The sequence below is a fragment of the Coleofasciculus sp. genome, assembly GCF_046565525.1.
Lineage (GTDB): Bacteria > Cyanobacteriota > Cyanobacteriia > Cyanobacteriales > Coleofasciculaceae > Coleofasciculus.
Window position 1 is genome coordinate 1 of the sequence record NZ_JBKHUP010000022.1, and the last position, 57,671, is coordinate 57,671.

General features: G+C 43.8%; 45 protein-coding genes and 2 pseudogenes (1 of these 47 running past the window's edge). 36 read left to right on the top strand and 11 right to left on the bottom strand.

The genetic code is table 11. The features are described from left to right. Positions 1 to 320 precede the first annotated feature (320 nt). From ACLGGO_RS10135 to ACLGGO_RS10185, 11 genes and pseudogenes are all read left to right on the top strand, one after another. Positions 321 to 1,454 carry a glycosyltransferase gene (locus ACLGGO_RS10135; RefSeq protein ID WP_446419218.1) on the top strand — a complete coding sequence of 378 codons (1,134 nt, stop codon included), beginning with the start codon at positions 321 to 323 and terminating at the stop codon, positions 1,452 to 1,454. A 95-nt stretch (positions 1,455 to 1,549) separates the two neighbouring features. Beyond that, on the top strand, positions 1,550 to 2,281 hold the full coding sequence (locus tag ACLGGO_RS10140; protein WP_446338426.1) for a sugar transferase: 732 nt from the start codon (positions 1,550 to 1,552) through the stop codon (positions 2,279 to 2,281). A gap of 308 nt (positions 2,282 to 2,589) precedes the next feature. Continuing rightward, positions 2,590 to 3,678 (top strand): GDP-mannose 4,6-dehydratase, encoded by a 1,089-nt coding sequence (gmd, locus tag ACLGGO_RS10145; RefSeq protein WP_446338425.1) that lies wholly within the window; start codon positions 2,590 to 2,592, stop codon positions 3,676 to 3,678. 132 nt (positions 3,679 to 3,810) lie between these two features. Continuing rightward, positions 3,811 to 4,755 (top strand): GDP-L-fucose synthase, encoded by a 945-nt coding sequence (gene fcl, locus ACLGGO_RS10150; protein WP_446419219.1) that lies wholly within the window; start codon positions 3,811 to 3,813, stop codon positions 4,753 to 4,755. Positions 4,756 to 4,850: 95 nt separating this feature from the next. After that, on the top strand, positions 4,851 to 5,555 hold the full coding sequence (locus ACLGGO_RS10155) for a hypothetical protein (RefSeq protein ID WP_446419220.1): 705 nt from the start codon (positions 4,851 to 4,853) through the stop codon (positions 5,553 to 5,555). Then, positions 5,552 to 6,112 (top strand): 5-formyltetrahydrofolate cyclo-ligase, encoded by a 561-nt coding sequence (locus tag ACLGGO_RS10160; protein WP_446419221.1) that lies wholly within the window; start codon positions 5,552 to 5,554, stop codon positions 6,110 to 6,112. Before ACLGGO_RS10155 ends, ACLGGO_RS10160 begins: the two co-directional genes overlap by 4 nt. A 105-nt stretch (positions 6,113 to 6,217) precedes the next feature. Continuing rightward, complete coding sequence (locus tag ACLGGO_RS10165; protein WP_446419222.1) at positions 6,218 to 7,057, top strand: carbohydrate ABC transporter permease; 840 nt, start codon at positions 6,218 to 6,220, stop codon at positions 7,055 to 7,057. Positions 7,058 to 7,421: 364 nt separating this feature from the next. Beyond that, positions 7,422 to 8,993: an NAD(P)H-quinone oxidoreductase subunit N gene (locus tag ACLGGO_RS10170; protein ID WP_446419223.1), complete on the top strand. Its 1,572-nt coding sequence runs from the start codon at positions 7,422 to 7,424 to the stop codon at positions 8,991 to 8,993. A 154-nt stretch (positions 8,994 to 9,147) separates the two neighbouring features. Beyond that, positions 9,148 to 9,597, top strand: a complete 450-nt coding sequence (locus tag ACLGGO_RS10175) for a DUF29 domain-containing protein (RefSeq protein ID WP_446419224.1) — start codon at positions 9,148 to 9,150, stop codon at positions 9,595 to 9,597. Positions 9,598 to 9,860: 263 nt separating this feature from the next. Then, a pseudogene (locus ACLGGO_RS10180) lies at positions 9,861 to 10,196 on the top strand (Uma2 family endonuclease); the annotation flags it as partial. Beyond that, a complete protein-coding gene (locus ACLGGO_RS10185) occupies positions 10,177 to 12,606 on the top strand; it encodes a TOMM precursor leader peptide-binding protein (RefSeq protein WP_446419225.1) in 2,430 nt (809 codons plus the stop codon). The pseudogene ACLGGO_RS10180 and the gene ACLGGO_RS10185, both read left to right, overlap by 20 nt. Here ACLGGO_RS10185 and ACLGGO_RS10190 read toward each other — a convergent pair. Then, positions 12,595 to 13,221 (bottom strand): hypothetical protein, encoded by a 627-nt coding sequence (locus tag ACLGGO_RS10190; RefSeq protein ID WP_446419226.1) that lies wholly within the window; start codon positions 13,219 to 13,221, stop codon positions 12,595 to 12,597. The genes ACLGGO_RS10185 and ACLGGO_RS10190 overlap by 12 nt on opposite strands. 97 nt (positions 13,222 to 13,318) lie before the next feature. Here ACLGGO_RS10190 and ACLGGO_RS10195 point away from each other — a divergent pair, with 97 nt between their 5' ends. The 4 genes from ACLGGO_RS10195 (at position 13,319) to ACLGGO_RS10210 (ending at position 22,405) form a co-directional block, all read left to right on the top strand. Further along, the gene (locus ACLGGO_RS10195; RefSeq protein WP_446419227.1) at positions 13,319 to 14,401 is read left to right on the top strand and encodes an amidohydrolase family protein; all 1,083 of its coding nucleotides are present in this window, start codon (positions 13,319 to 13,321) and stop codon (positions 14,399 to 14,401) included. A gap of 188 nt (positions 14,402 to 14,589) precedes the next feature. After that, a complete protein-coding gene (locus ACLGGO_RS10200; protein WP_446419228.1) occupies positions 14,590 to 16,077 on the top strand; it encodes a hypothetical protein in 1,488 nt (495 codons plus the stop codon). Positions 16,078 to 16,204: 127 nt separating this feature from the next. Next, positions 16,205 to 16,870: a hypothetical protein gene (locus tag ACLGGO_RS10205; protein WP_446419229.1), complete on the top strand. Its 666-nt coding sequence runs from the start codon at positions 16,205 to 16,207 to the stop codon at positions 16,868 to 16,870. 207 nt (positions 16,871 to 17,077) lie between these two features. Continuing rightward, the gene (locus tag ACLGGO_RS10210; protein ID WP_446419230.1) at positions 17,078 to 22,405 is read left to right on the top strand and encodes a protein kinase domain-containing protein; all 5,328 of its coding nucleotides are present in this window, start codon (positions 17,078 to 17,080) and stop codon (positions 22,403 to 22,405) included. 55 nt (positions 22,406 to 22,460) lie between these two features. Here ACLGGO_RS10210 and ACLGGO_RS10215 read toward each other — a convergent pair whose 3' ends face one another. The 7 genes and pseudogenes from ACLGGO_RS10215 to ACLGGO_RS10245 form a co-directional block, all read right to left on the bottom strand. Next, positions 22,461 to 23,081, bottom strand: coding sequence for a hypothetical protein (locus tag ACLGGO_RS10215; RefSeq protein ID WP_446419231.1), 621 nt, complete (start codon positions 23,079 to 23,081; stop codon positions 22,461 to 22,463). Positions 23,082 to 23,093: 12 nt separating this feature from the next. Further along, complete coding sequence (locus ACLGGO_RS10220; protein WP_446419232.1) at positions 23,094 to 25,646, bottom strand: ShlB/FhaC/HecB family hemolysin secretion/activation protein; 2,553 nt, start codon at positions 25,644 to 25,646, stop codon at positions 23,094 to 23,096. A 439-nt stretch (positions 25,647 to 26,085) separates the two neighbouring features. Further along, on the bottom strand, positions 26,086 to 28,758 hold the full coding sequence (locus ACLGGO_RS10225) for a glycoside hydrolase family 10 protein (protein ID WP_446419233.1): 2,673 nt from the start codon (positions 28,756 to 28,758) through the stop codon (positions 26,086 to 26,088). Positions 28,759 to 28,780: 22 nt separating this feature from the next. Beyond that, a pseudogene (locus tag ACLGGO_RS10230) lies at positions 28,781 to 28,924 on the bottom strand (RRXRR domain-containing protein); the annotation flags it as partial. 6 nt (positions 28,925 to 28,930) lie between these two features. Continuing rightward, positions 28,931 to 29,107 (bottom strand): hypothetical protein, encoded by a 177-nt coding sequence (locus ACLGGO_RS10235; protein WP_446419234.1) that lies wholly within the window; start codon positions 29,105 to 29,107, stop codon positions 28,931 to 28,933. Further along, a complete protein-coding gene (locus tag ACLGGO_RS10240; RefSeq protein ID WP_446419235.1) occupies positions 29,094 to 31,748 on the bottom strand; it encodes a DEAD/DEAH box helicase in 2,655 nt (884 codons plus the stop codon). The genes ACLGGO_RS10235 and ACLGGO_RS10240 overlap by 14 nt, the downstream gene beginning before the upstream one ends. 1,247 nt (positions 31,749 to 32,995) lie before the next feature. Then, positions 32,996 to 33,439: an ATP-binding protein gene (locus ACLGGO_RS10245; RefSeq protein ID WP_446338415.1), complete on the bottom strand. Its 444-nt coding sequence runs from the start codon at positions 33,437 to 33,439 to the stop codon at positions 32,996 to 32,998. A gap of 214 nt (positions 33,440 to 33,653) precedes the next feature. Here ACLGGO_RS10245 and ACLGGO_RS10250 point away from each other — a divergent pair, with 214 nt between their 5' ends. Continuing rightward, entirely contained in the window at positions 33,654 to 34,793 is a 1,140-nt protein-coding gene (locus ACLGGO_RS10250; RefSeq protein WP_446338414.1) for a PP2C family protein-serine/threonine phosphatase, read from the top strand. Between the two features lie 130 nt (positions 34,794 to 34,923). Here the strand turns inward: ACLGGO_RS10250 and ACLGGO_RS10255 are convergent, their stop codons facing one another. Further along, positions 34,924 to 35,250 (bottom strand): STAS domain-containing protein, encoded by a 327-nt coding sequence (locus ACLGGO_RS10255; RefSeq protein WP_446338413.1) that lies wholly within the window; start codon positions 35,248 to 35,250, stop codon positions 34,924 to 34,926. A 668-nt stretch (positions 35,251 to 35,918) separates the two neighbouring features. Between ACLGGO_RS10255 and ACLGGO_RS10260 the strand changes: the two genes are divergently transcribed. Together ACLGGO_RS10260 and ACLGGO_RS10265 are read left to right on the top strand one after the other, a co-directional pair. Further along, a complete protein-coding gene (locus ACLGGO_RS10260; RefSeq protein WP_446419236.1) occupies positions 35,919 to 37,019 on the top strand; it encodes a saccharopine dehydrogenase family protein in 1,101 nt (366 codons plus the stop codon). Positions 37,020 to 37,360: 341 nt separating this feature from the next. Then, positions 37,361 to 37,831 carry a hydrocarbon-binding protein gene (locus ACLGGO_RS10265; RefSeq protein WP_446338411.1) on the top strand — a complete coding sequence of 157 codons (471 nt, stop codon included), beginning with the start codon at positions 37,361 to 37,363 and terminating at the stop codon, positions 37,829 to 37,831. A 208-nt stretch (positions 37,832 to 38,039) separates the two neighbouring features. Here the strand turns inward: ACLGGO_RS10265 and ACLGGO_RS10270 are convergent, their stop codons facing one another. Beyond that, the gene (locus ACLGGO_RS10270; protein WP_446338410.1) at positions 38,040 to 38,318 is read right to left on the bottom strand and encodes a GNAT family N-acetyltransferase; all 279 of its coding nucleotides are present in this window, start codon (positions 38,316 to 38,318) and stop codon (positions 38,040 to 38,042) included. A 1,119-nt stretch (positions 38,319 to 39,437) separates the two neighbouring features. Between ACLGGO_RS10270 and ACLGGO_RS10275 the strand changes: the two genes are divergently transcribed. The 18 genes from ACLGGO_RS10275 (at position 39,438) to ACLGGO_RS10360 (ending at position 57,183) form a co-directional block, all read left to right on the top strand. Next, positions 39,438 to 39,908: a hydrocarbon-binding protein gene (locus tag ACLGGO_RS10275; protein ID WP_446338409.1), complete on the top strand. Its 471-nt coding sequence runs from the start codon at positions 39,438 to 39,440 to the stop codon at positions 39,906 to 39,908. 217 nt (positions 39,909 to 40,125) lie between these two features. Then, positions 40,126 to 40,497 (top strand): roadblock/LC7 domain-containing protein, encoded by a 372-nt coding sequence (locus ACLGGO_RS10280; RefSeq protein WP_446338408.1) that lies wholly within the window; start codon positions 40,126 to 40,128, stop codon positions 40,495 to 40,497. 789 nt (positions 40,498 to 41,286) lie between these two features. Then, on the top strand, positions 41,287 to 41,841 hold the full coding sequence (locus ACLGGO_RS10285) for a protoglobin domain-containing protein (RefSeq protein ID WP_446338441.1): 555 nt from the start codon (positions 41,287 to 41,289) through the stop codon (positions 41,839 to 41,841). Between the two features lie 61 nt (positions 41,842 to 41,902). Continuing rightward, positions 41,903 to 42,274: a roadblock/LC7 domain-containing protein gene (locus ACLGGO_RS10290; protein WP_446338407.1), complete on the top strand. Its 372-nt coding sequence runs from the start codon at positions 41,903 to 41,905 to the stop codon at positions 42,272 to 42,274. Between the two features lie 186 nt (positions 42,275 to 42,460). Continuing rightward, the gene (locus ACLGGO_RS10295) at positions 42,461 to 42,991 is read left to right on the top strand and encodes a GTP-binding protein (RefSeq protein ID WP_446419237.1); all 531 of its coding nucleotides are present in this window, start codon (positions 42,461 to 42,463) and stop codon (positions 42,989 to 42,991) included. Positions 42,992 to 43,183: 192 nt separating this feature from the next. Then, positions 43,184 to 43,681, top strand: a complete 498-nt coding sequence (locus tag ACLGGO_RS10300; RefSeq protein ID WP_446419238.1) for a hypothetical protein — start codon at positions 43,184 to 43,186, stop codon at positions 43,679 to 43,681. Positions 43,682 to 43,839: 158 nt separating this feature from the next. Then, on the top strand, positions 43,840 to 44,262 hold the full coding sequence (locus ACLGGO_RS10305; protein WP_446419239.1) for a roadblock/LC7 domain-containing protein: 423 nt from the start codon (positions 43,840 to 43,842) through the stop codon (positions 44,260 to 44,262). Between the two features lie 223 nt (positions 44,263 to 44,485). Next, positions 44,486 to 44,986 carry a hypothetical protein gene (locus tag ACLGGO_RS10310; RefSeq protein ID WP_446419240.1) on the top strand — a complete coding sequence of 167 codons (501 nt, stop codon included), beginning with the start codon at positions 44,486 to 44,488 and terminating at the stop codon, positions 44,984 to 44,986. A gap of 84 nt (positions 44,987 to 45,070) precedes the next feature. Then, entirely contained in the window at positions 45,071 to 45,442 is a 372-nt protein-coding gene (locus tag ACLGGO_RS10315) for a roadblock/LC7 domain-containing protein (RefSeq protein ID WP_446419241.1), read from the top strand. 451 nt (positions 45,443 to 45,893) lie between these two features. After that, positions 45,894 to 46,409 (top strand): hypothetical protein, encoded by a 516-nt coding sequence (locus ACLGGO_RS10320; RefSeq protein WP_446419242.1) that lies wholly within the window; start codon positions 45,894 to 45,896, stop codon positions 46,407 to 46,409. A gap of 89 nt (positions 46,410 to 46,498) precedes the next feature. Then, positions 46,499 to 46,870: a roadblock/LC7 domain-containing protein gene (locus ACLGGO_RS10325; RefSeq protein WP_446338400.1), complete on the top strand. Its 372-nt coding sequence runs from the start codon at positions 46,499 to 46,501 to the stop codon at positions 46,868 to 46,870. A gap of 607 nt (positions 46,871 to 47,477) precedes the next feature. Further along, complete coding sequence (locus ACLGGO_RS10330; protein WP_446419243.1) at positions 47,478 to 47,855, top strand: hypothetical protein; 378 nt, start codon at positions 47,478 to 47,480, stop codon at positions 47,853 to 47,855. A 1,056-nt stretch (positions 47,856 to 48,911) separates the two neighbouring features. Continuing rightward, a complete protein-coding gene (locus ACLGGO_RS10335) occupies positions 48,912 to 49,283 on the top strand; it encodes a roadblock/LC7 domain-containing protein (protein WP_446419244.1) in 372 nt (123 codons plus the stop codon). A gap of 484 nt (positions 49,284 to 49,767) precedes the next feature. Continuing rightward, a complete protein-coding gene (locus ACLGGO_RS10340; RefSeq protein WP_446419245.1) occupies positions 49,768 to 50,433 on the top strand; it encodes an MIP family channel protein in 666 nt (221 codons plus the stop codon). Positions 50,434 to 50,572: 139 nt separating this feature from the next. Then, the gene (locus tag ACLGGO_RS10345) at positions 50,573 to 51,115 is read left to right on the top strand and encodes a GTP-binding protein (protein ID WP_446419246.1); all 543 of its coding nucleotides are present in this window, start codon (positions 50,573 to 50,575) and stop codon (positions 51,113 to 51,115) included. A gap of 258 nt (positions 51,116 to 51,373) precedes the next feature. Further along, complete coding sequence (locus ACLGGO_RS10350) at positions 51,374 to 53,368, top strand: tetratricopeptide repeat protein (RefSeq protein ID WP_446419247.1); 1,995 nt, start codon at positions 51,374 to 51,376, stop codon at positions 53,366 to 53,368. Between the two features lie 659 nt (positions 53,369 to 54,027). Next, positions 54,028 to 54,675, top strand: coding sequence for a GTP-binding protein (locus tag ACLGGO_RS10355; RefSeq protein WP_446338397.1), 648 nt, complete (start codon positions 54,028 to 54,030; stop codon positions 54,673 to 54,675). Between the two features lie 381 nt (positions 54,676 to 55,056). After that, on the top strand, positions 55,057 to 57,183 hold the full coding sequence (locus ACLGGO_RS10360) for a pentapeptide repeat-containing protein (protein WP_446419248.1): 2,127 nt from the start codon (positions 55,057 to 55,059) through the stop codon (positions 57,181 to 57,183). A 91-nt stretch (positions 57,184 to 57,274) separates the two neighbouring features. Here the strand turns inward: ACLGGO_RS10360 and ACLGGO_RS10365 are convergent, their stop codons facing one another. Further along, on the bottom strand, positions 57,275 to 57,671 hold the 3' portion of the coding sequence (locus ACLGGO_RS10365; protein ID WP_446338440.1) for a hypothetical protein. 209 nt of this gene lie beyond the right edge of the window; 397 of the gene's 606 nt are visible here — the last part of the coding sequence; its start codon lies off the right edge, out of view — the gene reads right to left on this strand; it ends in the stop codon at positions 57,275 to 57,277.

Genomic DNA, 57,671 nt, shown 5'->3' on the forward strand with positions numbered 1-57,671 from the left:
GCCATTCCTTAAAAATGGCTATTTGGGCGCTAGTTGGTTTTAGTTTAAACTCGTAAATTAAAGTAAACATTTGCAAGAGCCCCTGCCATGTATCTAACACTCATTATACTACAGTATTGTTTGAGTGTTGTCAGGATAGATTAGACTCGCAACTAAAGTAGAGACGCGCCATGGCGCGTCTCTACGCTGAACGCAACGCTTAAGTTTCATCCCGTGGTTAAAACGCCGTCGTTTTCACCATCGCTATCTTGTAAATAGTTCTCAAACCTTTACATAAGACGAATGACGATAAGCAATGACGGATTGGGGGGTAACAATTCTTGAAGTACGCCTTAGTGCATGAGTGGCTGACTCCCAAAGCAACGGGTGGTTCTGAACTGGTGGTTCAAGAAATCCTCAAGTCCGTTGAGGCTGATTTGTATGCTTTGATTGATTTTGAATCAACCAATCCCCAAAGTTATTTGTTTGGACGCCGGATTGGCACGACCTTTCTACAGCATTTTCCAATGGCTAGCAAGGGAGTGCAGAAATATTTACCCCTGCTACCCTTAGCCATTGAACAGCTAGACTTGCGGGATTACGATGTGATCCTCTCCTCCTCCCATGCTGTTGCCAAAGGTGTTCTCACCCGTCCGCAACAGCTACACATCTGCTACTGCCATACACCCATGCGCTACGCTTGGGATTTGACCTTTGACTACCTCAACAGCAGTGCTATGGGACGAGGATTACCTGGGTCAATTACCCGGTATCTGCTGCATCGGTTGCGTCAATGGGATGTCATCTCAGCGAACCGGGTGGATTATTTTATTGCCAACTCCCGCCATACAGCACGACGGATCTGGCGCTGCTACAGGCGAGAGGCACAGGTGATTTATCCTCCAGTTCATATTGAACGGTTTCCTTTTTTGGCTCAAAAGTCGGATTTTTACTTGACAGTTTCTCGATTGGTTAGTTACAAGCAAGTGACGTTAATCGTGGAGGCGTTCAATCAACTGGGATATCCTTTGGTTGTTATTGGCTGTGGACCTCAATTGCAGGCGCTGCGCCATCTGGCTAAACCCAACGTACAAGTGCTTGGCTTTTGTCCCGATGGCGTGGTTGAGGAGTATATGGCACAGGCGAAAGCATTTGTTTATGCTGCCTGTGAAGATTTTGGCATTGCCCTAGTGGAAGCTCAAGCTTGTGGTACACCAATCATTGCCTATGGTGCTGGTGGCGCCTTGGAAACCGTTCGGGATATCCGGAAACATCCGGATAAGGGTACGGGTCTGTTTTTTCTAGACCAAAGTCCTAGGGCTTTGATGGAGGCGGTGGAAGCCTTTGAAGCACAAGCTACTGCTTTTAGTCCCGAACAGATACAATTAAACGCAGCTAAATTTGCGCCAACTGTTTTTAGCGATCGCTACTTGACGTTTCTGGATGGCTGCTATCGAGACCACCTGTCACGATGAAAGAGTCATAAATTCCAGTTTCCTGGTCGCTATTGCCTTAGCTAACCGCTTCTGGCTTTATGATCGTGACGTGTGGTGTGAAGTGAAGGAGTAAGATGACTGCCCAAAGCCAACTTATCTCCGTCAAGACGTTGCGAGCGTTCGTGAAGCGTGGTGTCCAGCCCCGCGCTCCACGCAGTAGACCCAAAGGTCTGTCTCGATATCGCTTAGACGGAATTTTTGCCAAGCGGCTGTTCGATGTCGTATTTTCCCTATCGGTTCTTACGTTGTTTTTTCCGATTTACCTGCTCTTAGCCATCCTAATCGCTATCAGTTCACCAGGACCTATTTTTTATGTTCAGGAGCGAATCGGTAAAGATTATAAACCGTTTAGCTGCATTAAATTCAGGACAATGGTGGAAAATGCGGATGAAATGTTGCTAGAAATGTTGACAGAATCAACTTCTATTCGTTGTGAGTTTGAAGCGAATTTCAAGCTAAAGCAAGACCCCAGAATAACCTTAATTGGCAAAGTCTTGCGATATACGAGCTTGGATGAGTTTCCGCAATTTTGGAACGTTTTGAAAGGAGATATGAGTGTAGTCGGACCTCGACCCTTAGTCCCGGAGGAACTGCATAAGTACGGGCGTCACATCGATAAAATTTTGACAATTAGACCAGGAATTACCGGACTATGGCAAGTTTCAGGGCGGAATGATATTCCCTATAAACGTCGAGTCCAAATCGATGTTTATTACGTCAATTACTGCAATTTTTGGCTGGACTTATGGTTGATTGTGAAAACAATTGGCGTAATAATTTCTCCAAAGAATAATGGAGCTTACTGACAAGTTAAGCTTAGGGGAGCATGGGAGGATTAATCTCAAATTAAACCTCTCGGCTCAAACTCGACAATGACCATTGCCCGAAGTACGCGGAATGAACCAACCGCCGGACGCAACGACGGCGGCAAAGTCAGACTCCCATGCTAGGCTAGACAGATAATACATTAAAGAGAAAGTCGATCAATGCCAGAAATTTTAAGGTAATGTAAGGAATAATTTCCTATATCCCAAAACCGGGTCGGGATATTAACACGTTTCTGGCAAGCACCTACTGCCACTGTTGCCCATACGCATCACAGGACGATTTAAGGATGACGCAACCCAAACAAGCGCTGATTACAGGTATAACCGGTCAAGACGGTTCTTACTTGAGTGAGTTATTACTGGAGAAAGGCTACGAAGTTCATGGAATTGTCCGGCGAACTTCCACATTTAACACCGATCGCATTGACCATATCTACGTTGATCCGCACAATCAGAATGCCCGATTATTTCTACACTACGGGGACTTGACTGATGGCGTCACCTTGCGCCGCATTCTAGAGGAAGTCAAGCCGACAGAAATTTATAATTTGGGCGCTCAATCCCATGTTCGTGTTAGTTTTGACTGTCCGGAATATACAGTTGATGCCGTGGGAATGGGAACGCTGCGCCTGTTGGAAGCCATTCGGGATTATCGCAATCGCACGGCTATTGATGTGCGCTTCTATCAGGCGGGTTCGTCGGAAATGTTTGGCAAAGTCCAGGAAGTTCCCCAAAAGGAAACTACCCCATTTTATCCCCGCAGTCCTTATGCTTGTGCCAAAGTGTATTCCCATTGGCAAACAGTGAATTATCGCGAATCCTATGGGATGTTTGCCTGCAATGGTATCTTGTTTAATCACGAATCGCCGCGTCGGGGAGAAACATTTGTCACCCGTAAGATTACTCGTGCGATCTCGCGAATTGTGACTGGACAGCAGAAAAAAATCTATCTAGGAAATCTAGATGCGAAGCGAGATTGGGGCTATGCAAAAGATTATGTTAAAGCCATGTGGCTGATGCTGCAACAAAAGGAACCCGACGATTACGTCGTCGCTACAGGTGAAACTCACTCGATTCGCGAATTTCTGGATATTGCCTTTAACTGTGTAAATTTAGATTGGCAAGACTATGTGGAGTTTGACCCCCGCTATCTGCGCCCAGCGGAAGTGGAGTTACTGATTGGTGATCCCGCAAAAGCAAAGCAAAAGCTGGGTTGGCAACCGTCTTTATCCTTTGAAGATTTAGTCGCATTAATGGTAGAAGCCGATTTGCGAACTTTCGGACAGTCATCGTCTAATGGTGAAGGGGCAAAACTGTTTGAAAAACATAAGGAAAATACTTACGAACATTCCCAAGCTCACGCACCTATTGATTGAGTAAAATTCAAAAGGTACGCATTCGTAAGGGCGGGCGCGAGTGATTTGCAGGAGACTGTAAACAATAACGTAACCCTAATATCCGCCCTTAAATTACCGTTTATTCAGTGTTTTCATGTATCCAATATTATCATGAACAACGACTCAAAAATTTACGTAGCAGGTCATCGCGGCTTGGTGGGTAGTGCCATTGTCAAATCCTTACGCGACAAGGGTTATACCAATCTTATCCTGAAAACGAGTCAAGAGTTGGACTTAAGACGACAGCAAGCCGTAGAGGATTTTTTTGCCGCTGAACGCCCAGATTACGTTTTTATCGCGGCGGCAAAAGTGGGAGGGATTAATGCCAACAACACCTACCGCGCTGAGTTTCTCTATGAGAACTTAATGATTGAATCTAATGTTATTCATAGCGCTTATTTGTGCGGTGTAAAAAAATTGCTGTTTCTCGGCTCATCTTGTATCTATCCCAAATTATGTCCCCAGCCGATGAAGGAAGAACACCTACTTACGGGGTACCTTGAACCGACGAATGAACCCTACGCGATCGCGAAAATTGCCGGACTGAAACTTTGCGAGAATTATTGTCGGCAGTATGGCGTGAATTTCATCTCCGCTATGCCCACAAATCTCTATGGTCCAAATGATAATTTCAATTTAGCCAATTCCCACGTTCTCCCCGCCCTGTTGCGAAAAACCCATGAAGCTAAAATTAACAAGGCTGAGGCTGTGGAAATTTGGGGAACGGGTTCGCCTCTGCGGGAGTTTTTATATGTCGATGATTTAGCTGATGCTTTAGTTTTTCTGATGGATCACTATAACGAAATCCAATTCGTGAATGTCGGTACAGGGGAAGAGGTTTCTATCAAAGAATTGGCGCTGTTAATTAAAGCAGTGATTGGTTACGAGGGTGAGTTAAAATTCGATTCCTCTAAACCCGATGGTACACCTCGTAAACTTTTGGATACCTCGAAAATTAATGCCGCTGGTTGGCAGCCTAAAATCTCCTTAAAGCAAGGTATAGAATTAACCTATCAATGGTTCAGGGAAAACTATGATAGAATTAAAGGAAAATAGTGGAGAAAGTTTCTATTACGGATAGCTTTTTGAAACCCCTGCTCCTTTAAAATTCAAATATAGAGATTATTTAGGATTAGGGTTATTGGTATCTTATGAAACTGGCGATTCGTGTGGTACTATTACTATTGCCCCTACTGGCTCTTGGCACAAGCGGCGATCGCGCTGACGCCACGCCTACTCAATGCAGCCAAATTCGTCAGGTACGCCGTCTCGCCATTCAGCAAGGCTTAGACGACGCAAACCTGGCGACTCTAGAAGCGCAATACTGTAATACCGCTCAACCTTCGGCGGTGGAAGTTATCCCACCCCCAACCGCTACCCAGGAATGTCTCGATCTGACGATTATGACGCGACTGGCGCGAATGTCTCAAGGAAATAGCAATCTGGTGCGATTAGTAGAGACTCAGCAACAATTCGCCTGTGGATTAGCGAATACCTGGGGAAGGGCAATTATTGAATATCCGAATGGACAACGGGCGAAAATCGGTGACAATTGGAATTATCCCAACGGACAAACGGCGAAATTCGGCGCGATTTGGAAGTATCCCAATGGACAAACGGCAAAAGTAGCCTCTCGCTGGTACTATCCCAACGGGGAAATAGCTAAATTTGGAAGACGTTGGAGTTACCCCACAGGACAATCGGCAAACTTTGAAAATCTGGTAACCTGGGCGTGCAGTGTCATCAGCCGGGATGAATGCGCCTCACGATTATTAGCATTGCGAAATACCAATGATTTTTGGAGTGAAATGGCAACCCTAGAGTTAGCTTGGCAGGCGATGATAAATGACAAATGACGAATGACAAAAAACAATTACGTCAGCGACTGCTGAAACAGCGACAAGCCATGACAAAGGATGACGGGCGAGAAAAGAGCGATCGCGTCTGTACTCAGCTTCAGTCTTCACCCCTATTGACTCAGGCAAAAACGATCCTGGCTTATTTTAGTTTTCGCCAAGAACCGGATCTGAATCCTCTGTTTACCGATACCCAATACTGTTGGGGATTGCCTCGATGTGTCGGTAAATCTCTCCTCTGGCATAGCTGGAAAAGCGGAGAAGCCCTAAAAGCGGGTGCTTATGGCATTTTTGAACCCGATGCAAATTCCCCCACCTTAGAGCCTAATGACGTGGATTTAATCTTAGTTCCTGCGGTAGCGTGCGATCGCCGAGGTTATCGTTTGGGATATGGTGGTGGATTCTATGATCGCTTGCTGAGTGCGGCGGAATGGACATCTAAGCCTACCATCGGAATTGTCTTTGATTTTGCTTTCTTGCCCCAACTCCCTATCGATGGGTGGGATCAACCTTTAAATGGGGTTTGTACGGAAACCGAGTTGATTATGATGGTTTAGAGGGCTAAAGCCCTGACGACAGAACGGGTTTGTACGGAAACAGGATTGATTATGATGGGAAGGGTTTAGAGGGCTAACGCCCTGACTACAGAAGCAGAAAATGCGATGAGTAAAAAGTCGGGAAAGCAGATTTGGCAAAGGTTTTGGACGTATATCCTCTTAAGTGCGATCGCGTTGGTGATGCTGTTTCCTCTCTTCTGGTTGATTAGCACATCTTTGAAGTCTTCCACAGAGAATATTTTTGGCTTTCCGCCTCAACTGTTCCCTACTCAGCCAACGATTGAGAATTATATTAAAATCTGGCAAGCCAATCCCTTTGCTCAATATCTCTGGAATAGTCTCATTGTTGCCATTCTCACCGTTAGTTTCAATCTCCTCTTTTGTTCCCTCGCCGCTTATCCCTTAGCCCGTCTTAATTTTCGGGGACGAGATATCATTTTCGCGATTATCGTTTCCACCATCATGATTCCCTTTCAAATCGTGATGATTCCCCTCTACATCTTGATGGTGCAGTTTGGCTTACGCAATAGTTATTTAGGCCTCATTTTCCCCAGTTTAGCCTCAGCCTTTGGCATTTTCTTATTACGCCAAGCTTTTCAAGGGGTTCCTAAAGAACTTGAAGAAGCGGCTAGGATGGATGGCTGTTCGGAGTTAGGATTGTGGTGGCATGTGATGATTCCAGCCGTTCGTCCGGCGTTAGTTACTTTGGCTATCTTTGTCTTTATTGGCTCATGGAGTGACTTTCTCTGGCCCCTAATCGTTCTTGACAGACCAGAATATTATACCTTACCTTTAGGTGTTGCTAAGTTAGCCGGAACCTTTTCTCTCGATTGGCGTTTAATTGCCGCAGGTTCAGTTATTTCTATTGCCCCAGTTTTGCTATTTTTTATCCTGATGCAGCGGTATATTGTACCTAATGATAGTGGGAGTGGTGTTAAAGGGTAGATTCCAATACTGTTCGATTAAGGGAAGCTGAAAAAGCTGGAAAAAACATTCAATGATCAGGAAAAACTGACTCCGGAAATTTGTGACCAACTCATAGAGTTAATTCATGCATGAACTTGGGCTAGTAGACCAGAAATAACCCGCTTAACGTCTGAAGAAGACAATATATTGCCTAGAGCCTTTTCATATTCTGCTTCGCCCGCATTTCTCACAAAGAGCGATCCCTAACCCCATACCCCTTCTGCCTTGGAGCCTTTTGCTATTGCATATAGAGGGGTTTTGGTGGAATGTCTCTACAAGCTGTACCAATCACCGATATGATAAGAACGTTAGTCTCTGGATACGACCCTAAGCATAGACCATAATGGATTTTGCCACTATTGCTGCCCAGCTTAATGCTGGGATCATTTTGCCAGAGGGAATCGTCGTGATTACCCTGTTACTGGTTTTAGGAATTGATCTGATTGCAGGTAAACGTTCTGCTAACATCCTGCCTTACGTCGCCATCGGCGGACTGCTAGTTTCCTTAGTTGCCCTATACTATCGATGGGATGTTGCCCAACCCCTGGCTTTTTTTGGCGGGTTTAATGGGGATGCCATGAGTATAGCCTTTCGCGGCATCATCGCTTTATCGACGACGGTAACCATTTTGTTATCGATTCGCTATGTTCAGCAGTCTGGCACCTCGTTAGCGGAGTTTATCGGTATTTTACTTACCGCTACCTTGGGGGCGATGTGCCTCAGTGGTGCGAATGAACTGGTTACGATCTTTATTTCCCTAGAAACGCTGAGTATCTCGTCGTACCTGTTGACGGGATACATGAAGCGTGATCCCCGCTCCAATGAAGCGGCGCTGAAATACCTACTGATTGGCGCGTCGAGTTCTGGGGTGTTTCTGTATGGCGTGTCCTTACTATACGGCTTATCTGGCGGCGAAACCACCTTAGATGCGATCGCGACAGGTATTGCTCGTTTAGAATCTACCCCATCCTTGGGTATTTTAATCGCCTTAGTCTTTGCGATCGCAGGAATTGCCTTTAAAATTTCTGCGGTTCCGTTTCACCAATGGACACCTGACGTATACGAGGGTTCCCCGACTCCGGTTGTCGCCTTCTTGTCTGTCGGTTCTAAAGCCGCAGGCTTCGCCCTCGCCATTCGTTTAATGGTAACTGCGTTTCCCCTGGTTAGCGAACAGTGGCACTTTGTCTTTACTGCCCTCGCTATTTTAAGTCTGGTGTTGGGAAATGTGGTAGCACTTACCCAAACCAGCATGAAACGCCTACTTGCCTATTCATCCATTGCCCAAGCCGGCTTTGTCATGATTGGTTTAATTGCGGGAACAGATGCAGGCTACGCCAGTATGATTTTCTATCTGCTGGTTTATTTGTTCATGAACCTAGGTGGTTTTGCTTGCGTGATTCTGTTTACCCTGCGAACCGGTACGGATCAAATCAGCGAATATGCGGGACTGTATCAGAAAGATCCCCTGCTGACATTAGGATTAAGTATTTGTTTACTGTCCTTAGGCGGAATTCCACCTTTAGCGGGATTCTTCGGTAAAATTTACCTGTTTTGGGCAGGTTGGCAAGCCGGATTGTATGGCTTAGTTTTGCTAGGTCTAATTACCACTGTAGTTTCCATTTACTACTACATCCGCGTCCTCAAAATGATGGTGGTTAAAGAACCCCAAGAAATGTCCGACGCCGTGAAAAATTATCCGGAAATCCGCTGGAATTTACCCGGAATGCGTCCATTACAAGTGGGTTTAGTTCTTTCTGTTGTTGTCACCTCTCTGGCGGGAATTTTGTCTAACCCCCTATTTACCCTCGCCAATAATTCAGTGACCAATACGTCCATGCTGCACTCTTCGGTGATCCAAGCTCAATCTCACACCCAACCGATTGCATCTTTGGATGTCAATTTACTGCGAGATTAATTAGATCCCCGACGTCTTCAAGGAGTCGGGGAACTCGTACAAGGCGGAAAAATAACTCATATAAACCCCTGCCAAACCCTCCTCTTGTTAAGGGGAGGGAGTAGATCAAAACTTAAATTAAAATGCCACATTAAAGTTATAGGAAAAGAATACCATGTCCAAAACGCAATATAAAACAGACTATTATCAATGGATTCAAGAAACGATCAACCAATTACGAGAACGTAATTTTAATCAGGTTGATTGGAATAATTTGATAGAAGAATTAGAAAGTATGGGTAAAAGTGAGAGACGAGCTGTATTAAGTCTTTTAACCCGTTTATTAGAACATCTGCTTAAATTATCGTATTGGGAAGCCGAGAAAGAGTATTCGGCAAATCATTGGGCTGCTGAAATTGTCAATTTTCGCGCTCAAATTCAACAGCGTTTAGAAGACAGTCCCAGCTTGAAACCTGAACTAGAAGCGATGTATGCCAAAGCATATCCTGTGGCGATTAAGTCGGTTTCTAAGCTGTTTTCACTGCCAAAGGATGCTCATATTTCCTTAGAACAAGCCCTGGATGAAGATTGGTTTGTTGTCGATGAAGCTGGCGATGTTGATTAATATCGTGTCCTGATGTATTCTCAATCAACGACTCTGCCGCGTTGACGCGATCGCCATGGAAATGGGGCATGAGCAGTTGGCGTTGATGGCGTGAACCGTTGACTGTGACTAAGGATTGGGAACCCAGTACGGGTTCTGTAAACTCGTTGGCGTCACCGGGAGTAGAAAGTTCTTGGCGATCACGACTCAGAATTACTTCCAGGTACTTATGATAAAATCACAACAGTATTCTTGGTACTGTCATGACGTTTACCAAAATCTCCTATGAAGTCCAACGAGAGCGGGTAGAGGTGTATCGTTTGCTGGAAAACCGTTACCAACTCATGTCGGCGAATGAGCGGGAACACTTTGCGATTGAAGAGTTGGGAGTAGAATTGGGAATTTGGCAAGGACGATATCAGAATATGGAGTTACCTTGGTTGCGCTGGTGGGATAGTCAGGGTAATTTATTGCTAACTGGGGAAGAACGAGCTGAACAGGAACGACAAGAGAAAGAACGAGAGCAACAGAGAGCTGATCGCGCCGAGTCAGAGTTACAGGCGTTGCGCGATCGCCTGAGAGCGATGAATATTGATCCCAATGTCAATAATGATGATTAAAAAGCCAAAATTAAAAAACAGCTTCCGTTGGGAAAAACTTGACCCAGACGGTATCTTTTTATTGTCGGAAGTCGGGACAGTATTCCTAAACGATTCTTTATATCAACGGTTAATCCCTGTGCTGGATGGTAAGAGAACTCAGGAGGAAATTGTTCGCCAACTCAGCAACGAATTCCCAGAGGCTTATCTCTTTTATGCGCTGATGGAGTTGGAGCAGCAGGGATTAATTATTGAAAATGAACCCCTGTTAGATCCGAATTTCACTTTATTGTGCGAGTCTTTGCTTGTCGATACCAAAGAAGCAGACAAGCGATTGCAATCAACTAAGGTTACCGTTAGAGCACCCTCTTCCAAATCCGGCAAAGATTTAATTGAAACCTTAGCGCGATCGCACATACAAGTTGGCGATGAGGGAGATATTGAAATTATCATAACCGACGACTATTTACGAGAGGAATTAGCCGCGATTAACCGAGCCAATCTGGAAAAATCTCGTCCTTGGATGTTAATTAAACCCGTCGGGACTCTGCTTTGGATCGGACCCATTTTTCAGCCAGGAAAAACCGGATGTTGGCACTGTTTGGCACAGCGATTAGGAAATAATCGACCCTCAGAAGGATTTATTCAGCGACGCAGAGATAACCTTTCACCTTTAACCCCTCCCCTTGTGGATTTGCCAATCACTCAACAAACGGCTCTGGCAATGGCAAGAAATGAGATTCTCAAATGGATTCTTCAAGGCGAAAATAAACGACTGGAAGGGGTGATTGTCACCTATAATACCCTATCTCTAGCCATACAAAATCACGTTATTGTCAAACGCCCCCAATGTCCCGATTGTGGCTACCTTAAACCCCCTGACTGTTCACGCCATCTGGATCTGGAAAAATCAACGTCAGACCTAACCCCCCAGCCCCCTTCCCAACCCCCCTCATTCCCTGCTTTCAAAGGGGGGCTAGGGGGGATGGAGAGAGGTTTGGAGAGAGGTTTTCCAGATCCCATGAAAAGTAAGCTTAAACCCCAACGCGATCGCCCGTTACCTGTAATTCTGGGTAGCCGCCAGAAACGGTTTACCCAGGATGGCGGACATCGTTACATTACCCCCGAAGAAACCTTAGAACGCTACCAACATCATATTAGTCCCCTATCGGGAGTCGTGCGTTCTTTAGAAAAGCTGCCTTATGATTTTAATGGTTTTGCTCATATCTATACCGCTAAGCATCACTGTGCCTCCATATTTGACGATTTAGAGAATTTGCAAAAAAATATTGGCGGGAGAAGTTCTGGCAAAGGAAGAACCGATACTCAAGCCAAAGCCAGCGGTTTGGGTGAAGCCATCGAGCGATATTCGAGTATTTTTCAAGGCGATGAAATCCGGATTAAGAGCAGTTACCAAAACCTCGGCGATGGAGCCATTCATCCGAATGCTTGTATGAACTTCAGTCAGGCTCAATATGACAATCGAAAGCGATGGAATGCTCAATGTACGGATCAGTTTCAGAAGGTTCCAGAACCCTTTGATGAAATTCGGGACATTGAGTGGACTCCAATTTGGTCCTTAACTCAGCAAGCATTTAAATATTTACCCACAGCTTATTGTTATTTTGGCTATCCCCAGCCAGCCAATCCCGACTGTTGGGCAACGACTAATGGCTGTGCGGCTGGGAATACGTTAGAAGAGGCAATTTTACATGGATTTTTGGAATTGGTGGAGCGAGATAGTGTGGCGTTGTGGTGGTACAATCGCCTGCAAAAACCAAGCGTAGATTTAGAGAGTTTTGACGATGCTTATTTTACCGCTATCACCAATTATTACCAATCCATCGGGCGGGAACTTTGGGTTATTGATATCACTAGCGATATAACTATTCCCACATTTGCCGCTATTTCTCGACGACGCGATCGCGAGGTTGAAGATATTATTTTGGGATTTGGTACTCATTTTGACCCCAAGCTAGCCATACAACGAGCGTTAACAGAAGTTTGTCAAATGCTTCCGGCGGTTTTGAATGCGAATCCCGATGGTACGACGCGCTATGCTATATCGGCGGAACCTCATGTATTGTACTGGTGGAAAACGGCAACATTAGCAAATCAACCTTATTTAATCCCCGATCGCGGCGTTGCTCCTAAGTGTAACGCTGATTATGCGATAATTTGGCATGAGGATTTTTTAGACGATATTAAATACTGTCAGAATCTGGTTCAGGAAAAGGGGATGGAAATGCTAGTTCTCGATCAAACCCGCCCCGATATCGGCTTAAATGTGGTTAAAGTAATCGTTCCCGGTTTGCGGCATTTCTGGAAGCGATTAGGTTCAGGACGATTGTATGATGTTCCCGTACAAATGGATTGGCTGGAACAACCGTTGACGGAGGCAGAATTAAACCCAATTCCTTTATGGATGTAACCCTATTGAGTCAGCGCCAGTCCTAATAAAATGACTCAATATGCCAATAATTTTGCTGATGGGGTTGAGAAAATATTCCTGGGAATCAACTTCAATTATTTTTTCGGTTAATCTCATAAATTTCCAGTTGGTGCCAGTGGTTACACCACCGTAAATGGTTGGGATTGAATTACTATGGTTTTGATTAAATAATTGGGCGGCAATCATTTCTGCCATACATTGGGCTAAACCGGATTGAATATTGTCATTTTTGGCTTCGACTAGGGTGATAACTGGGGATTTAATCAGGAGTTGGGATGGTGAATAACTGATGAGATAATCGCAATATCCCGTTAATCCTTTTTCCAGATCGACATTAAATTCCTTGCCAGAAAATAAGCTGATTTGAGAGTTGAATTGTTTTTTCAGTTCGATTAGAATAGGGGTGATGATCATCTCTGATCTAGCTTTTTCGGTAGCGATATCTAGGGCTAAGGGGATGTTATAGCTGAGTAATTTTTGGAGAAATTGGCTGTGTTCTTTTTGGGGAATGTCATTGAAAATACCGACCTTTTCTGTAATAGTTACATTAAAGTTAGGTTCGATATCATCTAGAGTAAATTGGCTGTAGGACATAGGATTCTCCTTGAAGAGGCAATCGGGCTTTGGTTATGAATAATGTAGCTCATTACTATCAGGGGAAGCAGGAGTTCAACTTACTAATTACATTACCATGCTAAACGATTATCGAATTATTGATGCAGACGCCCATATTTACGAGCCGGATTCCCTCTGGCAAACCTATCTCGAACCCGCGTTTCGGGATTTTGCCCCGACTCCGGATCTGAAGATTCAAGGGGTGTCGGTGATGAACAAGTATTCGGATAAACTGATTGATGAGGGCGCTAAACAAGTGGCGCGATCGCACCCTCTTTCTTTGGCGAAAGAATTTAACCCAGAGTCTCAAGTGCAAGCCATGTACCAAATGGGAGTGGATATGGCATTTATTTATCCGACGTACCTCTCGTGGATTAGCGGTGTTGATACGATGGCTCCTCAACAAGTCGGTGCTTATATCCGCGCTTATAATAATTGGTTGCGAGATTTTTGTAGCTATAATCCAGCCATCTTAAACGGCGTTGGGGTTGTGAATCTACATGATCCGGAAGAGATGGTTACCGAATTGCGACGGATTGCCAATTTTGGCTGGAAAGCTGTCTATTTGCGCCCCAATCCCGTTAAGGGCAGATTGCTCAATGATCCGGCTTATGAACCGTTTTGGACGGAATGCGAGAACCTGAATATTGCGGTTAGTCTCCACGAGACAACTCATAGCCGAGTACCCAGTGCAGGTGCAGATCGTTTCCACTCTCGTTTTGCCCTCCATGCTTGTTCTCACCCGATGGAACAAATGATGGCATTATTGACATTAATTGAAGGGGGAGTTTTGGAAAATCATCCGCAACTCCGGGTGGGATTTCTGGAGTCGGGTTGTGGTTGGTTACCGTACTGGTTGTGGCGACTGGATCGCGAGTACGAAGACTTGCGCTGGGAAGTGAAGGATACGGTAAAAATGAAGCCCTCGGAGTATTTTCATCGTCAGTGTTTTATTGCCGTGGAACCCTCAGAAACTTATATTCCCAAACTGTTAGAGGAACTAGGGGAAGATAATCTCATCTTTGGTTCCGACTATCCCCACATGGATCACCACCCCGATGTGGTTGCCGATATGGTGGCGCTGGAAGGACAATTATCCAAGGAAGTCCTAGAAAAAATTCTTTGGCATAATCCCCGTCGATTCTACGGTTTGGCGTGAAGGAGTTGGAGTCGCGATCGCGCAAAAGTTGCAGGTAAAGCGCTGGTGCGATCGTTCGGTGTAGTTGACTACTTTACTTAACTATTGATTTCTTAACAAAAAACAACTTGACAAATCAAACTTGATCTAGGCTAAATAGTGACAAAAGATTTATATTGTGCCTTCTATAGTTTTTTGACAAAGTTAAAATGGTTAAAATGAGTCTTCATCGACGCTTTATCAGTATTTTGTATGTGATTCTGACTTGTGTAGTGTGTGGTGGTTTGTTGCTGCTGAGTAGCGAAAATGCTCGGACTCAAACCGATAACTCACCCCGTGCTGAGTTAAGTGCAACGATTCCTGTCAATCCCAGCCTAGTCCATGATAATCGGGACATAAAGTTTGGGGATTTTGCTTGGCAGACATTTGTCGCTCTGAACTGGCCCGCAGATTGCCAGACTGGTTTACCTTTACAGGAGCAAATTGGTCAAGCTCATGATAAGGCTCGTGTCTGGGAGTTTTACCATTTTCCAGAGGATGTCTTTCAGTCTGATGGTGAAAAACCCGAACTTCAGCCGATTGTTCCTCCTCAATGTTTGGGTTTTAACGGTAATCAGTCTGTCGATCAAGACTTGCGGTTGACGGAATTTGCGTCGGAACCCACTATAGAGTCGGAGAAACTTAAGTCAACTGATCATTTGCATATCTTTTCACGAGGTCAAGAGCCTTTAATAGATCGCGCCGGAAACTACATTCTGAATGAAATTCGCATGAATCCTGTGGAGGTTAACCAAATTGTTGACAGTGGGTGGTATTCTGATAAGAATCTCCAGGGGTTTAACAATACAGATAATCTGTTTCAACTGGCATGCAGCGCTAAGGAACCCAATGGAACATTTCCGCAAACTCCCGATCATCTCAATGTCCCTTGCAAGGTGAATACCTGGATGGGAGCGATTGAAATTAAGGCATCGTGGATGGTTTTGCCCGATTCTAAGGTGTTGCCTGATGGCTCATCCGCCCCCGATAAATATTACACGACAAAGCGAACATTCAATGTCACAACCCCCGAAAATAAGACAGAAAAAACCACAGTACCTGTAGCTTTAGTCGGTTTTCATATCATGCAAAAAACTAGCCAACAAGGGTGGATTTGGGCGACTTTTGAGCATAACAATAACGCACCAGATAACGCAAGTCTGCCAGCGTCGAGAGATCAGAAACATTACAATTTGTATTCTTCTGAATGTACCGAAAACTGTCAAGTAAATACACCTTATGTTAAAAAACCATACCTTTGGCGTCAGGATTTTCCTCATGCAGTGACAACAACTGTTACTGGCGTTGAGGAACAAACACCATCTCAAATTACTCGGCTGGTTTCTATCCCTAAATTTGCTCAGTCACTTAACGAAAAATGGCAGAAAAAACTAGCCACTTCTGTTTGGCGAAATTATCAACTCATTGGCGTTCAGTGGCTGGAAAATCCCTACGATCCTTATAACCTGGCAGAGGTTGGTGGACGGGGTGTGACGCCCTTGCGTTTAGCAAATGTTACCTTAGAGCCTTATGTTCAAATCGATGAGAAGGGCAACTCTTGTATTACTTGTCATACATTAGCTAAACTCAGAGACAAGAAAACTTATGCCGATTTTAGCTTTTTACTGTTACCTAACCAAGACAACTTCAATCAATAATCTAGTAAATCGGCATAAAATGTTGTTTTAGTTTATAATTAAATGCATTAGATTCAGCTATGAATCATTATCAGTTGGTGTCTGACTGAATCCACAGACAAAAAAATCATTTCAAGGAGAATCGACAATGACTACATCTGAGCCTACACCTGGTGCCTGTTTGTTAGAGACTAAACTTCCCGATGGACTGCAAAAGGAGTTAACAAAAATTAAAGCGGGAGTAACGCAGTGGTCTCGATTAACCGCTTGGACGTGGTGTGATTATTTAGCTTTTGCTGATAGTCCGCAAGCAGAAGACGAAAAAAAACTTAAAGCGTTGCTTGTTAAGGCTCTCCAAAAGCAAGCTCAAGAATCGGATGCTTATCTCTCTTACGGTGACCCAAACTCAAAAACCAATGCAGAAACTTGGGCGAAAGCTCTTCTAAACCTATTAGTAGGAAAAACCAATGAAGTACCAGGAGGTGAAAATATCAACCTAACATTATCCGAAGTAATGAAAAAGATGACTGGACAGCCTCTTATAACATCAATACCGGAAAACGAAGAGTTTAGTAAAAGTTTTTATGTGAAAGTTATAACGAATGCATTTAGTGGTTACATCGAAGATGCACCGGATGAATGTAAAACGGACGGCAAGAAATATATTAATTTCATTGCTTACCCGCCCCGTCCTAAATTGGGTAAACTTACTGTAACGAAAGAACAATTAAAAGACTGGGCAAGTGACCCAGCTCCGAATCCTGGCGGAAACTACCTTCCCCCTTCTGTTTATATCCCGACTGCCTTCACGTAAAATACCATTGTCCAATATTTTGAAGAGAGACTAGAAGATCAAATATCTTGAAATATTGACAAACTGATCGAACATTATGGAATGCTTGATCAGTTTTTTAATTTATGAGGACTAAATTCAACCCGTCTTAAAATAGTTGAAAACTGGGAAAAGTCTATATTGACGCTCTACAATGGAGCATAAACAGACAAAACAGTGGGGAGCAAAATGGATACAATTACGGATTATAAAATCATTGCTAAACTTTACGAGAGTGATAAATCGTTAGTTTATCGTGCTTTACCTCATACTGGCGAGCGTACCGTTATCCTTAAAATTCTCAAAAAAGATTATCCCAACCCCTCCGAACTGACGCGATATAAACAAGAATATGAGATTACTCGCTCTCTCAATATTAAAGGCGCGATCGCTGCTTATAAATTATTACCTTATGAAAATACTCTAGCCATCGTGTTGGAAGACGTTGGCGGTCAATCTTTAGATACTTGGCTCAAGTCTCAGTGTTTTACACTTTTAGAGTTCCTGCAAATCGCGATACAACTTGCTGAAGCATTGGCTGGAATTCATGGAGCGCATATTATTCACAAAGACATTAATCCCTCTAACATTATTTTTAATCCCGAAACCGGACAAGTAAAAATTATTGATTTTGGAATTTCTAGCATTTTTACCAAGGAAACCCCTACTTTAAAAAATCCTGATGTTTTGGAAGGAACATTAGCATATATGTCCCCAGAACAAACGGGAAGAATGAACCGAACGCTCGATTACAGAACGGATTTTTATTCCTTGGGAGCAACGTTTTACACTCTCCTAACCGGACGGTTACTTTTTGAAAGCCGCGATGCTCTAGAGTTAGTACACAGCCATATTGCCCGCGCACCCATCCCTCCCTATGAAATTAACCCCTCAATTCCCACAATTATCTCTCGCATCGTGATGAAATTATTGGCAAAAACTGCCGAGGAACGTTATCAGACAGGGTTGGGATTGAAAGCCGATTTAGAAGAATGTTACAATCAGTTACAACAAACCGGACAAATTGCCGAATTTCCCCTGGCTTGTCGCGATTTTGCCGAACAATTGCAAGTTCCGCAAAAACTCTACGGACGAAAATTAGAAATTGAACAATTACTAGAAACTTTTAAGCGAGTCACCGAAGAAAATAACTCGTCAAATACAACAGAATCCACCTCTAAACAACGAGCAGAAATGATGTTAGTGGGGGGATTTTCTGGGATCGGTAAAACGGCATTTATCCAAGAACTCTATCGACCGATTTCCCAGAAACGCGGTTATTTTATTGCTGGTAAATTCGATCAATTTCAGCGAAATATTCCTTACTCCGCCATTGTTGCTGCCCTTCAGTCTCTCGTGCGTCAATTGTTAATCGAAAGCCAAGCAGAATTAAATGGATGGCGCGATAAGTTAAATGATGCTTTGGGAATTAACGGTCAAGTTATCGTGGATGTTATCCCCGAAATCGAGGTAATTATTGGTAAGCAACCTCCCGTTCAACCCTTAGAAGCAACACAAGCTCAAAATCGGTTTAATCGCGTTTTTCAGCACTTTATTCGCGTTTTTTGCCAGAAAGATCATCCTCTGGTTATCTTTCTAGACGATCTGCAATGGGCAGATTTTGGTACGCTGAAGTTAATTGAATTAATGATGAGCGATCGCAACACGGAGTATTTTCTTTTACTCGGTGCCTATCGGGATAATGAAGTTGATGTCAATCATCCGACAATTGCCACAATTGAACGCTTGAAAGAGCAAGGGGCAATCGTTAATCAAATTCTTTTAACGCCCCTCAGTATTGAGAATATTACGCAACTCTTAATTGATACCCTGCAGCGCGATCGCGATGCCGTTAACTCTCTGGCAGAATTAATTTTACAAAAAACTTCAGGTAATCCCTTCTTTATCAATGAATTTCTGAAAACGATTAATCAGGAAAATCTCTTCACGTTCAATCGCGATCGCCAGTTCTGGGAATGGGAAATGGCACAAATTGCCGCGTTAGACATTACGGATAATGTGGTGGATTTAATGTTGGGTAAGTTACGAAAAATGTCCGATACAACCCAAACTGTTTTGCCTCTAGCTGCTTGTATTGGTAATCGTTTCGATCTGAATACGCTCTCAATTATTTACCAACAATCTGATTCAGAAACCTTTCAAAAACTTTTGCCAGCGATTCAACAAGGTTTAATTCAGTCTCTCTCCGAGTTGGAAGTAACCTCAGAAGTTCTATTAGAATCTACGTTAATTGTACGAGATTATAAGTTTCGTCATGATCGCATTCAACAAGCTGCTTATGCCCTGATTGAACCCGATCGGCTAAAATCTGTCCATCTTCAGATCGGTCGCTTATTACTGGCTAGTTTTAGTGAGCAAGAGATGGCAGAAAAAATATTTACTATCGTCGATCATCTGAATAAAGGAATTGAATTAATCGACGATAGAACCGAAAAAGTAAACCTATTAGAACTGAATCTATATGCTGGAAAAAAAGCAAAAGAATCGATTGCCTATGCCGCATCAAAAAATTATTTACGTCTAGCAGCAGATGAATTTCCAGGAGACATTTGGCAAGAAAATTACGAAATGGCACTCGATCTTTATAAAGAGCTGGCAGAAATTGAGTATCTTAATGGTGATTTTGATCAATCCCAATCTCTCATTTCTATAGCGCTGGAACGATCAAAATCGATACTTGACCGTACAGAGTTTTACTTACTCCAAATTGTCGAATATAGTTTATTGAGCAAATGGGTTGAGGCGATTGAATCAGGTCGCATTGCCTTGGCATCTCTGGGCATAAATCTTCCTTGTCAAGATCTTTCCGTAGCTTTCCAATCCGAACTGAGAGAGTACAGAAAAAATTTAGGAGATCGAAAAATAAGCTCCTTATATGATAGCCCAGAAATGGTAATCCCAGAAAAAAAAGCGGCTGTAAAAATTCTAACTAAACTGCATCCTGCCACTTTTGCTACCAATCCATTATTAAGTAATATTATTGCCGTTAAATTAGTCGATATTAATTTTAAATACGGTCACTTTGAAAAATCTTCAACAAGCTACAGTTTTTTTTCAATGATGGCAGCTCATGTTTTTAAAGAATATAATTTGGCTTATGACTATAGTTTTCTTGGAGTAAAACTGGCTGAAAAATATTCGGATTGGTATACTAAAAGTTTTGCTAATCTCCTTCATTCAGGCATGGCAGTGCATTGGTTAAAACCAATTGAACAATCGGAGCAATATAATACAGTCGGAATTAATGCTGGATTGCAAGGGGGCGATTTACAAATAGTTGGCTATCATCTTATCTATAGGATTTATAATTGGATATATCAAGGTAAAGATTTAAATTTTCTCCTCAAAGAAGTGTCTCGCTGCTTATTATTTGCCAGTGAAAACAAGAACCAGTGGTCAATAGATTGTGGCGTTGCTGCTAAAGCTATTCTTGAAAACTTAATGGGTCTTACTTCTGATAAATTCTGTTTTGAGGGAGAAGAATTTAATGAAATCGCCGCACTCGAAGAATGGAAAGAAAAGACAGTTTCCGCCGTTTGTTTTTATTATATATTCAAATCTCAGGCTCTATATCTATACGAGCGCCCAATGAGTTTGAACGATCTGGAATACGCAGAAACGTTATTTGATTATATTCCAGCGATGAGTTCAATTGCCAAACATAATTTTTATTATTCCTTAACTCTCATCGCTCACTATCCCGAAGCATCGCCATCAGAACAAAAACAATACTGGCATAAAATCGAAGCCAATCAAAAACAGATGAAACTATGGGCAGATAACTGCGAGGCAAACTTCCTGCATAAATATCTCCTCGTCGCCGCAGAAATGGCTCGTATTTCTAGTCAATGGCAAGACGCAATGCAACTCTACGATCGCGCCATTGCATCCGCCAAAGAACACGAATTCATTCAGAATGAAGCATTAAGCAATGAACTCGCTGGAAAATTCTGGCTGGCACAAGGAAAAGAAGACTTTGCTAAACTCTATATGAGAAGAGCCAGACAATGCTATCAAATTTGGGGGGCAAAACGCAAAGTCGAACAGTTAGAAGAAAAGTATCCCCAATGGTTTACTTTCCAATCTTCAGAATCCGACGATATCACGACAACCTCTGGGCGCTATGCCAAATCCCTAGACATTGAAACCGTGATTAAAGCATCAGAAACTCTATCCCAAAAAATTGTCTTAAAAAACTTACTCGCCAACTTGATGAAACTTGCCATTGCCAGTGCTGGAGCGCAAAAATGTTTCTTAATTCTAGAAAAAGAAGGCAATTGGTTTATTGAAGCAGAAAGATGGGTGAATGAGAGCGAGACAAGGTTATTACAATCCATTCCGATCGAAACCGAAAAAGAACAAGCCAATTCCTTACTTTCTTCAGCCATCGTCAATTATGTCGCTCGCCTGAAAGAAAACGTTATCTTAGACGATGCTTGTCGTAAAGGAGACTTTACCAACGATCCCTATATCCTCGCCACCCAAGCCAAATCTATCCTCTGTATTCCCCTGATCAACCAAGGGCAATTAAGCGGTATTCTTTACCTAGAAAATAACCTTGCCATCAACGCCTTTACCCGCGATCGCGTGGCTCTTTTGCGAACCCTCTCCACCCAAGCTGCCATCTCCATCGAAAATGCCCGACTTTATACCAATATGGCAGCGTTAAACCGGGCTTACGAGCGCTTTGTTCCTTCGCAGTTTCTCAGCTTTTTAGAGAAAAAGAGTATTCTTGATGTGAAACTGGGGGATCAAGTCGAAGGGGAAATGACAGTTTTATTCTCCGATATTCGTGATTTTACCACCATCTCTGAGCAGATGACCCCTGCTGAAAACTTTGCGTTTATTAATGATTATCTCGGTTATATGGAGCCGCCAATTAAAGCTCATGGCGGGTTTATCGATAAATATATTGGTGACGCTATCATGGCACTGTTTCCCAATTCCGCCGATGATGCCATTCGAGGGGCAATCGCCATGCTGCAAGCGTTGACAAACTACAATTCTTCTCGCCACGACAGAAATCTCACACCCCTTCGTATTGGTATCGGCTTGCATACGGGATCGTTAATGATAGGAACAGTGGGAGGGATGGATCGGATGGATGGAACAGTGATTGGGGATTCAGTCAATCTTGCCTCGCGGGTGGAAGGATTAACCAAAATCTATCGCGTTTCGCTATTAATCACCGATAAAACTTGGGCAGGTTTAAATAATCCTTTAGACTACGACTTTCGATTTATCGGAAAAGTCCAAGTCAAAGGCAAAACTCAAGCCGTTGGCTTGTTTGAAGTCTTTTGTGCCGATCCGCCAGAATTGCGGCAAGCCAAAATTGCCACAAAAGAAACGTTTGAACGAGCGGTTCTGTTGTATCATCAGCGTTCTTTGCCAGAAGCCGCACGCTTATTTCAAGAATGCGTAGACTATCATGGAGACGATCTGGCTGCTCGCTATTATTTAGCCCTATGTAGGGTGGGCAAGAGTGATAAACCTTGAAACATTTATATTATCCTTGGTTGCTCTTGCCCACCCTACTGCTCCCTTATAGACATCAGCGGTTATTATTCAGGATAGCAACGAGATGGCTAAATAAGTCATTGAGATCAGCAGGTAACCGATAAATATTGAGATCTTGCTGAACTTTTTTTTGCTCACGATGCAGTACTCCAAATTGCCATACATCTCCGGTTGATACAGCACCATAGAGCAATGGTTCGTTTGAAGTTGTCCATTGGTCAAGGGCGATGAGTTCAACAGCAAGTTGAGTAAAACCTCTAGCAAGGTCAGCATTTTTGGCTTCAATGACTAGAAGATTATACTGGGTATGGAGGTAGTAGTCGAGAGCGCCTTTGAGTTGCTCAGAGACGTTGATCGAATACTCGATTCTAAGTTGAGCGTGGGTGTAGTCGATGAGCGCTAAAACAACAGGGGCAATCAGGATTTCTCGACGAGCGGCTTCACTGGTAAGGCTAACATAGGGTAAGCGGCGTTGAATGCTATTCTTAAGTTCAGTTAATTGGTCGAAGTTCGTCTTAGATAGGGGTAAGTCAAGACTGATGCGTTGGAGAGAAAAGCCAAATTCAGCTAAAATGTCATCTGGCTCATAGGTCATCTCGAAATAATTACTGAAGGTGTAAGACTTTCCGGGTTCAAGGATAGGAGATTTAGACATGATAAACTTACCCTAGAAATTGTAATTCACACTAAAATAAAACCCCTCATCTTGAGCATTTGCCCCGCGATCCTCTAAATCAACCAAGGGCAAACCATAATCCAGCCGCAGGTTTAAATTAGGCAAAGGTTCCCACAATATACCTAACCCTAACCCAGCAATAAATGTCTGGTCTAATAATTCATTCGGATTCGTCCCTCGATTCCAAACATAACCGACATCAAAAAATGGTGCTAAGACAAATGTGGCAATACCCGATTCATCCCGTTCTAACGTAATCCGATCTTCTACAGAAACGCGAAATCCATTGTCTCCCGCCCGCACATTTTGCCGATATCCTCGTACCGATTGACCGCCACCAATGACAAATTGTTGAGCAGGTAATAAACTATCAAAGGCTAACTGGAGATCCGCTTGAATAATTAAAAAGTTATCCGGATTCAGAATTTGCACCCGCTGGATTTGAGCCAACCAACTAACAAACTGACCATCGGGATTATTTTCATCAACATCGGAATTTTCTGTGGCATCAAATAAGCCAGTGCCAAAACTAAATAGGGAACGAAATGCCCACGCTCCAGAGGTTTGACGTAGGGTGTATTCTTGTCCAAACTTCAACACACTGGTGCGACTAACACCATCTTCATCGGGTCCCACACCAAACGGTGTTGGTCCAGCAAAGGTAAAGGTTTGACCATCCTGATGAGTAAACCCTAGGGATAATGCAAACTCTCGACGCGGTGTGCGGATTAAGGGTTGGCGATAGTTAATTTCATAGAGATCGGATTCTCCTTGAATATCGAATACCTGCAAATCTTCTTGAATCACTTCATTTTCATTAAACGATGTACGCAGCTGCACCGTACCATTCATCGCATTGATTGGCGCCCGATAATTAAAATCCCAGGTATGGGCACCACCCGCCGTTGTGCGGTTGTATTGTGCGGCAATTTCATCCCCAATTCCGGTTAGATTGAGATAGCGGGCATTCGCAGTTAAGCGTTCAGAACCTACACTGGGAGGGGAATAGTTATCAATACCGACACTTCCTTCAAAGGGATCGGCTTCAGTAACCCGCACCACAAGAATACTTTGTCCCAATCCGGTTCCCGCCCTCAACGAGGCTTCCACATTTTCAAATAAGGGATTAACTCGTAACAAGCGCAATTGATCTTCTAACTCGCCTGTATTCAGGGGTGTATCCGCCCCCAATCGGACGCGCGATCGCACGTAACTCGGATTCAGCCGTCGTGTTCCTTCCACCTGAATCTCTTCCAGACTCCCTTCAATCACCCGAATTTCTACCACATCTGTGTCCAGGGTTTCTTCCACCAGAACCGCCCTAGAGGTAATGTAGCCTCGTTCCAGATACAGTTGAGAAATCCCATCCGCCACACTTCTGAGTTCTTCCAACGTGACAGTACGTCCTTCAACCGGTTCAATAATCGGGTTAAGTTCAGCCTCCCCAAAAATTGTACTCCCGGTGACATTAATCTCTTGAACTGAAATCTGATTCTCTTCAGGCGGGGTGTCACCATTCTGTTTAGTGTTCGCCGAAATCAAACGAATTCCATGGCTACTCTCAACGATTGGCGACTGATTCCGGTTCTGGGAGGATAAAGGTTGCCAAACTACGTTACTACTGGGAGTGGATTTAGGTTTCTCTACCGTAACCGATGAGTGTTGGGGGCGTTGCTGATGATTCACGGTTTCGGGTTGAGTCGATTGCAACGGTTCAGATTGTCCGATTAGAGGCTGAATTGGGAAAACGCGCAGATTCACCCCTTGCCGATTTTCCGGTTGGAGACGCGCCGGGTGAATCTGAGACGGTGCTAAACTCGCCGCCTGTCGATTTTCTGGTTTTAAGTGAGTGGGATGAATTTGAGTCCCCGATACAGCGGGGTCATCTGTCCTTGATTCAGATTGACGTGAAAAGTTACTCTCTAAATTACTTCTATCCAGAACCTGTATTCTCGTTTCCTCTACATCCCCAGGTTTTGACTCTACCTCTGGGGAATCAGGAGTGAGAAAATTTTCAACAGCAAGAATAGACACTTGCCGGTTGTCCCGATTACTTGGGATAGGCTTAATCACAAGTCTTTGGGAATGGCTATGATCATTTACATCTACCATCCCACCCTGAAAATGAGCCAACTGGTGACGGAACAAAGAAATATTGGCGGTGGGAAAGACAGTGGGATCATCCTGGGTAAGATTGAGGCTATCCCCCGGTAAAACAATGGGATCAAACAGAATCGCCTCTAGCCTATCTGCATGTAAAACAATATTTGAGTCTTCTAAACCTGAAGATCTGTGTACGCCAGGATCATGAAGGGTTACGATCGACAAACGGGCAGGTTTGGGCGCTTGGGGTTTGACAGCTTGAGGTTTGAGATTCGGGGGATTGAGGGATGTTGATGTAGAGATTGTGGGTTTAATTTTCAAGGACTGAGGCTTAATCACCACAGATGTAGTCGGTTTAACCCGTGAAGCAGGAGACTTGACAGGTTTACCCTGCACAGTACCCACCTTTGACGTTTCTTGACCACGGACTGGGCGAGCCATTACCTCCTTTGAGGTTGAGTCAGTGACCTTCGAGGGTGTTTCACCAAAAGCCATAGTTGCGCTACCAATTCCGGTCAGAACTGAAAGCAAACCTACAAAAACATTAAGCTGCAAATACCACTTCATCAAGGGAAAAACTCGACTTTAAACGAGCAAGTACTGCGTGAACAATCAACCTATTTTCAGAGTCTCCTCCCAACCCCTTACTGTTATCTCAACTAAGATGTCCTTTGTGCAAGCGACTCCATCGGGATCTTACTCAGATCTGATGTTGGGAAACAATCAAACCTGTGTCCCAAGTTGAGACTGATGCGGGAGACCACTATTCTGAACATTAATTCTTGCTAGACCCATAGGGAGCGCCTTAGCTGCCCAAAATAGTTTACCTTACACAAACTATCATGCTCTTAAGCCAAATGTCGGCAAATAGTTTCACTTATTAACGTTTAATCGCATCCGACGAATTTTCCGGCAAAGTGGTTCGTCCCCCATAATTCAATAACCGTTCAATTGTTGCCAGCCGATTATCCCACACCTGAACTTGATAAGGGTGGCGTATCCCTTGCTGCTGCATCCATTGGGGGAATTGAGATCGGAACGCGGCGAGGGCGGCTTTGGCGTTTTGCCAATGTTGCTGTGAGGGTTCCATGGCGAGTTGATTGAGCGCCTGATTCAGCTTTTCTGTTTGAGCCACCCATTCAGTAAAGGCGTCTTGATGAATGGCGATTTGCTCATTCGTGACCAAAAAGTTCCATTCCCGTTGCAGTGCGGCAAATCGAGTCATGGCGACTGGGAACGGCTGACGGTAAGGAATGGGCTCGGTTGAGGTGGACTCAGGCTGACCCTGAGTCTGTTGGAAAATACGATGTAAATTATCGTTAAGATTCTCAACCGCAAACACAGCATACCCCCCGGCGGGTAAATCCCGCAGCAGTTGGATTTGGTCAACTGCGACAACATCGGGTAAATTCAGCAAACGAATTCCTGGAATCAGTAACGCTTCGTTAAGTGTTGATTCCGTGAGTAACGGTTGGGCGAGACTGTGCAACCCTTCGGTATCCAAAGCATAGGTCATCGGTACAACTAGATCAATATACCCCTGAAGAGCCCATTCTTCCCAGTTTTGCTGCAATCGTTGCTGACGCTCCCCTAGGGGGAGGGCAAATACAGCAGCCGATAGAATCAAATCAGGACGTTGCTCGCGCAGACGCGCCGATACCGATGCGACAAAGCTGTCCACTTGGCGGATACGAAAGTCTGTCCATTGTTGCCATAATTGGCGCGAGCTAGGATACACTTCAATCGGATCAACCCCTGTCCATTCCTTAAATTGCTGACGCGCCGCCACCCCATACCCATAAGTCTGATTCACTCTCGGATCTTGAAACGGATAACGAATATAATCCAGTTGAATCCCATCTACGTCATAGCGGTTGGCAATTTCTTCCAGCAGCGCCATTAAATAATCCCGTACCTCCGGGTTTGCGGGATCAAAAAATGCCTTTCTGGTATTGGGATCAAACAAGCGTCCCCGCTTATCAAAAATTGCCCAATCGGGATGAGCTGATAAAACCGGACCCGGATAATCAGGTGGCTGATTCAATAGAGCATTGTGACGCTGATTCGCGGCCGCAAAAATCCACACCCAAGCGTGTAACTCCATCCCCCGTTCATGAGCCAAGTCCACGGCGGCTTCTAAAGGGTCCCAGCCGCGAACCAGAGGGTTTTGTTCAGGAGCAACCTGACTGGGGTAAATCGGATAACTGGCATTAACAGTTTCAAAGAAAACGGTATTAAATCCCGCCTTTGCCAATTGGTCGAAGAGTTTAACTAAATCCTGTTTAGTCTTTGCTTTGACAATTGTTCCTCGATCTAACCAAATTGCCCGAATTTCCGGTTGGGCAAGTTGACGATCCATCGGATAATTATCCCAAAGTAGCCGTCGGGCATTAATCCATTGTTGTCGCGCCGCCGTATAGTCCTGTTGCTCAACCGCACCCAGAAAATTTTGTAACCCAATTCTCGCTTGCGCTAATGCTGAAACCGTGGTTCGATTTGGATGGGAATTCCGTTGAGTCTCATGTTCGGCTTCCTTGACACTCACCCCCTCTAATGACTCGATACTCTCTTGAGTGAGCAAACCCACCTCACTATTGTGAGCATTAGCCGTTAATAATGTACTTTCCACCCGACCCATTAAGTGTTCCAACTCCCGACTCATCGCCGTCACTTCATTGGGAGTAAGGATACCCCGATTATTGCCCGGAGTTTGGGCGGGAAGCACTAAGCGATCGCCTTCGCTGGGAACAGGAGTCGGATTGCTGGCGGAGAGGTTATCTTGGCGTTTTGGATCTCGACTGATTACGGGTACAGGAGTCGCCGCCAAGGATTGACTTTTAACACAATTCGGTGGGGATGAATTCGGCATCTTTCCAGGCGTCGGCGTAATATTATAACGACTCAGCGCCGCTTGCAGCCAAACCACATCCGTCTGTGCGGCGGCTTCCCCATCCACTCCCCAGCGCCAGCCGAAAAAAATCGATTGATCCGTCGTTACCACGGCGGGGGGATTTTCTGGCTGATTCCATACAGCCGCCGTTTGAGCCTCCAAACTGGCGGGAATCACCACACCCCCTTGCAACTCTTCCACCAATCCCGCATTGGGTATCCACCTTGGCGAAGACACTGATAATCGTTCCAATTTAGACGGTGTACTCAGACCAAATCCCCAATAGGCACCCAAGAGCGATCGCAAGCGATTGCGAACCTCAGGTTGAGATACAATGCCCGCAGGACCACTGACAATGATCCGCCCCCCTTGACGCATCCACTCTTGCACAGTTGCTAGGTGTTCGGGTTCCAGGCGTTCAATATTGGGTAAAAATAGGAGTTGAGTATTTTCCAGATTAGAAAGTTGATCAACCTGGCTCAAATCAATAACACAGTAATTCACACCCGTTGACTGCAAGCGACTGGTAATATCTGACCAATCGGCTTGATTATCAGGACTTTTTACCACCCCCAAGTTTACCGTTTGAGCTAACGCTCCGGGTAATCCTAGCAGGGTATTGATTGTTGCCGCGATCGCAGTGCCAACAACCCATTTTTTCATCGTAGACCTCGTGAGACTCCGACCGTCGTAACTCCATTCGCTCCTTAACCATCTTAAAGGGTAGGACTAGATGAGCCATCCAAAGAGTAGCATGGCGCAACTGGACACCGACACCTGAGTAACATTTGCCAGGGTCTATCCCTATCGCTATGGGCTGAGTGTTATCAGCCAATTACTGACCACTGATAACTGACCACTGACCACTGACCACTGATAACTGACCACTGACCACTGACCACTGACCACTGACCACTGATAACTGACCACTGACCACCATCTCCCTTCCCGCATCTGAACCAAGATGTCCTAACCAGGGTAGCGACTCAACAAAAAGTCTAAACCAATTCATTAACTGGGAAGCGATCCAATAACTGAATACCTCGAATAGCATTCCGTTTTAAGACATCCGATAGGAATGGCACATGGGGAATTTGAGATAAAAAATCGACAGTACGGCGCAACAATCTGACAATATCCCCTTCATCTAAACTGGTATCCTCACAAAGCTGTGTCCATTCCACACCCAAAGCCCATTGCTCAACTAACCCAATTAAATCCCGTTCTAACCAAATCGGCAGAGCCACCTGATAGCGACGTTGTACTCGAAACAACTGATGGCGAGTTTGTCTTAAACTATCTAATGCCGCCAGTACAGGTTCTGAGGGGGGATAATTTGTCCAGCTATCCGGACGCGGGGTTTCCGTCACCAAAGAGCAGGCGCAGGCGGCTAAGTGGTGAGGATCTAACTGATCAAATGCACCGGACATCAAGGCTAACCCCAACCACAGTTCGTTATCCCCACGAATCGCCGCCGCCGCTTGTCCTAGTTGTGTGGGTGTTACTTCCTCCAGACCACCAAACGCCCTTAACACTTCAATCAGGTTAAGAAATTCTTGCCAGTGCTGGGCTTGGTTTTCTCGGTATAAAGCTTGACGCTCATTAATTTCTTCTTGTAGGGCTAGGCGGCGTTTATGGCGCTTGATTAATTGAGACGGATTACCCCATTGTCGCACTGGATGATCTTCGAGTTGGGCTTTTACCGCATCTACCCGCTGCTGCTGCGCCTCCACTTCGGGTGCGACTATGAGTTCTATATCGGTGGGAATTTGAGCCGCGATCGCCTCAGTTTCTGGTGTACCCCGCCTAAGTTGACCGGGCTTGAGTGTGAGTTCAGCGGGTGGGTTGAGAACACTCAAATCAATCATATCTAACCACCCATATACCCCAACCAAATCGGCTGTTGTTGCCACATACCAGCGATTATCTGCACTTAAGCAGACCAAATAGGGTGACTGTCCCCGCCCTTTTTCCTTCGCCACCAATAGAGCCGGAATCGGTTCAGAAACCGGAATGTACTTGCCCTTGAGTGAAAGTAGAGTACCCAAGGGCGCTTCGGGTATAATTTGGGCAATTTCTGCTGCTTGTACCGCCTCAGCTTGTCGTTGTAGAGTTTTGAGTAATCGCCGTTCTTCTTTAAGCCGTTCCTTGAGCTTTTCGTACCGCCCCAGGGCGCTTAGATCAACGGGCGCCAGTTGAATATCTAATTTTGCCAGTTCTGTGGTTAACTCGGTAATCGCTTGTTGCTGAGGTTGGAGGTACAGTGTCGCCAAGTATTGAGCGAAACTGCGTTCGATCAACTCCTTCGCCTCAGCAAGGCTGTGAGTTTGGAGTAAATTCAGCACCATGCCATAGGTCGGAGTAAACTGGCTGACTAATGGGTCAGCCTTACTCGTAGCTAGGTACGCCGCTTCCTTTGCCCCTTCAAAAGGTGTTTGCAATGTGACCACATAACCCGTTGCATCCATCCCCCGCCGTCCGGCTCGACCTGCCATTTGTAGAAATTCCGATGGCGTCAGCAGTCGGTGTCCAAGATCTGTTCGTTTCGAGAGGGTAGAAATCACGGTGGTGCGAGCGGGCATATTAATTCCCGCGGCTAGGGTTTCAGTGGCAAACACCACCTTAACCAGCCCTAATTGGAATAACTCCTCCACAAACCCCTTCCAAGCTGGTAAAATCCCCGCATGATGGGCAGCAATCCCACGATACAGGGGTTCCACTTGTCCGGCGCGACCCGCCTCCGGATTCCGGCGCAAAAATTCGTCAATGCGCTTTTTCAATTCAGCCGCTTCTTTGGCATTAACCAGTGACAAGTCTCCCAACTCCTCTACCGAGCGATCGCAACCGCGACGAGAGAAGATAAAATAAATCGCCGGTAACATATCCCGTTGTTGGAGTTGCGCCAGAACAAAGGCATTACTGGGGCTCTCTGGGCGTCCCCCCCGTCCTCTCCCTTTATTTCGTTTAGGTTTAAGGCGAGGATTTAATTTCGTTTGGCTAGAGTCCAGCAGGGGGAAAATGCCCTTTGGGTTGGCAAAGCTCAATTGTAAGGGAACCGGTCGAAAGTCGGAATAAATCCGCTCTGTTGCGCCATGAACCAAGTTCAACCAGTCCGTCAGCTGATCGGAATTCGCCACCGTAGCCGATAGGGCAACAAGCTGAATTGTTGGGGGACAATAAATAATCGACTCCTCCCAAACCGTACCCCGTTGTCGGTCATTCATGTAGTGGCACTCATCCAAGACCACCGCTTCAACACCTTCGACAGACGTGCCAATTTCTCCAATCGGTGTGCCGTAAAGCATATTGCGGAAAATTTCCGTTGTCATCACCAAAATTGGCGCGTCCCGATTGATAGAAACATCGCCCGTCACCAGACCCACATTTTGGTCACCAAACGTGGCGCGAAAATCTCGTAGCTTTTGGTTGGAGAGTGCTTTCAAGGGAGTGGTATAAAAAACTCGCCCTCCTCTTGACAAAGCGCGGTAAATCGTGTACTCACCAATCAACGTTTTTCCGGAACCTGTGGGGGAACAGACAACAACCGAACGATTCGCATTCAGCGCTGCGATCGCTTGGAGCTGAAATTGATCCAGAGGAAACGGAAACAGGTTTTTCGGGTCAAGCTCTATCTTCGGGGTAGAAACGTTCACACCAGATCTTGCCAATAGGTGACGAAAGCAGGACGTGAACTACCCAGCACAGACCTGATCCTTTGTGATCCTTCGCAGGCTCAGGACAGGAGGTACAGTGTGGGCTTCTGACTTCATAGGGGAGTGCCACAACTTAGATTTACTCCAAGTAATGGTCTTACTTCCCCTCCGTCAGCAGAGACGGCTGTCCCATCCGCCTATAATACTTTGATATTGAGGGTGCAATGGGTGCATTCCCATGCAGATGACTTGCTACGCCAACTTGGTTTTCGTTGACACAACCGATGCAAATAATCCTTGCCTCGACATCTAGTATCGTTATTGTACCATTTTTGTGTGAATCTTTTTTGGGACACCCAAGTCCAAGTCTCCCAGCACTAAATCAAAGATTATAGTGCTGGACTTATAGCCTCCCCCAAAACCCCACCATTGGGTTAAGTTCATTACGGCTTCCGCCCTAAATTGCCAGGATTTGTTCCCCTGCGCCTAGAGTACCTCTGCCAATTTTAGGGTTTGTCCTGATTTGCACAGGGTTGATTGGAAAAAAGGCTGTAGCAACTCGGACATGGAGATCTACGAGCGATGTGCAACAACATGAGCGAGTTTTCACAAGCATCCTATCTTAGGGGAGAACGTGAAAGCTTAGTCATTTTGTCCAATCAATCACCCAAGCGTCTCGCGTTTGATACGTTTGATACTGAGGGCAACGATGACAATCGCGGCAGTGGTCGGTGACATCTCCTACACCAACTGATTACAGTATGGTGTAGACTCTAGAGCGACTCCAGCTATTGCCTCGGACATTGACTGAGCTTTATTAACGACACGGGATGCCCCACCGCGCCGGACAATACAAAAAGTTTTGTCACCCAATGTAGCTGCTGGAATTTTACCCGTCCACAGATGCGACTACGAATAGTCTGTTTCTGAACGGAACCGCATATCCCAGGTTGTCTTGGTTCAGAGTACAGGCAAGCGATTAGCTTTTAATTTATTTAACCTGTACTACAATAGTAGCAAATTGCAAGTACTTTGACAACTAGAAAGCAACTAAATGAAGATACCATCACAAGGCAAGCCGCTGAATTCTGGCGAGCATCAAGCTAGGTAAAACCCGAGTTTGATCAAGTTATTCGGAGCAGATCGATCAATTGAGCGCCATGTATAAATAGTAACCCAGCTTCTGAGGCTGGGTTTTCGCTTATGCCCCCGCTCCCCTGCTTCCCTACATCCTGCTGCCAGGACTCTTAATAAAATTTAACAATTGTTAGACAGTTGCGGTTATCTTCCATACGTGTATAACTGAGCTTATCGGCAATTCTTTGCATAATAGCCAGTCCTCGCCCTCCTTCAGCCTGATCATCAGGCAAGGACGACGGATTTTGGAGCCGCCGTTCAAAGTCAAAAGGCGCTCCACAGTCCCAGATCCGTATTTCTAGACGTTGGGGTGATTTCGCTAGAACCACCTCAACATCAATGGAAACACTGGACGGCAGGTCTTTGTGGGCATATTTCACCGCGTTAGTGTATCCTTCCGCAAGCGCTAGTTTGCACTGTAACCAGAGTTTTGTTTCGATTGAGGAGGGGTGAAGCTCCCCAAACCAGGATAAAACCTGGTCTAACGCATTTAGGTCGGAAGGAAATTGATTGCTAAATGTTTGAAGCTCTATCAACTGCTCAAAGCCTTTCACATCAACGACATCAAAACCAGAATTAAAATGAACAGATACTCCCTGTGAAAAAATCCAGTCTACCCTAGATTTAACCCTTGCTCTACCATTTATTCACTGCCCTTGAGATCTTTATCACTTTCTCATGAAAGTGCCCAGCTTCATCGAGTCTTCCTTCTTGTTGTAAGCGCGTGCATCTGCAATCTCCTTGAGTGACTTGTATTATCTCGATGCCATGACCCAAATTCTAATTATTGATGACGACCCAGCCATTCAAATATTGCTGAAACGGACGCTTCATAACCAAGGTTATGAAGTCACAATCGCTAGCAACGGCGAAGAGGGTTTAGAACAAGCGCAGCAGTTACGTCCGGCGTTGGTCATTTGTGATTGGATTATGCCACGGATGAACGGACTAGAAGTCTGTCGTCAAATTAAGGCAACACCAGCACTATCAACCACCATGTTTATTTTGCTGACATCTCTCGGTTCTGTTGGGGATCGAGTAAAGGGACTAGATGCTGGGGCGGATGACTTTATCTGTAAGCCCATCGAAATTGCTGAATTGCAGGCGCGAGTGCGTTCCGGCTTGAGATTACATGAACTGAGCCGCGATTTGCAGCACCAAAAACACTTGCTGGAAATGGAACTAGCCGAAGCGGCGGAGTACGTCCGTTCCATTCTGCCAGATCAGATGACCGAACCGCCTGTAACTATTGACTCTCGATTCATTCCATCTCGGCAATTGGGAGGTGATGGCTTTGATTACTACTGGTTAGATTCCGAACACCTGGCAATTTATTTGCTAGATACGGCAGGACATGGCTTGAGAGCGGCTTTGCCAACACTTTCGGTGTTGAATCTTTTGAGGTCACGCACCCTGCCGAATATTAACTACTACCAACCCAGCGACGTTCTGCGGGGGTTAAACCAGACCTTTCAGATGACAGCACGCAATGATAAATACTTTACCATCTGGTATGGAGTCTATAATCGCACCAAGCGTAAACTTGTCTATGCCAGTGCAGGACATCCACCGGCAGTCTTATTCTCGGGTAAGCCATTGTCTAGTGGGGATGTCCAGCTGTTGAAGACAACAGGACTGCCTGTAGGTATGCTACTTGAGGCTGAGTATGTGGATGATAGCTGCGACGTCAGCGAATCCAGTTCCCTTTACATTTTCAGCGATGGGATTTACGAGATTCACCAACCGGATGGTAATATCTGGGGACTTGACTCCTTCGTCAAACTTCTGGGTGAGTGTAGGGTAGACAGTTTGTGTAACCTCAACTCAATCTTACAGGGTGTTGAGGCATTAAATCCCAAAGACTTTTTCGATGACGATTTGTCTTTGCTAGAAGTTAACTTTGAATAGAAAAGTTATCACACTAACCGCCAAGGATTCAAATCCCTGGCGGGTTGTTGTTTCAAATCAGCTAACAATCCCCGGTCTGAAGACACGGGGATTCTTGCTGAGCTTTGCCAAGCTGCGCTACCACAGGGAGTCATGCACTAGAGGAGACAGCCTCCTCAAACGCTTCTCGTGAGGGAAAGATTTCAAAAACCCGATCCATGCTTGTCAGTTCAAATAACATTTTGATTTGTTCGTTGACTGAGCAAACAAAGAGCTTTCCCCCAGCGGCACGAACGGTCTTAAGGGCAAGAACCAGTGCCCCTAAGCCCGAACTATCCATAAAGGTAACGTCTTGAAAATCAATCAATACGATATCAGTATTCGATTGCACAAGGTCGCTAATCTCTTGACGAAATTGACCGGCTTTTGTGCCATCTAAGATACCAGAGGGTTGAACAACTTTAACCACAGGACTCATATACTACTTATGACTGCCGTTACAGAAATATCCAGACCTTGCCAGTATAGCCGCGACAATTCAAATCAGCCAAATTTTTGCGCTGAGAAGAGATGTCGTTTTTGAGCAGTTTTTATCCTCTGGAGAGATTATAGATATATCTCTCTTGAGTAACTTCATTCTGTTTTCCACGGGATCAGCTATCTGTATGGGTCAGGGATGGACTGCATCTCCACTTGGGCGGAGATACGTTAGTCCTTACCGAATCCAGCCGTATCTATCCGGATTTTTTCGGTAGACACATTTACCATAACTTATCATATCTACAGATACTACCATCTTTTCTGGCAATTCATCCGGTCACTCAAAGTGAAGGTATTCTTGCCAGATTAGATAAGATCTGGAGACTGTTATGGTTTGAATGGATGACGTTTGACGTCCAAGGTAGCGGCAACCTTGATCTGAAGGGTTAACAACTGTAACCTAATATCTGCCCAAACTTACCCATGTCTGTGACCATATTTAGAACGGCTGACCGATGGTTTATCAGCTTTCATTTGGAATATGAACCAGTCAACCGCCCCAAACCCCATCCCGTAGTGGGAGTAGACCTGGGAATAAAAGCACTAGCTCTTATGTAACGGCAATATCCTTGGTAAGCTTCATTAAGGATATTACTAAGTTGGGCAATGACAGACCGAGTTTTGATTCTAGGTGGACAAGGACGTATCGGCAGCAGTGTTAGGCAAGATCTCGTTGCCCATACCAAAGCAGAAATTACGATTACAGGGCGTCACAGGACATCGGAGACAGCATTTTCGCCACAGGTGCAGTTTCTCACCCTAGATTTAGCAGATCAAGATGGGTTGAGGAGTGCGATCGCGTCTCATGATCTGGTCATTCATTGTGCTGGTCCTTTTCTCTATCGAGACGCCTCGGTTCTCAAAACCTGCATTGAGATGGGCGTCAATTATCTGGATGTGAGTGATAATCGCACCTTTATGCAAAAAGCCTTCGCCTATCACGAGCAAGGGGCGGCGGCGGGTGTTACCGCCATTATTAATACCGGGGTTTTTCCCGGAATCTCCAATAGCATGGTGCGTCAGGCAATCGAACAACTGGATCTGCCAGAAAAAATTCACCTGAGTTATGGCGTAGCCGGTTCCGGTGGGGCTGGAGTAACCGTGCTGCGAACCACCTTTCTGGGGTTATCAGAACCCTTTGAGGCGTGGATTGATAACCAGTGGCAGAAGGTCAAACCCTATAGCGATCGCGAAACGATTGACTTCCCTGAGCCTTATGGCAAGGTTGGTGTCTACTGGTTTGAAGTACCAGAAACTGCTACCCTTGTCAAGTCTTTCCCCGTGAAAACGGTGATCACCAAGTTTGGCTCGATTCCCGATATTTACAACCACCTCACCTGGATCACCGCCCATCTGTTTCCCTCCGCTTGGTTAAGGAAACCCCAGAATATCGAGTATTTATCCCAACTCAGCTACCGCATGACCCAAATTAGCGATCGCTTCAGTGGTATCGGAGTTGCCATTTGCGCCCAAGTCACAGGTTACAAGGGGAACCAACCTGTCACAGTTGTCTCAACCTTAGTGCATGAAAATACGGCAGTGGCGGCTGGTGCGGGTACAGGTAGCATTGCTCAGTTGATTTTGGCAGGTCAACTCAGTAAACCCGGTGTTTGGCCGGTTGAACAAGCACTTTCAACGGAATTATTTGAACAAGCGATGCAACATCGAAACATCCAAATTCATTTGCAAACGAACCCCCTGACCTAAAGAGTTAGCTTTCTTAGCTCAATTTGATATATTTTGAGTAATTTATTGAAACTAATTAGGCAAATTCTATTATTTTTCAGTTACTAATATTTCGTTTTATTTTTTTTGATTGATAGATCACAAAAAAATGGACGTTTTCCGGAAATTCCAGCTAAGCTTATGTATGGTATACAAGTATTACAGATGTAGAAAATAAGGATAAATTCTTCGGAGTTTCTTTAAGATTTTGTCGGTTATACCCTGAAGTCTTAATAAACTTATCGAATTACTTCTGTATAACTAAACACCTAGATAAATGTAGAACACATCTCATTAATCTATTCTGAAAATAAGGAGAAAATGTGTTAGAAGTAAAACGCGATAAACTGGGACAACTTAGTAGCATTGAATCCTTCCGGGCTATTGTGGAAGGCATGACAGACGCATTAGGGGACAAAGCTACAGCCGTAGCACTGACCTCTGCGGGTCGGAAGCACGGTAAGGAAGTTGCTGAAAAGTTAGGCTTAAAAGGTTCAACACAAGACTTAGAAGGTGCCACCAAACAAATTCAAGAACTTTTAGGAGAAAAAGGTTCTCGTCTTTGTATCATTGATCGTATTGTTCGAGACGGTGATTCGATCAAAGTCTACACAACAGAAACCCTTTGTGCTATCGGTGGAACTGAGGAAACTCCTCCCAAGTGTACCTTTACACTCGGTCTAGTTTGGGGAGTCTTAGGTGAACTACTCCAATCGAAACTGAAAGCAACTCAAACGGAATCTGTACTGCGAGGTGACAGCTACGACTTGTTTGAGTTTACTATACTCACCTAATCTCTAAAAAGAGCGGCTTTTCATTTTCCTTAAGGATAGCCTGAAAGGGAGAAAAGCCGCCCTTAGTTAGTAGAGACGTAGTAGGCTACGTCTCTACATTAGTTAGTATATAGTCGGTAGGAAGGTAGAGAAGTAAGAGGGTAGGAGAAAAACAGAAATTTCTCTAGTCAATCTCTGTCCTTCCCCTATTACCCGAATGCCGCAGTTGTTAAAATGTTAAAAGCATTCTGTCTCTGTTTAAAACAAATCCTCTCTTTTTATACCAATCTACGATAAAAGGATTCTTGGTTTTTATCGGAGTCAGACGTATCCCCTTAACGCCTTGGCATTTAAGTTGAGCGATGGCTTCGTTTAAAAGCTGATTTCCGAATCCTTTACCTCGACAGGTGGGTTTAACTTCGATGAGATTAATGACACCAAATCCATCGGGCGCGATGCTAAACACGATTTCCCCGACAATCTCGTTTTGGACGATTAACTCAAACATAATTCACCTTACCGCTTAATCGCGGCGTTTTATTAACCCGAGTTCGATGCAAAAGGCTGATAACGTAATGAGGTGGGATACAGGTTACAGGGTTTTCCGAAAAATGAACACCTGTAGCGACGCTGAACTCAGGGATATTGGCTAAATTCAAGTGCGCTGCACTAGCTAGTTTTTCTACAGATCCTGGGCTGTATTTCTGAAGACTATCAAAATTCTTACGATTGTCTCAGTTTTTGCCCTGATGGTTGATTCACTCTGATCAGCAGATTTTAATGATTCTCAGCACTATTCTTTTTCGAGTGAATTCTCCTTAGCGAATCTGAAACATGGCGTTAAGTTTTCGAGGCTAAATTCCATGATTCAGAGAAAAATAGAGAGATGTGTTCCCTTGCTAACACATATTTATATCATACCTTATTTATTATCTTCTATAGCTAGAGTCTCTGTCAAGACTTGCCAAATGTATTGCATGTAATACAATTGAACAGAGAGAGAATTTCAGTAGAGCGAAACGTTTTAGATAAGAAGTGTCCAGGGACGGACTCAAGAGCGCTGCTGTTAAGTTAATGAAAGCCATGTTCCAGACCTGTGATTGTGCTATGGCTAGCAGGGGGTGCAGACTCAAGTTGCCAGTTCATCATTCTTAGTGCAAGCATCTTGACCACTTTTTCTTAGGGACTTGTAGGTTAATAATGTATCCACTAAGTTTCACTGGATTGGTGATACAGCTTTCTTCACGGGGACTCTATCTATTTTTACGCAAATATGAGCATCTAAATTTTTATATTTATTTTATATTTTGAAGTAAAACTCTTTTGAAAAGGAATTTCAAAAAAAAATAGGGGTCTATACTAATTGTAAATAACAGAACTATCAATGTCTAGATTGGCATAAAAAAAGATATAAGTTTCCGGATTGCATCAATTAAATCGGTATATTATTCATAGAAACAGCAGGGCAATATGTCTAGAACCAGCTAAGTATCTATGATTAAGAATTTAGTGTCATTAAAGAAATTCTTAAATTAATAGCAATTTAACTGACTAGGTTTACCTTGCTAAACACATTCTTGGTTGATGAAGTGTTCCAACTCTATGTTGTCAAAAATAAGGAGTCAACGTGTTAGAACTCAAACGAGATAAATTAGGACAATTCAGCAGTATTGAATCCTTCCGGGCTTTGGTTGAAGGGATGAGCGATGCCTTAGGTGAAAAAGCGACAGCCGTTGCTCTGACTGCTGCGGGTCGTAAGCATGGGCAAGAACTCGCAGGAAAGTTGGGGTTCAAAGGTAGCACACAAAACTTGGAAGATGCGACTAAGCAAATCGCCGAAGTTTTGGGTGAAGAGGGAGCTCGTTTGTGCATCATTGACAAGATCACCCAAGAGGGCGACACTGTCAAGGTTTACACCACAGAAACCCTCTGCGCGATCGGCGGAACTGAGGGAGAACCTCCTAAATGTACTTTTACCCTCGGTTTAGTTTGGGGCGTTTTAACCGAACTGCTTCAGCAAAAAATAAAGGGATCACAAACACAATCAGTCCTTCGAGGTGATTCTTACGACCTGTTCGAGTTTATTACTGTTGAGTAATTCAACAAAAAGCAGCTAATCAGGATTGCCCTGCTATCACACTCGGCAAATCTTCTCTTAGCCGCCTTATGCTCATCGTGAGCTGACTGGGTAGCCTTACAGTTTGGGCTAAAACCCATAAGTAGGTAAATATAACATCCAACCAGTCAGCCATGCTTGTTTCAGTTACATCACTTAACTTCATTGTCCTGTATTAACCTTAAGGAGAAAAACAAAAATGGGAATCAATACTCAGAAACTGAGTCACCTGGTTCAGAATTTTGTCTCAACGACAACTGATGTCATCGGTGCTGCGATTGTTACGCCGGATGGTTTACCCCTGGCGTCTAGCTTGCCCGGATCAGTGGCTGAAGAGCGTATCTCAGCAATGTCCGCCACCATGCTGTCTCTGGGTGAACGGATTTCCAAAGAACTCTTGGGAGGTCAAACCAGTCGTATTTTAGTCGAAGGTGATGATGGCTACAGCATTATGACCGACTGCGGTCCAGAAGCTGTGTTCATCGTTCTGGCTGGGAAAGATGCCAAACAAGGCGCCCTTAACTTAGATATTAGTCGGGCGATTACCCAGATTAAAGTCAGCTTGGGTTAATTCAGCTAGTCTCCTATCCGCACCCCGACTCCTTGAGTCGGGGTGCACCTCCAATAAAATATGATGAAAAATAATAAAAATATACATAAGCGAAACCCTATATCTGAACAAAAGTATAGAGATAACAACAGTACTGATTTGAGCCAATACTCCGGACTTATCTGCTGATGCCTGAAAAAAGTAACTGTGTAGAAACTAATCGGAGTTGTGCGAATAAGACAGATATCCTTGATTCGGAGAAAAGTTAAACAACTGAGTTTCCTTGTTATAACTCAAAGGAAAAGGTGTACTTACTATTCTCTAGTCTGAGATTTTTAAAGCCTTAGGGCAATAGTCTTAATTCAAATGGCACTGAATTAAGCATTTGTAGTCAGTGATACCAGCGTTTATGGCATGAAGCGTGCAACTACAAATCTAGCTTAAGGAGCGCGACATTTGTCTGAAGTATATCATCCATATAAGTCTGCCTAGGCGGACTTGGTTTGTCTTGTTTCGTGTTAGCGTTAGCGCAGCTCGGTGTTAGCTTAATGGGACGCGATCGCGTTTATCTTATTTGCCATTCAGTTCTAATAGTTGAATACCTTTGAGTTCAGCTATTGTCCTTAAAATTTATTATCAAAATTGACTTAAATGCCATGGTTTTAGTTTAATTGGATTTGAGTATTTTGTGCTGTTTGTTTGAAGGTTAATTCGTTTCTTTACATAAATAATACATAAATATATGGACAACATTAAAAAAATCTGTTATCAATAAAGAAGATTAAAAATCAAGCCTCACAGGGAACAAAGATGACTTTAGATGCTCATGCATTTATGGAGACAATAGTAAGGCGTATTAGCTTTACCGATGAACAGAAAGCAATTCTCAAAGCCAACGCAGATTGGGGTAAAGACATCGCTCCAGAAATGGCAGATCATTTCTATGCTTATTTGGGACGAGATCCGGAAATGAACGAGCTTTTGAATGCTACAGAAGGACGGATACATCGCTTGCGTGAAACCTTTACGCAATGGTTTTACGAAATGTTTACAGGTATGGATGATTGGGGGAATACTTATGCAGATCGCCGTTGGCGAATTGGTCTAGTGCATGTGCAGATTGGCATTGGACCGCAACATGTAGTGCCAGCTATGGCAATTGTAGTTAATGCTGTGGGTCAAAAGCTAAAAGAGGCAGACAAAGATGAAGAATTACGAGATGCTCTCAGTCGAATTTGCATGATCGATCTGGCGTTTATTGAGCAAGCCTACATTGAAGTCACATCAGCCGCCGTTCTCAAAGAAACAGGCTGGACAGAAGGACTATTCAAACGCCTCATTGCTACGGGTGCAGGTTCAATGTAATTCAAACTTCACGATTTAACTCCATTCATAATCTCTCAATTCAGCAGAAGTAAAACAATCAATGGCGATCGATTCTGAAAAATTAGGACATATTCTTAAGACTTTTGTCTCAGCAACGGGTGATGTTGAAGGTGCTGCTATTGTCACCCCAGATGGTTTACCTTTAGCCACGAGTTTGCCCGGTGGTATGGATGATGAACGGGTATCGGCAATGTCTGCGGCGATGTTATCTTTAGGTGAACGGATTGGAAAAGAACTGATTCGCGGTATGATTGACCGCATTTATGTCGAAGGTGACCAAGGCTTGAGTATTTTGACAAGTTGTGGGGAAGATGCTGTCTTTCTAGTTCTAGCCACTAAGCAAGCTAAACAAGGACTCTTGATGTTAGAAATTAAACGGACTCTTGGCGATTTGAAGGCTATCTTGCTGTAACTTAGTCAATTAAGTGTCAGGAATATTTTAAAGGTGCTAGAAAGTATAATTACTAGCCCTAAATATCCTGACATAGAGAACTAGAGTTTGAACAGCATTTTCTGTTTTTACTTCCACATCCGTCTGACTAAAAGTAGTTTAAATCGAATCAAGAAAAGCAACTCTGCTTTGCTGTCAATAAATATCATGGAAAATATACGTGTAGTTATAACAGGAACTGTCGGGGCGGGAAAATCTACTTTTGTGCGAACAGCTAGTGAAATTGATGTTATCGAAATAGAACGAAAGGTAAGCGATTCTGATACAGAAGCCTCATTTAAAGATACAACTACCGTCGCTTTCGATTTTGGCAGACTTGTGTTAGAGGCTAATAAAACTTTGTACATGTACGGGACTCCCGGTCAAACCCGTTTTGATTTTATGTGGGATATTTTAATTAAAGGAGCCGATGCTTATATTTTACTGGTAACCGCTAATCAGCCCAATAGTTTTTCCTATGCTCAAGATATCTTCTCGTTTATGAATGATCGCGTTCAAGTGCCGATGCTTATTGGTTTGACTCATACAGACTGTGCCGGAACTTTACTTGTAGAAGAAATTGTCGAACGTTTAGGTATTGTAAATGCTCAGCATCGTCCGCCTATTCTGAACGTAAATCCTCAACTGAAACCCTCAGTCTTAAAAGCCTTAAAGGTCTTAATTCGACAAATATATTAGAGGAAGTTGTTTTTTTTACAGGTCTTAAATATTTTTAAACAAACTGCGAAAATAAAATTGTTGTATTACCACTTGTATTGCAAAAAATATAAAAGTTATTTAAGAAATATCAGGATTAATCTTTTAACTTGAGAATGAGTAAATAGATTAGTTTTTGAAAGGGGGCAAGTTTGTACAATAAAGGAGACGGATATGGCAATCGAAAAGAATGAACTACGCCAAGAACTTGGAGACTTTAGCAGCATTGTTTGCCTCAAAGCAATTATTACTGGTGTTGAAGAAGCTTTGGGTGATAAAGCTACAGCAATTGCACTAATTTCTGCTGGTCGCCAACGAGGTAAACAGTTGGCGGAAAATCTTGATTTAGTGGATAAGGGAAAAGAAATCTCTTTAGCTGATGTGACGAAAAAACTCCAAGACGCTTTAGGTAAAGATGGAACTCGCTTGTGTGGGATAAAAAAAATTTTTCAGGAGGACGAAGTCTATAAAGTCTATACTCACGAAACTGTTTGTTCCGCAGGTGAACCCCAAGGCTCATCACGACAATGCACGTTTACGATGGGGGCGATTCAAGGATTTCTGGAAGCGTTTTTGGGTGAACGTTTACGGGGAACTCAAACTGAATCCGTATTACGGGGAGGAATGTATGATATTTTGGAGTACAAAGTCTTAGGTGCTATTCAAAAATAACCTTGCTCTAGTTAGTGCATTTTCTCAATCCAACCTAGCCTCAACAGAGTAGTCATGATTTTTGTAAAGACGTTCCGGTGGAACGTCTCTACATGACATTTTTACAAAGGAGATTGACTCCTATTCCCCGTTGAGGAAATTTCAGCAAAACGGCAACTATGGCGATTAATCCTTATAAGTTAGGGGGTATTCTGAAGACCTTTGTCAGTAATACCCCTGATGTGGAAGGTGCAGCAATGATTACTCCCGATGGTTTACCCCTAGCTGCAAGTTTGCCAGTTGGTATGAATGATGAACGGGTATCGGCGATATCAGCCGCTATGTTGTCTTTAGCTGAGCGAATAGGTAAGGAACTGATTGGGGGAGAGATTGATCGCATTTGTGTAGAGAGTAACCAAGGCTTGAGCATTTTAACCCGTTGTGGACAAGAGGCGGTTTTTCTAGTTTTAGCAAGTCAGGCGGCTAAGCCGGGACTGTTGAGATTAGAAATTCAACGAACCATCGCGAAAATAAATTTATTTTTGTCGTATTTTTTTATGATAACTTCGGTGATTAATTTGCCGATAAAATGTTTTATTTAATTAGATAATATTGTTTTCTTGAAAAATAATACAGATCATAAATTTCATCTATGCTTCATGAAAAAATCATAGAAAACCACAGACATATTCGCGATTAATTGCTATAACATAAATAGGGATAATTACCTGAGATAAGCCAAGGATTTGGCTATTAAAGCATGGATTTTCCTGAATAGCTAAACCATTAATGCCAACAATTTTTATCAGTAATGAGGAAAGTACTATGGCAATTGTACAACAGAATGAACTACGTCAAGAACTCGGAGACTTTAGCAGCATTGTTTGCTTAAAAGCAATTGTTGTCGGTGTCGAAGAAGCGCTGGGCGAAAAAGCTGCCGCGATCGCGATGATTTCTGCTGGTCGCCAACGGGGTAAAAAGCTAGCAGAAGCCATGGATTTGGTAGACAAAGGTTCCTCCCTATCCCTGGAAGAGTTGACCAAACAAGCCCAGGAAGCCCTAGGCAAAGATGGAACTCGTTTGTGCGTCATTGACAAGATTAGCCAAGAGGGCGATGTCTACAAAGTTTCTGCCCACGAAACCGTTTGTTCAGCTGGTGAATCCCCAGGCTCATCCCGGCAATGTACTTTCACCATGGGGGCAATTCAAGGATTTCTCGAAGCATTTCTGGGTAAGCGCTTACGGGGAACTCAAACTGAATCCGTCTTACGAGGTGGCAACTTTGATCTGTTAGAGTACACCGTTCTTCCTCAAGTCAATCATTAACAGGTTCGGGGGGAGCATAAGAAGTATTAACTTCCAGTATCTATAAGTTCACAAACTGTTTGAAATTGGACAAGGAGTATCACAATGGCTATTAATGCTGAAAAACTAGGAATGATCATCAAAGACTTTGCTTCAGCCACCTCTGATGTTGAAGGAGCTGCGGTTGTCACCCCCGATGGTTTACCTCTGGCGACAACTTTACCCAGTGGTATGGATGACGAACGAGTTTCTGCGATGTCAGCGGCGATGCTTTCTTTAGGTGAACGGATTGGTAAAGAATTAGTTCGCGGCGTAATTGACCGTATTTATGTTGAGGGTGATAAGGGTTTGAGTATCTTAACCAGTTGTGGTGAAGATACCGTCTTTCTAGTTCTGGCGACGAAAGCGGCGAAGCAAGGACTTTTGATGCTGGAAATCAAGCGCACCGTTGGTCAATTACAAATGGTTCTGTCGTAATCACCTTGATAGGTAAGGGTTTCTTCACTTGTGCAGCAAGCCCTATGTAGGGTGGGCATTGCCCACCCTACCCATGTTGAGATGATCAATTAAACAAACTATCGCTAAAATTAATTTATTCTGACTGTATTATCAGAGAATTTCAATCAAAAAAATAATATATTTTACCATTTTTTTGCAGTATATAACCCGGTTTTATTGTTTCGTTTGCATTTATTTTTTTGAGGTAATAATTTTAGTTATTAATTCAATTTTTTAGTCAAACTAATTCTCTGCCCGCTTAATTAAGAAAGTATAGACTATTCGGTAATTTCGGTAATTATCGGCTATAACAAAAACAGGGACTATTTTTCCAGTACCCTGCCAAGATTTTGCTGTTGAAACATATTTTTGTCTGAACAGTTGAACTCTTGATTACAACAAGACTTGAACATCAAATGAGGAAATTAATATGACAGATTCAGCGAAAGATCCACGTCAAGAACTGGGAGACTTTGGCAATATTGGAGAAATGAAGGCAATCGTTAGCGGTATCGAGGATGCGCTGGGTGAAAGAGCCGCTGCGATCGCGATGCTTTCTGCAGGTCGCCAACGGGGTAAAGAGCTAGCCAAAAAACTCAATTTGGTAGACAAGGATGCCTCCGTCTCCATGGAAGAAATTACCGAAAAAGCCCAGCTAGCCTTGGGCAAAGAGGGAACTCGTTTGTGCGTCATTGACAAGATTATCCAAGAGGGCGATGTCTACAAAGTCTATACTCGCGAAACCTTTGACTCCTTCGGTGAACTTCAAGGCTCAACTCGGGTCGCTTCTTTCACCATGGGGGCGGTTCAAGGGTTTCTCGAAGCCTTTCTGAATCAGCGTTTGCAGGGAACTCAAATTGAATCACTCTTACAAGGGGGTAGCTGTGATCTGTTCGAGTACACCATTATGGGTGAAATCAACAGGAATGTTCGTGCTGAACTCTAAGAGTAACAGCGTCGGGGGAACAGGAGAAATCTCAGCTTGCAGTATCTATTACTGCAAAGACTGTTGGAAATTAAACAAGGAGTATCCAAATGGCGATTAACGCCGAAAAACTAGGAATGATCATCAAAAACTTTGCTTCAGCCACCTCTGATGTTGAAGGGGCTGCGGTTGTCACCCCCGATGGTTTACCTCTGGCGACGACTTTACCCAGTGGTATGGATGACGAACGAGTTTCTGCGATGTCAGCGGCGATGCTTTCTTTAGGTGAACGGATTGGTCGTGAATTAGTTCGCGGTACAATTGATCGGATCTATGTCGAGGGTGAAAAGGGCTTTAGTGTCTTGACCAGTTGTGGTGAAGATACTGTCTTTCTAGTTCTGGCGACGAAAGAGGCTAAACAAGGACTTTTGATGCTGGAAATCAAGCGCACTGTTGGTGAATTGCGGATGGTTCTGGCGTAATCACCTTGAGGGGTAAGGGTTTCTTCACTTGTGCAGCAAGCCCTATGTAGGGTGGGCATTGCCCACCCTACTAGCTTGGCAAGCTTAAAACAGTGGTGAAGATACCGTCTTTCTGGTTCTGGCGACGAAAGAGGCTACACAAGGACTTTTGATGCATAGTCCGAGGGGGATTGTGCAATCAGCTACCCGCCCTTTAGGTGCTGGGCAGCTTAGTTTTGAGTTTCGAGTTGCCAGAGAATTATGAGAACTATGGTACAAAACCATAAGAAATGTTAACAAAATCCATTTAGTGGGGATTGGTCATCGTGGCGAAAAAATATGGGGGAGTCGAGGGCATACCGTTGCCAGATTTATGAGGCTAAACAGCCCAAGACTTCTATCTATAGATAGACGATCTTGAGTCGAGGCTTGACCTATATTATGAGTCAGACCGTCTTAGCGATCCATAAATGGTCTCCCTTGATTGTAAATTTTTTTGAAAAAAAGCTCATTTCTCCGGAGAAATTCACTATACTGGATTTCACCTTCGTAATTTCCTAAGTAGCAGAAATTGATTAAAGGTTTGTTACATAAAGACCATTTTTTACCCCCGATAGGAGGAACATCCATGGAAATGACAACCCGTGACAACATAACAAAGGCTTATTCACTCAACGAAAAGGTCAAAGGCTTCTTAATTTGGACATTTACTCTAACCGTATGTCTCTTAGTGGCAGGGTTTCCGCTGATTGTCTTAATGGTGGCGCTCGGAGCAATCATGGCGATTTCCTTGCAATCGCTTTTGCCGATTAGTGCCGTTTTGCTTGTCGCCGTTGGTTTGATTGGTGCGAATGTTTTCGGGATTTTATTCGGAGCCGCCGTATTAACCTTTAAGGGCGTCAACCCGAAGGAAGTCCGTTGGTTGAGCTGGTTACATGGTGAACAGAATATTCTGCATAAGTCAATCTTTGCAGCTTGCCCACTTACCTGTGAAGTTACAAAGTAGCAATCAACTTGGTGTGCAAGAATTTGTAAACATAGCTTGATAACAGCGTAACTTTTCGATCAAATGGTAGTGTGGCCCGGCTTTGACCGGGTTTTTTCATGGGGAAAGTCATTTGTCATTTGTCATTTGTCATTTGTCCTACACCCCACACCCTGCCTACACCTCAAGTAGCTTACCTGCCCCTTCAGGGACGCACATTTGTGTCAATACGTCACAGTAGCATCTATCAAAGGTACAGAATGTCAATGATAACGAAAAAAATTTTCTGGCTTTAAGTTAAAAAAAAATACTTAACTGTGTTGACAATTATCCAGAAATCGGACTAGGGTTTAGATAACGTAAAACGTGTAATACGCATGTATTGCAATTTCCAACTTCTCAGGCAAGAAAATTTGTTAGCGAGTGCAAATTGGCAAACATAAACGACCCGCTTATGGATCAAAGAGTTTTTCTCTTCCAGATCCCTTAACTAGTACCGCTACGCGGAAATAAAACATCCCTAGAGATGTTCCCCTGCACGCCATGACAAACGTCACAAGTCTTTTGTCATGACTAAGTTAAGCGTATTTGAGGCTTTCTTTATGCCAGCTTGTACTATCTAATCACTAACTTTAGCTGAGTCTAGCCTCCATCAATTTTTTTAGGGTGGATACTACTAAACGACTCTCTCTGCAAAAACTACCCTAGCTTGCTTATGAAACTAGCAATTGAGTTGAGGTGAATTAATCAATCGAAAAAGTAATTCTAAATGGGAGTTTTTCAACTCATTCTTTTGTAGGGAAAGCTTTTAAAATCTAAGATCACTTTTTTTTGTATTTAACCAAAGCATTAAGCATGTTTTTTGACGCTTTTTTAAGTGTCAATCATAGTCTAATGCTTACTTTTACATTGTTAACAAACTATTAATAATCTTTTGGTTTTCTATAGAAAAGTTCCGGATTTAATATTATTTAGATAGAAAGCTTAATTGAAATAAACATTTTCAGTTTGTTTCACAAGTCAACGACCATCTATCTGCCAAATCTAAATCTCTGAAAATGTATTAGGAGTAAAATAATGCCGATTGATTCTGACAAAATGATTCGTATCCTGCACAACTTTGTCTCTAAAGTTTCCGATGTTGAGGGGGCTGCAGTGGTTACTCCAGATGGTTTACCACTCGCGTCCAGCTTACCCGGTGGCATTGATGATATTCGGGTGTCTGCCATGTCAGCGACTATGCTGTCTCTGGGCGAGAAGGTTGGAGCTGAACTGGCTAAAGGTGGCATGGATCAAATCAGTGTTGCCAGTGGCGAAGGGTTTAGCATTTTGACGAATTGTGGCAAAGATGCTGTTTTAATCGTCCTAGCCGGAAAAGAAGCGAAACAGGGTGTCTTACAGTTAGAGATTCAGCGTATAGTTGATGACTTGAAAGTAGCGATGAGGTAGTTTCAAGTCATCAACTTAGTAAGTTGGACAATCTAGAAGAAATTGTAATTTATTATCCCCCAATCTGGAGCTAAGATATAGCATGAGTTCGTCCATGAACTAAACCCGTGGGGTTTGATAAAAATTACAGTAATTTTCTAGGTAAATTCTCACAACTATTTTCAGGTTGGAGACGGTTGGAGACGCGATTAATCAGCGTCTCTCTCTTGAACTATCAAAAATTGGGAGGGTATTCGTTTTTCTTTCAATTTTACTCAACTCGTGTATCAATCCAGTTTCAAGCTTGACAGGATGGGTTTTAACCTGACTTGAACATCGGTTCAGCGATTCAGTTTAGAAAACAATCGAGGTTTTGCATCTCCAGTACAGGGACATCAATCACAAAATATCTGCAATTTGATACGTTCTTGTTGGTATTGTCAAATCAAGCAGACGTTGATCAGCCAACTAACACGATGTACTGTAGGAGAGAGAAATTAAAGCTATGAAAGGGAAAGCGTTCATCGCAGAATTTATCGGTACGTTTGCCTTAGTCTTCATTGGAGTCGGTGCGATCGCGGCGAACCATATCACCGAAGGAGCCGCCGGACTAACGGGTATTGCTCTAGCGCATGGATTAACAATCGCGGTCATGGTTACCGCCACAGCCGCCGTTAGTGGTGGACATCTCAATCCCGCTGTGACATTCGGAGCATGGTTAACCGGCAAAATTGATCCCATGAATGCAGGTGGATATGTTCTGTGTCAGTGTTTAGGCGCGATTTTTGCCGCTAGCCTGATCAAAGTAAGTATTCCCAGTCAGGTTCTCAGCGCAGTCAGTATGGGTACGCCAGCTTTGGGAGCGGGAGTCAGTCCTATTGGTGGAGTGGCGATGGAGTTTTTTCTGACGTTTTTCTTAGTTTTCGTCATCTTCGGCACAGCCATTGACCCACGCGCTCCCCAAATTGGGGGGTTATTTATTGGGTTAACCGTAGCTCTAGATATTCTTGCCGGAGGTCCGATCAGTGGGGGGGCGATGAACCCAGCACGACACTTGGGACCGGCTTTATTAGGCGGAGGACTCAGTAATATTTGGGTGTATTGGGTAGGTCCTTTATTAGGAGGTGCTGCGGCGGCTTTACTCTACGAATTAACGTTGGCAAAATCTTAAAACTTGTCAACTCTAGTGTCGGGCGACCTGAGTATTCATTAATCTCAACAGGTCGCTCCTCCACAAGTCTAAATACACGTTATTAGACAAGCCACCGAACCATTGAATGAATTGCGCTGTGTTTTTTGGAGTAAAGCCAATGAAGTTTTTACGGGTCATTGTCGCCGGTCCAGTTAGTTCGGGTAAATCGACATTTGTGCAAACTGCTAGTGATACTGGCATGATCGAAACCGAACGCTTAGCGACTGATGCTACGTCCTTTTTGAAAGCACACACGACCGTAGCCTTAGACTTTAGTCGTCTTATTCTCAGTCCTGAAATGGAACTGCATATCTACGGTACTCCTGGTCAATCTCGCTTTAATTTTATGTGGGATTTGTTAATTCAAAGAGCTGATGCTTATATTCTATTAGTGGCAGCCCACCGTCCGGAGGATTTTTCATCGGCTCAAGAGATTCTCTCTTATATGCACCAGCGGGTGCAAATTCCCATGCTCATCGGTCTAACTCATACCGATTGTCTAAACGCTAAGTCTGTCGGAGAAATTATCAGAGAATTGGGTTATCTCGATGAAGAAAAATCCCAAAATGTTGTGACCGTTAATCCGATGAATAAAACCTCAGTGATTGAAACTCTAATGATGATTAAATCTCTTATACTTAGGAAGGTTGACGTAACCTAAATTTATTTAATGGGAGATAAAGTCAAGCCAGTTTAAGTAATGTAACGCTTATATCTGGCGTTTTATAAAAAATTGAGTCAGGATAGATTTAAGGGAATATCTATATTTTTTCAGAGTAAAAATTGAGGATACGATAGGTGACAACAGGTGGTTGTCAGTCTGTATTACCCGTAAGACCAAACCCATTCCCAGCTTAGGTTAGGGTGACTAGGCTGAGGTGATGATGATCGGCAAGGTGATAAACCATTGGAGCAATCGATGAGTGGAAATAAATCAAGGTATGAACTGCACTTTCATGGTTTAGTGCAAGATGCGGTGACGGTTGAACCCAGTCAAGCGAAACGAATTTATCAGCAAACGTTGACTCAACCGACTTCGATCTATGAGTTACCGCTGCCATTGGCTGATTTTATCGGTCGCCAAGGGGAGCTCGAAGGTATAACTAGGGTACTAAGACAGGCAACATCGGGTCAAAAATTCCAGGCGGCGATCGCACTCGTTACGGGTGTCGCTGGTGTGGGCAAATCTGCTTTAGCTGTGCAAGCGGCTTATCAGTTACAACCGGAGTTTCCCGATGCTCAGCTTTATGTCAATCTGCGCGGGAGTGAGGGGCAACCTCTCGACGCTTTAGACGTACTCGCCGGGTTTGTGCGGGTTTTGGGTGTGGAGGATCGGTCAATCCCTCAAAGTCTGAGTGAGCGTTCTCAACTGTATGATTCCCTAATGGCAGGGAAACGGGTATTAATTATCCTTGACAACGCCCGCGACGAGTTTCAAATTCGTCCTTTGCTGCCGCAATGTTCCACTTGTGCAGTGTTAATTACGACTCGCCGCCAGATTAATGGGTTAGAAGAGGCGACAATTGTGGAGTTGCCTGTGATGAGTGAACCCGAAGCGCGATCGCTTCTGGAAAATTTCATTGGTGCACAGGTGATGGCGGCTGAACCAGACGCGACTCAACAGATTCTGGCTCAGTGCGATTATCTACCGTTGGCAGTGCGGATTACAGGGGGTTTCTTGCGCCAATTCCCTAACTCGCAATTGGCTGATTATGCAAGCAAGCTTGAGCATGAACGACAGCGGCTGGCACAGATGCACCTGAATGATTTGTCGATGCGCCCTAGCCTTATCCTCAGTTATCAGTCACTGGATGAAGCATCGGCTCGTTTGTTCCGCTTATTGGGACTTTTAGTGGGTGTCAATTTTACAGCGGAAGTGGCGGTAAGGTTGTTAGAGGTGGAATCTGCGATCGCGCAAAAATCCTTTGATACTTTGGTAGCATGGCAGCTTTTGACCCCAGAAAGTCCAGGGCGTTACCGTTTCCATGATGTGGTGCGTCGGTTTGCCCGAGGGCAATTGGCGCAGCAGGAACCCGCCGATGTCAGACAAGCGGCTCGATTGCGGCTGAGTCGCTGGTATCTGGAGAGGGCTGAGATTTTTGATTTGGCGATTAATCCAGAGACTCGTCGCCAGTTTGTTCAATCTTTGGTTAAGGGTAAAGAGCAAGCCCCTACCGAGCGTCATTGGCTTTTGGCGGCTTTATACTGGTTTGAAATCGAGCGACCGAATATAGTAGCCTCGGTTGAGTGGGCGCATCAAGCTGAGGCTTGGGATGTGGTTGTGTCGCTGGCTCAGAATTTGGTTAACTTTTTTAACACCCATGGGTATTGGGGGGACTGGGAACGAACCCATGGATTGGCTTTGGAAGCCAGCCGCGAATTAGGCGATCGCGACAAAGAGGCGCAGACGCTGATTAATTTGGGGAATGTGTATTCTTTAGCCAGTCAATGGGAGAAGGCAAACCAATGTTATCAGCAGAGTCTGGGCATTTTCAACGAGTTGAGCGATCGCCCTGGGGCGGCGAAGACGTTGAGTAACCTGGGTAATGTGTACTTTCAGCAGCAGCAGCACCAGAACGCAAGGGATTGCTATCAGCAGAGTCTGTCCATGTTCCAGGAATTAGGCGATCGCTACCGAGAAGGTCAGACGTTAGCCAATATGGGTATTTTCTATGCTCAAGATCATCAACCAGCACAAGCTATTCTGTTGTGGCAAGACTCGCTGACTAAACTCCACCCAAACTTGCCCAAGTTTCAACGAGTCGCTGAATGGTTACAGTCGCTCAAAGGACAAAGCGTTGAAACCTCGTCTCCCCCTCAAACCCTGGGGCTGAAGCGTCTCATTCTTTATTGGGGAGGCGCATTTTTCCTCATAATTAGTTTGATTGTGTCCATGATTATTCTGACTGGGTGAAATATCCGAGTGATTTGCTGATTTCCATAGTTACACAAGTTCAAGGATTAACGTTATAAAACTATACAAAAATGGAATCATAAAATTGCTAGATGTTCCGGATTTTAGGGCAAATTATGGAAAAATATTGAAGAACATTAACCTTATCATTTATTTTTCAGTGAGGTTGGGATTATTGCTTATAATTATTCCGAGACAATTAAAACCAATCCCTGACTCTATTGAAAACTTAATGGTTTTCTTATAAAACAAGCAGACAATAGTCGGAAAAAATTGCTAAAACTATAGAAGACTCTACTTGGTGGTTTCATCTAAAATCCAGACCAGAGAAAAATATGAGCCTGAATCCTTGTGAATTTTTGCCCAAAATGCCAGATCTGATTAGTTTCAATGAGACAGATAAATTCCTGTTAAAATTTCTGACTGATTGGGGAAAATAAATTGCACTAGAGGTAGCAGAACAGTTCTACGACTCCTTAAGCAGCTATAGCTGAAATAATGGTCTATTTCTGTATGAGTTGTTCGACAAAAATAAAAGTTAGCTAGTTAATTTTGGGTATAGCAAAATTTTGGATTTTTATGGTGTGCTGTAGATAGCTGACCCGCTTAACTGATCTGACATTCATAAATTTAGGTGAAATACTGCGGAGAAAAATATAATGGAAACAATACGTCTTGTCGTCACAGGAACAGTGGGTGCTGGTAAGTCAACCTTCGTGCGGACATTTAGCCAAACAACAGTAATTGATACGGAACGCAATGCGACTGATAGCACTTCATTAATGAAGAAACGAACAACCGTTGCTTTTGATTTCGGTACGCGCACTTTAGGTCGAAATATGGAGCTACAAATCTATGGGACTCCTGGTCAATCTCGCTTTGATTTTATGTGGGACTTATTGATTCGTCGCGCTCATGCCTATATTTTACTAGTAGCAGCCAATCGTTCCAGCTCTTTTAATGATGCTCGCGAAATTCTCTCGTTTATGAACAGCAGAGTCAAAATCCCGATGATTATTGGTTTGACTTGTATGGATTTACCGGGGGCATTAGGGCAGGAGCATATTGCCTTTGCTCTCGGCTTTATGAACGACAAAAGCAGACCCCCGATGGTCGCTATAAATCCCAATGAAAAAACGTCAGTTTTTGAAGCCATAATGGTGTTAATGGCTCACCAGTTGTTGCAAAGTAGTAAGGGCAAAGAAAAAGCCAGCCTGGAAAATGTCGCAGCCACTCGTCAAGCTGAACCACTCAAGTCGAGAACGAACTATCAGTGGCCCAAGCAACAGTTTTCATCAGGACTATAAGATTTGACGCCTAGGGTTTCGTGCATCGTTAATAGTACTCCTTCTCCTCTAAGCCAGCTACATCGTTTATGGACTTTGAACCATCAATGACGAAGAAGGTACAAAATAGGAGCATGGAGCGTGAAGGCAGATAACTCTCAAGTAGGTTGGGTTCCGAAGCAAGTGAAACCCAACCGGCTTTCCCAAGGGAGTTGGGTTACTCTTCAAGAAGGTTAAGCCTACCTACCTCAACCCAACGGACAGACATGCTCCCGCATAAAACGGCTATTCCTACTACCCCAGCCAAGGAGGTGGAAGGCATAGCCGCTTTTTGATGACTTCCCAGGGAGTTGGACTAAGGTATGATGAAGAGTAGACTTGTGTCAATAAATTTTGGGGATTATGACGGGGCGCATCTTACCAGAGGGCGAACAGTTCAATTTATCAGGGGAGGACATTTCTGAGACCGACTTGAGTGTTCAGTCGGCTCAAGAAGTTATTTATCAATTTCTGATCAAAATTGTTCATCACAATCCCCCAGAAACTGTATTACAAGAGTTCCGCAAATTATTTCTGGAAAATCAGAGTGAGCCTCATCTGACAGCAGCACTTAAACAAATTATTGAGAGCAAAAATGATCAAGAGTTTAGAAATACCTTAAAACGTTCTTGTTATATTCTAATTAATAATTGGTCATCAAAGCGAAGTTATGAGTTCATTGAAAATCTAATTCAATTAGTTGGCGAGCTTCCGGTTAAGCCGATCAATCTCTCCCCTTATCTGAGTCGGTTAAAAGGATATATCGCTAATTTTGTTGATAGCCACGATTATCAAGAACTAAAGTTATTTTCTGCTCCCTATATTGCTGAGGCACAAGAAAAAAGGCACTGGAGTCATCGATATACGTCTTATTTATTAGTTCCTCAATATCTTGACTCCCGCAATCCAATTGAACAGCGAGAAACCGCCAAAAATCTGTCTAGGCGGCTGAGAAAAGATTTTAAATTCGAGCTAGCAATGTATACAGCTCGTTGTGATTCTTCTCATTTCAATTCTGAAAAAAAAATTACAAATCCGACTCGTTTAGGTGAGCACGTTATTCAACTCATTAAAAAACTTAGCTCTCGGCAGATATTAGTCAATTGCCGGAGTTATGCTAATTATTTGAATCAACAGGCTCAAACTCAAAGCTACCAAGAATTTAAAGGGGAATTTAAACAATATTTATTATTCTTAGTTAATGTCAAAGCTTATTCAGAAATACTCGATAAATATTTATTTTCTAAATTAGATAGTCTTTATGAAAATCATCATACCAAACCACTGAGTTTTGAATTGCTCCTGCGAACATGTCGGCGAATTATTGAGTTACTGACGACTGAAGATGGTCAAGAACCTTCAATCCTATTTATTTTACTCACTAATCGGGGCAACCCTTTAACCATAGTCGTGATCCTGCTCAAAATTATCCTAATTTGTAAATATGCTCAGACCCATCTTGATGTTTGTATTGCCCAATTAATTCGATATTACGAAAACTCTGCCGAAAAAGATTGTCAGTGGCTAATTAATTTTCTGGAAGTTTTCAATATTGTTTTTGCTATTTGTACCGAAGACATTCAATATAACATTGTTAAACTCAATGCTAATGACGATGAGCAAGATGCTTATGTGTTGGATCTTGATGACTATCGCCTCTTTTCTCAGTTGAAAGGAACAGATCTGCGGAGTGCTGATTTGAGAGGGACAGATATCCGGTATATGGATCTCAGAGCAGCAGATTTACGGGAGGTAGATCTGGCGGGGGCTGATTTGAGCAAAGCCGACTTGAGTCTTGCCAAACTCAATCAGACAAACTTAAGCGGTGCCATGCTGGAGCGCACGGAGTTAAGCGGTGCCATACTTCAGAATGCCAATTTGAGCGGTGCGAATCTCAGTCAAGCTAATCTACGTTGTGCCGACCTGCAAAAAGCAAATTTATGCCGTGCCATATTAAAAAGTGCTAAACTGCGCCGTGCTAATCTCCAGCAAGTCGATCTTAGCAGTGCTGATTTAAGTAATGCTAGTTTGAATTCCTCGAATCTAGTGAATGCTAATCTTCGCTATGCTAATCTGAGCAATGCCGATCTCAGTAAAGCTCATCTCAATGGTGTGGATCTCAGAAATGCCAATCTTAGAGGCGCTCAACTCAATTGGACTCAGCTACACCACGCTGACTTAAGCGGTGCTAACTTAGATCGAGCTGACCTGAGTTATGCCAGTTTGTGTCACGCAAATCTTCAGAAAACGGACTTAACCCGCACAGATTTGAGCAATAGTAATCTCAGTAGAAGTGATATGAGGCAAGCTTTGCTACGTCACGTTAATCTAACTGGGGCAAATCTCAGCCATGCCAATCTTAGGGGTGCCAACCTGTTCAATGCGAATCTCACTGGTGTGAAGGTTAAGGGGACTCGATTTGGAAATAATTCTGGACTCTCTGATCCAATGAAGCAAGAACTTAAACAACAAGGAGCAATTATTGGGTGAATAAGTCAAAAGCTTACCCTTGAGCGCTCAAACAATTACGATATAAGACTTTAGCCTGGGTGGAGTACATCTGTATGGGGGTAACTTCAGCTTAATGGGCTTGAGCCATCCAGACAAGATTACCAAGAATATCCTCAACTGGCGGCAAGGGATAGACTGCCAAATCGATGAATAGAGTCATACCTTCCAGCTTGAGAAATTGCCACTGATTGCCATTGCTGATACTGCCGTAAATCGTCGAAATAGGTTGTCCTTGTCCCTCATTGAAGCGTTGAGCCGCAACCATTTCGGCAATACACTGCCCAAAGCCCAATTTGAGGTCAGTCTTTTTAGCTTCCACAACAATCACCGCTGGTGCTTCAATCTCTAAGACTTCTTTTGAACGAGTCAACAGGAAATCGCACAAGCCATTAAGACCGACCGACTCGTCAACATTAAATTCCTCACCGGAGAAGACACTCACTTGGCGATTAAGAGCTTTCCTGACA

What these genes read in the sequence shown, in the direction of transcription:
- ACLGGO_RS10285 (WP_446338441.1), top strand. Translation starts at nt 41,287, where the DNA reads ATGACTTTAGATGCTCATGCATTTATGGAGACAATAGTAAGGCGTATT.
- ACLGGO_RS10250 (WP_446338414.1), top strand. Translation starts at nt 33,654, where the DNA reads ATGACCCAAATTCTAATTATTGATGACGACCCAGCCATTCAAATATTG.
- ACLGGO_RS10165 (WP_446419222.1), top strand. Translation starts at nt 6,218, where the DNA reads ATGAGTAAAAAGTCGGGAAAGCAGATTTGGCAAAGGTTTTGGACGTAT.
- ACLGGO_RS10330 (WP_446419243.1), top strand. Translation starts at nt 47,478, where the DNA reads ATGGAAATGACAACCCGTGACAACATAACAAAGGCTTATTCACTCAAC.
- ACLGGO_RS10280 (WP_446338408.1), top strand. Translation starts at nt 40,126, where the DNA reads ATGGGAATCAATACTCAGAAACTGAGTCACCTGGTTCAGAATTTTGTC.
- ACLGGO_RS10260 (WP_446419236.1), top strand. Translation starts at nt 35,919, where the DNA reads ATGACAGACCGAGTTTTGATTCTAGGTGGACAAGGACGTATCGGCAGC.
- ACLGGO_RS10175 (WP_446419224.1), top strand. Translation starts at nt 9,148, where the DNA reads ATGTCCAAAACGCAATATAAAACAGACTATTATCAATGGATTCAAGAA.
- ACLGGO_RS10270 (WP_446338410.1), bottom strand. Translation starts at nt 38,318, where the DNA reads ATGTTTGAGTTAATCGTCCAAAACGAGATTGTCGGGGAAATCGTGTTT.
- ACLGGO_RS10190 (WP_446419226.1), bottom strand. Translation starts at nt 13,221, where the DNA reads ATGTCCTACAGCCAATTTACTCTAGATGATATCGAACCTAACTTTAAT.
- fcl (WP_446419219.1), top strand. Translation starts at nt 3,811, where the DNA reads ATGAACAACGACTCAAAAATTTACGTAGCAGGTCATCGCGGCTTGGTG.
- ACLGGO_RS10200 (WP_446419228.1), top strand. Translation starts at nt 14,590, where the DNA reads ATGGTTAAAATGAGTCTTCATCGACGCTTTATCAGTATTTTGTATGTG.
- ACLGGO_RS10235 (WP_446419234.1), bottom strand. Translation starts at nt 29,107, where the DNA reads ATGAATTGGTTTAGACTTTTTGTTGAGTCGCTACCCTGGTTAGGACAT.
- ACLGGO_RS10310 (WP_446419240.1), top strand. Translation starts at nt 44,486, where the DNA reads ATGGCAATTGTACAACAGAATGAACTACGTCAAGAACTCGGAGACTTT.
- ACLGGO_RS10205 (WP_446419229.1), top strand. Translation starts at nt 16,205, where the DNA reads ATGACTACATCTGAGCCTACACCTGGTGCCTGTTTGTTAGAGACTAAA.
- ACLGGO_RS10305 (WP_446419239.1), top strand. Translation starts at nt 43,840, where the DNA reads ATGGCGATTAATCCTTATAAGTTAGGGGGTATTCTGAAGACCTTTGTC.
- ACLGGO_RS10255 (WP_446338413.1), bottom strand. Translation starts at nt 35,250, where the DNA reads ATGAGTCCTGTGGTTAAAGTTGTTCAACCCTCTGGTATCTTAGATGGC.
- ACLGGO_RS10355 (WP_446338397.1), top strand. Translation starts at nt 54,028, where the DNA reads ATGGAAACAATACGTCTTGTCGTCACAGGAACAGTGGGTGCTGGTAAG.
- ACLGGO_RS10350 (WP_446419247.1), top strand. Translation starts at nt 51,374, where the DNA reads ATGAGTGGAAATAAATCAAGGTATGAACTGCACTTTCATGGTTTAGTG.
- ACLGGO_RS10360 (WP_446419248.1), top strand. Translation starts at nt 55,057, where the DNA reads ATGACGGGGCGCATCTTACCAGAGGGCGAACAGTTCAATTTATCAGGG.
- ACLGGO_RS10185 (WP_446419225.1), top strand. Translation starts at nt 10,177, where the DNA reads ATGTCAATAATGATGATTAAAAAGCCAAAATTAAAAAACAGCTTCCGT.
- ACLGGO_RS10290 (WP_446338407.1), top strand. Translation starts at nt 41,903, where the DNA reads ATGGCGATCGATTCTGAAAAATTAGGACATATTCTTAAGACTTTTGTC.
- ACLGGO_RS10300 (WP_446419238.1), top strand. Translation starts at nt 43,184, where the DNA reads ATGGCAATCGAAAAGAATGAACTACGCCAAGAACTTGGAGACTTTAGC.
- ACLGGO_RS10160 (WP_446419221.1), top strand. Translation starts at nt 5,552, where the DNA reads ATGACGAATGACAAAAAACAATTACGTCAGCGACTGCTGAAACAGCGA.
- ACLGGO_RS10345 (WP_446419246.1), top strand. Translation starts at nt 50,573, where the DNA reads ATGAAGTTTTTACGGGTCATTGTCGCCGGTCCAGTTAGTTCGGGTAAA.
- ACLGGO_RS10210 (WP_446419230.1), top strand. Translation starts at nt 17,078, where the DNA reads ATGGATACAATTACGGATTATAAAATCATTGCTAAACTTTACGAGAGT.
- ACLGGO_RS10170 (WP_446419223.1), top strand. Translation starts at nt 7,422, where the DNA reads ATGGATTTTGCCACTATTGCTGCCCAGCTTAATGCTGGGATCATTTTG.
- ACLGGO_RS10140 (WP_446338426.1), top strand. Translation starts at nt 1,550, where the DNA reads ATGACTGCCCAAAGCCAACTTATCTCCGTCAAGACGTTGCGAGCGTTC.
- ACLGGO_RS10195 (WP_446419227.1), top strand. Translation starts at nt 13,319, where the DNA reads ATGCTAAACGATTATCGAATTATTGATGCAGACGCCCATATTTACGAG.
- ACLGGO_RS10225 (WP_446419233.1), bottom strand. Translation starts at nt 28,758, where the DNA reads ATGAAAAAATGGGTTGTTGGCACTGCGATCGCGGCAACAATCAATACC.
- ACLGGO_RS10335 (WP_446419244.1), top strand. Translation starts at nt 48,912, where the DNA reads ATGCCGATTGATTCTGACAAAATGATTCGTATCCTGCACAACTTTGTC.
- ACLGGO_RS10315 (WP_446419241.1), top strand. Translation starts at nt 45,071, where the DNA reads ATGGCTATTAATGCTGAAAAACTAGGAATGATCATCAAAGACTTTGCT.
- ACLGGO_RS10215 (WP_446419231.1), bottom strand. Translation starts at nt 23,081, where the DNA reads ATGTCTAAATCTCCTATCCTTGAACCCGGAAAGTCTTACACCTTCAGT.
- gmd (WP_446338425.1), top strand. Translation starts at nt 2,590, where the DNA reads ATGACGCAACCCAAACAAGCGCTGATTACAGGTATAACCGGTCAAGAC.
- ACLGGO_RS10155 (WP_446419220.1), top strand. Translation starts at nt 4,851, where the DNA reads ATGAAACTGGCGATTCGTGTGGTACTATTACTATTGCCCCTACTGGCT.
- ACLGGO_RS10320 (WP_446419242.1), top strand. Translation starts at nt 45,894, where the DNA reads ATGACAGATTCAGCGAAAGATCCACGTCAAGAACTGGGAGACTTTGGC.
- ACLGGO_RS10340 (WP_446419245.1), top strand. Translation starts at nt 49,768, where the DNA reads ATGAAAGGGAAAGCGTTCATCGCAGAATTTATCGGTACGTTTGCCTTA.
- ACLGGO_RS10220 (WP_446419232.1), bottom strand. Translation starts at nt 25,646, where the DNA reads ATGGCTCGCCCAGTCCGTGGTCAAGAAACGTCAAAGGTGGGTACTGTG.
- ACLGGO_RS10325 (WP_446338400.1), top strand. Translation starts at nt 46,499, where the DNA reads ATGGCGATTAACGCCGAAAAACTAGGAATGATCATCAAAAACTTTGCT.
- ACLGGO_RS10295 (WP_446419237.1), top strand. Translation starts at nt 42,461, where the DNA reads ATGGAAAATATACGTGTAGTTATAACAGGAACTGTCGGGGCGGGAAAA.